Below are 57,231 nucleotides of genomic sequence, written 5' to 3' on the forward strand. Positions count from 1 at the left end.
GTTGAGCCGGTAGTAGAGGTCTTCGCGGAACTGTCCGGCAGCCACCTTCGCTTCCAGGTCCACATGGGTGGCGGCGATCACCCGTACGTTCAGCGCCTTCACCTGATTGGAACCCAGCGGCTCCACCTCCTGCTCCTGCAGCACGCGGAGCATCTTGGCCTGCAGCGGCAGCGGCAGGTCGCCAATCTCGTCGAGGAACAGGGTGCCGCCGTCGGCCAGCTCGAACTTGCCGGCGCGGCCGCGTTTGTCTGCGCCGGTGAAGGCGCCGGGGGCGGTGCCGAAGAGTTCGGCTTCCACCAGGGATTCGGGTATGGCCGCGACGTTCACCGCAACGAAGGGCCCGTTGGCGCGCAGCGACAGGTTGTGGATGCCCTGGGCCAGCAATTCCTTGCCCGTGCCGGTTTCGCCACGCAGCAGCACCGTGGCGTCCAGTTGTGCGGCGCGGCGGGCCTGGCGCTTGACCTCGCTGGCGGCGGCGCTGGTGCCGATGAAGCCGGCGATGGTGTAACGGGCGCGGCGGGCCTTGGCCAGTTCGCGCTGGGTGGCAGCGAGCTGGGTCTGCAACTGGTTGTACTTGGCCATGACCGGTTGCAGGTGGCGGGCACGGTCGAACAGCACGAAGCCCAGCGCACCCACCAGCGTGCCGTCTTCATCGCGCAGGGGAATGCGGGTGACCACGAAGTGCTCGTCGCCGAAGGCCATCAGGTCGAGCATGCTCGGCTGGCCGTTCTGCACCACTTCGCGCAGGCGGCTGGCGGGCAGCACCTCTTCGATTTCCTTGCCGAGCACGCTGCGCGGGTCGCGGATGCCGACCTTCTCGGCGTACTTGTCGTTGATCCAGACGATTCGCGCCTGGCGATTCACCGCAATGGTGCCTTCGCACTGGGCGTTGAGGTGGTCGAACAGCAGTGGCATCGCCACTTCGCGGAACCGTTCGGGAGAGACGCCGATGACCAGACCGTTCTGGTCGATGTCTTCGCTGGCGATGGGCATGAAAGGGGCATCCGGCTGAATCATCGGGCAGCGATTATGGCATCGTCCGCGCGCTGTACATCATCGCCAATCGTTACGCCACGTAGGATGCGTAGAGCGGAGCGAAACCCGTCAAGCGGTTGCCCAGTCCGGGCGCTAATCCACCATCTTGATCAGCAGGATGCCCGCGGTAACCACGCAGGCCGCGAGGATGCGGCGGATGCCGAAGGGCTCCTTGAACACCAGGCTGGCGATGATGGCGGCAATGATCACGCTGCTTTCGCGCAGGGCGGCGACCTTGGCCACGTTGTCCAGGGTCATGGCGAACAGCACCAGGCCGTAGGCCACGCAGTAGTTGAAGCCGCCGAACAGGCCGATGCGCCAGTTGTCGCGGGCGAAGCGCAGTACCAGCGGGCCACGGCGCATCCAGGCGAGCAGCGGGATAGTCATGCTCTGCATCAGCGTCAGATACACCACGAACTGCAGCACGTTGTCGGCACGGCGCACACCCTGGGCGTCGATCAGCGTGTAGAGCGCCACGCCGGCCCCCGCCAGCGCTGCGCAACCCAGCGCCTTGAGGGAACTGGATTCCAGGCGGGTGGAGAGCAGGCTGAGGATGCCGACGGAAATCAGCACGATGCCCAGCAGCATGGCGCCGGAAAGGTGTTCGCCGAACAGCAGTCCCACACAGAGCGCTACCAGCAGCGGCGGCAGGCCGCGCACCACCGGGTAGACCTGGCCGAAGTCGCCGTAGTGGTAGGCGCGGATCAGCAGCAGGCGATAGAGCGTGTTCACCACGACCGAAAGACCGATCAGCCCCCAGACCACTAGCGGCGGCGGGCTGACCAGGGGCAGCAGGGCAACGCTGAAGCAGAAGGCCACGCCATCCACCAGGGCCATCGACGAGAGCCGATCACTGCCGGCCTTGATCACCGCGTTCCAGCTGGCGTGCATCAGGGCGGAGAGCAGGACCACCAGGGTGGCGAGGTCGGTGTCAGCGAGCACGGGGGACTCCAGCGGCGGTAGAGCAGGGCGGATGTTGCGTAGCGTGCGGGCTCATCAGTCCATCATTCAAATCGTTTATCGTTATCCGTCGAATAAGTCCTGCTGATGGAATAACCATGAACCTCTTCCAGCTTCGCGCCTTCGATGCGGTGGTCCGCGAGGGCAGCTTCACCCGCGCCGCCGAGCGCCTGTGCATCAGCCAGCCGGCGGTGACCGGGCATATCAAGGCGCTGGAAGAGCACTATCAGGTGCGCCTGCTGCGCCGCTCTGCGCGCCAGGTGGAACCTACCGAGCTGGGTCGCCGCCTGGCCGCCATCAGCCACCCGCTGTTCGCCCTGGCGGAACAGGCCGAGGATCTGCTGAAGACTAGCCAGGCGCTGGAGTCCGGCCGCCTTGACCTCGCCGCGGACAGCCCGCACCTAGTGATGCCACTGCTGGCGAAGATGCGTGAGCGCCATCCCGGCGTGACCATCAACCTGCGTCTGGGCAACACCCAGGAAACCCTTACCGCGCTGAATGGCGAGCGGGTGGACCTGGCGCTGATCAGCGACATGAGCGAGCGCCCCGGCCTGCGCCTGCAACCCATTGGCGAGGCGCGGCTGTGCCTGTTGCTGCCAGCGGCGCACCCGTGGATCGGTACGCGCAATGAGGTGGCCCTGAATGAGCTGCGCGGTGAAGTGCTGTTGCAGCGCGAGCCCGCCTCCCTGACCCGGCGCACCTTCGAAAAGGCCTGCACTGAGCAGGGCCTGGAATTGCGCGCGGCGCTGGAGCTGAACAGCCGCGAAGCGGTGATCGAGGCCGTGGCGGCGGGGCTCGGGGTGAGCATCCTGTACTCGCTGGAAGTGCCCCGTGATCCACGGGTGGCGGCACTGCCACTGAAGGGCGAAGGGCTGGTCAGCCGGCACTACCTGGCGTGCCTGGAGAGCTATGCGGAATTGCGGGTGGTGAGGGCTTTCTTCGAAGTGGCGGCGGATGCCCTCTCCCCCAACCCCTCTCCCTGAAGGGCGAGGGGAGCCATTCTGTGCCGCCTCGAAATCCACAGTCCCGTAGGTTGGTGTAGAGCGAAGCGAAACCCAACGATTCCCGGTTGGGCCGGGCGTTGGGCTTCGCGTAGCTCAGCCACAACCTACAAGAGCCGCCCTCACAGTGTCACGGCCAAACCCGTTCGCCCGCCCCCGGTTCCTCCCGCCACGCCTGCAACGACCGCGTCGGCAGGTCAAAGTACTCCCGCGTGCGGGCATAGCCGTGGCCACCCATGCGGCCGATGGCGTCGAGGCCGAGTTGGTCGATGTAGAGGGTTTTCGGGTCGATCAGCTCGTCGCGTACATGAACCATCAGCACTTCACCGAGGATGATTTCCCGCGACTGGCCGATGGACAGGCCCATCATCCGCCGGCACTCCAGGGCCACCGGTGCCTCGGCAATGTACGGGCAGCCGACACGGCTGCCGGGCAGGGCGGTGAGTCCGGCGGCGAGCAGTTCATCGAAGCCGGGTTCGAAGGGCACGGCGCAGACGTTCATGGCTTCCACCAGGGCATCGGAGACGATGTTCACGGTGAATTCCTGGTTCAGCAGGATGTTGCGCGTGGTGTCCTTGGGACTGAGGTCGGCGTGATTCTCCACGCCTAGGGCGAGAATCGGCGGGTCGGCGGACAGCGCGTTGAAGAAACTGAAGGGCGCGGCATTGGCGCGGCCTTCGCCGTCCACCGTGGTGACCAGGGCGATGGGCCGGGGCACCACGCTGCCGATGAGGATCTTGTACTTCTCGCGGGGGCTCAGTTGAGCGAAGTCGAAGCTCAGCATGGGGTGATCTCTGGTTATTGGTCGGGCTGGCTGGCGAGGGTGCAAAGCGGGCGTTCCACACTCCAAGCGTCGGCGAAGGGGATTGCCGGCTGGAACAGGCCGCGCCAGTCGGGCTGGCCGAAGGCACGGTCGGCGTGGCTCTGCATCAGTTTGTGGAACTGGCGCTGGGCCTGGTGTTGCAGGTCGCGGTAATCGACGCCGTTGACCTGGCCGCCTTCCATCACGCAGCGGCCGTCGATCCAACTGGCGATGCAGTCGTCGCCACGGCCGGCAAGGATCAGGTTCTTCAGCGGGTCGAACAGCGGGCCCAGGTGCAGGCCGTCGAGGTTGAAGACGGTGATATCCGCCTTGGCGCCAGGGGCGAGGCGGCCGAGGTCGTCGCGGCCCAGGGCCTTGGCGCCGCCGAGGGTGGCGGCGTTGTACAGGTCGAGGGCGCTGGTGTCGGCGCTACCGCCTTCCTTGATGCGGGCGATGTTCAGGCCCTGGCGCATGTTGTCCAGCAGGTCTGCCGGCCAGGTGTCGGTGCCCAGGGCGAAGTTGATGCCCCGGGCGCGATAGCGGCTGAAGGAGTCCAGTGCTTCGCCATCGCGGGCGAACACCACCGGGCAGTGGACCAGGCTGGTGCCGCTGTCTGCGAGGCGCGCGAGGTCATCGTCGCCTTCGATGTAGATGCCATGGGGCAGCACGGTGCGTGGGCCGAGCAGGTCCAGCTGCTCCAACCAGGCCAGCGGGGCCTTGCCCCGCAGCGTCTTCACCCGTGCCACTTCGCCTGTCCCCTGGCAGCAATGCAGGCGCACCGGGGCGGCCAGTTCGCGGCTGAGGGCATTAGTGCGTTGCAGCAGTGCCGGGGTGCAGGTCTGGATGCGGTCGGGCAGCAGCGCGCCGCGAATCAGTCCGTCGTGGGCACCGTCGAAGTCGCGGAAGAAGCGTTCGGCGGCGTCCAGCCCGGCCAGGCCGCGGGGCTCGTCCCAGTGTTCGGCGAGGCTGCCGTCTGCCTGCAAGTACTGCATGCCGCTCATGTAGCAGGGTCCGAGGTAGGTGCGCAGGCCCAGCTCGGCGGCAACGTCCGCAACCTCCGCGAATTCGTCGTAGGTTTCCGCCCACTCGCGGTAGTACATGGAGGTGATCGGCATGGCGGTGGTGATGCCGTTGCGGATCAGTTGGGTGAAGGCGTAGCGGTACTTGAAGACTTCTTCCTCGAAGCTGTAGCTCTCCCGTGGGCCTCGGACGAGGTACTCCGCCGACCACATCCGGCCCATGCCGCGCTCATCGCCGTTGTCCAGGCAGAGCACGGTGGAATCGAGGTCGCCGAGAGCGTCCAGGTCGATGAAGCCGGGGCCGAGCAGGGCATTGCCGTAGTCGATCCACTGGTCCACCGGGCCAGGAAATCCCCGGCCGACGAACAGGATGCGCGAGCCTTCGATCACCACTTCGCCATCGCGCCAGAGCACATGGCGCTGGCCGTCGAAGCCCACCACGCAGCTCGCTTTCAGGCCGACGCGCGGTGCGCTCACAGGCGGCTCTCCAGCGGGCGGCCCTGGGCGGCGATCAGTTTTCCGGCGCGATAGACCTGGCGCTGCGGCCGTGCCACCACGGCTTCGCCGAGGCTTTGCGCGTCCATCAGCAGGAAGTCTGCGCTGCTGCCTATGACCAGGCCGTGTTCCGCCAGACCGAGGGCTCTGGCGCCGTTCTGGCTGGCGGCGTCGAAGGCGGCGGCCAGTTCCTCGTCCTTGGCGAGGTCGAAGCGGAAGGCCAGGAGCATCGCGCGCTCCAGCATGTCGCCGTTGCCCATGGGCGACCAGGCGTCGCGAATGCCATCGGAGCCCAGGCAAAGGTTCACGCCCGCTTGGCTCAGGGCGAGGAAGGGCGGCACGGCGCAGTCGGCTGGAGCCGAGCTCATCAGCGAGATATCCAGTGCGGCCAGGCGCTCGGCCAGTGGTTTGACCTGGCTCCAGGGCGCCATCCCCAGGCAGTAGGCGTGGCTGATCATCACCCGGCCCTGGCGGTTGAACCGCTCGGTGTAGTCGGCGACGCGGGCGATCTGCCAGAGGCCCAGTTCGCCCTTGTCGTGTAGGTGAATGTCCACGCCGCGGTCGAACTCGGCGGCCAGGCCGAAGACGATGTCCAGCTGGGCGATGGGGTCGTTGTCGATGCCGCAGGGGTCGAGGCCGCCCACGTTCTCGACGCCCAGGCCCATGGCTTCGCGCATCAGCTCGGCGGTGCCCGGGCGGCTGACCAGGCCGGTCTGCGGGAACACCACCAACTCGAGGTCGATCAGGTCGCGATAGTGCTCGCGCAGGGCCTGCATGGCCTCGACGTGGCGCAGGCCGAATTCGGGGTCGATGTCCACATGACAGCGCATGGTCAGCGAGCCACGGGCGATGCAGTTTTCCAGCAGCGCGCCGGCGCGCTCGGCGATGGGCGCGGTGACTTCGCGCAGCACGCGGCGCTCGTTGGCGATGTAGTCCTTCAGCGTCGGGCCGGCGCTGTTGGGGCGCCAGGGCTGGCCCCAGAGGGTCTTGTCCAGGTGAATGTGGCTTTCCACCAGGGCGCAGGTCATCAGCTGGCCGGCGCCGTCGATATCAGAGGCGGCCAGCGGTGCATCGCTCGCCGGGCGGCGCTCGGCGAATCGGCCGTTCTGGATGAGGAAGTCTTCGGCCGCGCCGCCGAAGGGGCGGACATTGCGCAGCCAATAGGTGTCGGTCATGGGGACCTCGTGGGCAGATTGCAAAGGTTGGGGGACCGCTGCGCGGTCCTTCGCGAATGAATTCGCTCCCACAGGTGGGTTCAGTTCGTAGGATGGGTCGGGCGGCGTTCCGCGAGCGAAGCGAAACCCATGCTGCCGTGCACGGATCGATGGGTTTCGCTTCGCTCTACCTCATCCTACAAAAGCGATGTCAGCCCTTGAGCTTGGACCAGATGCGGTCTTGCAGCTCGCGGGCCTGGTTGCTGCATTCCTTCTCGGGGCGCAGGCGCTCGGCGTACTCGTCCGGCATGTTGATGGCGTCCATCACCTTCCACTTCTTGTCCAGCAGCGCATCGCTGTCGATGCCGTTGGCGTAGGCGATGGCGTTGGACACAGCGGCGGCGTTCTCGGGCTTCATCATCCAGTCGATGAAGACCTTGGCGTTGCCCGGGTGCGGCGCGCTTTTCGGCACGGCGAAGTTGTCCTGGAACATGGCCACGCCTTCGCGCGGGTAGACGTACTTGATGCTGCTCTTTTGCAGCGTGGCGCGGGCGGTGGAGCCGTTCCAGTTCTGCATCATGATGACCTCGCCCGAAGCCATGCGGTCCACGGTGTTGTCAGAGCTGTACATCTTCAGGAAGGGCTTCTGCTTCTGCAGCAGTTCGAGGATGCGCTTGGCGTCCTGCGGGTTTTCGCTGCATTCGTCCACACCCAGGTAGTGGCTGGCGGCGTTGATCACGCTGCTCGGCGTATCCAGCGCAGCGAGCTGGCCCTGCAGTTCGGGACGCGGTTCGAAGAATTCCTTCCAGGAGTCGTCCAGCTTGCCGCCCGTCACCCGCGCGCTGTCATAGGAGAAGCCCGTGGTGCCCCAGAGGTAGGGCGCCGAGTACTTGCGGCCGGGGTCGAAGTCGGGGTTGCGGAAGGCCGGTTTCACGTGGGCGAAGTTCGGCAGGCTCGGCGTGTCGATTTCCTGCAGGTAGCCCTGTTCGATCAGGGTGCGCATGATCGAGTGCGACGGCACGATCACGTCGTAGGCCGCGCCGCCGGCCTGCAGCTTGGCCAGCAGGGTCTCGTTGCTGTCGTAGCCGTCCATGGTGACCTTGATGCCGGTTTCCTTCTCGAACTTGGCGAGCAGTTCCACCGGGTAGTAGTCGGTCCAGTTGTAGAAGAACAGTTCCTTGGGCTCGTCCGCCTGGGCAAAGGCGGCGGCGAAACAGCTCAGGGTCAGACCGGCTACCCCATGACGCAATGCTTTCAACTTCATTGTTTTTCTCCGGGTTGAAGAACAGGTTGGGCAGAGGTGGAACAGGTTTCAGGCGGCGGGTTTGCCTCGCTGGCCGAGCCAGTAGGAGAGCACCACCAGGACGATGGAGATCAGCAGCATCAGGGTCGAGATGGCGTTGATCTCCGGCGTTACCCCGGCCTTGATGGCCGAGAAGATGTAGACCGGCAGCGTGGTCGAGCCGGGGCCGGCGACGAAGAAGGTCATGATGAAGTCGTCGAGGCTGACCACGAACGCCAGCACCGCGCCGGACAGCACGGCCGGGAACAGCAGCGGCAGGGTCACCCGGCGGAAGGTGTGGAAGGGGTTGGCGTAGAGGTCGTTGGCCGCTTCCAGCAGGCTTTTGTCCAGGTCGTTCAGGCGTGCGCGGATCGGCAGGTAGGCGAACGGGATGCAGAAGCCGATGTGGGCGATGATCACCGTCAGCAGGCCAAGCTTGATGCCAAGCGCCATGAACAGCAGCAGAGTGGCCACGGCTGTGACGATCTCCGGCAGGATCAGCGGCAGGTTGATGCCGCCTTCCACCATCTTCTGGCCATAGAACGGTTTGTAGGTGGCCAGTGCCGCCAGCAGGGCGATGGCGGTGGCGCAGACGGTGGCGATGCCGGCGACGATCACTGAGTTCAACGCTGCCGCCTGGATCGACGGGTTGGCGAGGATGCGCCCGTACCAGGCGAAGGAGAACTCGGTCCACACGGTGGCCGTGCGGTTGGCGTTGAAGCTGTAGGCGATCAGCACCAGGATCGGCAGGTACAGGTAGGCCAGTACCAGCAGGCTGGTTTCGCGGGTCAGCGGCAGTTTCTTCAGGTGAGAGGCGATCATCAGCGGGCTCCCTGGCGGACGGCCTTGGCGGCTTTCTTGGCGTAGAGGGCGTAGAGCACCAGGGCCAGCAGCATCAGCCCGAGCAGGAGGAAGGACAGCGAGCTGCCCAGCGGCCAGTTGCGCGCGGTGCCGAACTGCTGCTGGATCAGGTTGCCGATCATCAGAGTCTTGCCGCCGCCGAGGATGGCGGGGGTGATGAAGGCGCCGAGGCTCGGCACGAACACCAGCAGCGAGCCGGCGACAACGCCCGGCATGGACAGCGGCAGGATCACCCGGCGCAAGGCCTTCCAGCGGTTGGCGCCGAGGTCATAGGCGGCTTCCACCAGGCGCCAGTCGAGCTTCTCCAGGGTGGAGTAGATCGGCAGGATCATGAACGGCAGGAAGCTGTAGACCAGTCCGACCACCACTGCGAAATCGTTGTACAGCAGGGTGATGCCGTCGGCCTGCGGGAACAGCGCATTGAGGCTCTGGGCCAGCCAGCCGTGCTCGCGCAGGATGATCAGCCACGCGTAATTGCGGATCAGCAGGTTGGTCCAGAACGGGATGGTGATCAGCAGCACCATGATGTTGCGCGAACGCTCGCTGAGGCTGGTCATCCACAGGGCTACCGGGAAACCGACGAGGAAGCACAGCAGCGTCGTGCCACCGGCCTGCAGCACCGAGCGCAGCAGGGCCTGGGCGTAGACCCAGTTCAGTTCGAGGTTGCCGTCGAAATCTTCCTGGAAGAACAGCTGGATGTAGCTCTGCCACTGCCAGTCGGCGCTCCAGTCCACGCCACCGTAGAGGTTGCGCGGCAGCAGGCTGATGTAGCCCATGATGCCCAGCGGAATGGCGATCAGGCAGAGCAGGGTGAGCAGCACCGGCGACAGCAATAACAGCCGGTTGAGGCTGGGGGAGGTGGCGCTGACGCTCATCTCAGGCCTCCATCAGCAGGCAGGCATGCGGCGGCAGGTGCACCGCCACGGTCGAGCCCACGGCACGGGCGCTGGTGGCGCCTTCGTTGCTTTCCCGCAGCATCACCTTGGCGTCGTTCGCCAGGCGGCATTGGTAGAGGGTGGCGTTACCAACGTAGAGCACGGCTTCGATCACCCCGCGCAGGTGGTACGGTTGCGACGCGTCTACCAGCTTCGAACGCTCCGGGCGGAAGGCCAGTTGTACCTTGCCGGCGTCCAGCCCGGCCGAAGGCGCGCAGGGGATTTCCACCGGCAGGCCTTCGGGTTGGAACAGGCTGCCGTTCTGCGCGCAGCGCTTGAGATTGCCGGGGAGGAAGTTGATGTCGCCGATGAAATGGGCGACGAAACGGTGCTGCGGGCGTTCGTAGATATCGTTGGGGGTGCCGATCTGCAGGATTTTTCCGGCGGACATCACCGCGATGCGGTCGGAGAGGGTCAGCGCCTCTTCCTGGTCGTGGGTGACGAAGATGAAGGTGATGCCGGCTTCCTGCTGGACGCGCTTGAGCTCCACCTGCATCTCCTTGCGCAGCTTGAGGTCCAGTGCGGAGAGGGGTTCGTCCAGCAGCAGCACGTCCGGGCGCGGCGCCAGTGCGCGGGCCAGGGCCACGCGCTGTTGCTGGCCGCCGGACAGTTCGGCGGGGCGGCGGCGGGCCAGGTGTTCCATCTGCACCAGGGCCAGCATTTCCTTGACCCGCGCGGGAATGGCGCTGCGCTCCAGCCCCTGCATCTCCAGGCCGAAGGCGATATTCTCGGCCACGCTCATATGCGGGAAGAGCGCGTAGTTCTGGAACACGGTGTTGACCCGGCGCTTATAGGGCGGCAACTGGTCCACGCGCTGCCCGCCGATCTCGATGGAGCCTGAGCTGACCTGCTCGAAGCCTGCAATGGAGCGCAGCAGGGTGGTCTTGCCGCAGCCCGACGGGCCGAGGAGGGTGAAGAATTCGTTGTGGCGGATGCTGACCGAAACGTCGTCGAGCGCCGGTGCCACCTCGGGGTCATCGGTGTAGCGCTTGCTGACGCGTTGCACCTCGATGGAGGATGTGTGCTTCATAGTGGTGCATTCCTCTTGTTTTTGTATGCAAAAATTGAATGCAATCTAGAAATACTCGGATTATGCTGACAACGCAACCGGGTTTTTCTCCCTGCTCGCTTCCCGCAGGCCCCGGGTTGCGAACGCACTTACGGAGTCACGAATGGAAGACAAGAAGCTGGAAACCACGGTCGACCGCGTCTACCAGGGGGTTTACCAGGCCATCAGCAACCGCTCGCTGCGGCCCGGCATGAAACTGGGCGAAGCGTCCCTGGCGGAGCTGTTCAATGTGAGCCGCACCTCGGTGCGCGCGGCGCTGAAGCAACTGGAGGCCGATGGCCTGGTTTCTTCCGAACCGAACAAGGGTTGTTGGGTGTCGCTACCCAGCGATGAGGAAATCCGCTCGCTGTTCGAGACCCGCCGACTGGTCGAGATCGGCATCGTCACCGAGCTTTGCCGGCGGCGGGACAGCGCGGCCATGCAGGACCTTCGCGAGCACCTGCTGCTGGAGGAGGCGGCGCGCCGCGAGCACGACCACCAGCGGCTGATCCACCTGCTCGGCGAGTTCCACATCAAGCTGGCCGAGGCGCTGAACAACCCGGTGTTGCTGGACTGGTTCCGCAAGCTGATTTCCCGCGCCTCGCTCTATGTCGCCGCGCTGGACGACGAGCGTCATGACGCCTGTCGCGATGACGAACACCTGCGCCTGATCGAGTTCATCGAGGCCGGCAACCAGAACGCCGCCATCGAATTGACCTGCTTCCACCTGGCGGCCATCGAAACCGCCATCGTCGCGTCGGCTGGCAAGCTCAAGGCCCACTACAACCCGCTGAAACACCTGATCGAGACCTGACCTCGGCCATGAAAATCCAGCTGATCAACCCGAACACGAGCGTCGCCATGACCACCGGCCTGGCCGAAGCCGCCAGCCACCTGCTGCGCCCCGGCAACCAGTTGCTGGCAGTGACCAACGGAGCCGGCCCGGCCTCCATCGAAGGCCACTACGACGAGGCGCTCTGCGTGCCCGGGCTGCTTCAGGCTATTCGCGATGGCGAGCGGCACGGCGCTGAAGGGCATGTGATTGCTTGCTTCGGCGACCCGGGCCTGCTGGCCGCGCGGGAAATCGCCCGCTATCCGGTGATCGGCATCGCCGAGGCGGCCATGCACCTGGCCACCTGGGTGGCCACCGGCTTCAGCATCGTCACCACCCTGGGGCGTACCAAGGTCATCGCCCGCCACCTGGTGGAACGTTATGGCTTCCACCCGCATTGCCGGGGCATACACGCCGTGGAAATCCCGGTGCTGGCGCTGGATCAGGACCCGGCCGGGTTGTTCCGCCTGATGCGTACGGCTTGCCTGGACGCGCTGGAGCGCGACGAATCCGGCGCCATCGTCCTCGGCTGCGCCGGCATGAGCCACCTGGCGCAGGGGTTACAGGATGAAATCGGCGTGCCGGTGATCGATGGCGTCAGTGCTGCGTTGAAGATGGTGGAGCTGCTGGGTGAACTGCGCCTCTCCACCAGCAAGCGCGGCGACCTCGACTTCCCCCTGCCCAAGCCCTATGCGGGCTTTCTGCGAGGCTTCGCGGTCGGCGTCTGAGCGGACTTGCAGGGGGGGCGGACCGTACGAGGTGTGGAATCCCAGCCACACCCGAGGGCATGACAGTGGGAGACGCTACAAACGAGCCTTGTAGGCCAGCAATGGCGAGCCGCAGTAGGAGTTCTCGGAAGAAGGGTGGCGCCGATGCGCGCCGCAGTGAAGTTCTGCATCAGTCCGGGGGCATCAACTTGTCGAGGGTGTACGGCTCGCCTATGGTGACTTGGGGTCGGCGTAGGGCTAATTACTGCTGGCGATGGTTGAGCCGCGCACGGGAAAAATCCCAGGGTACTGAGTGGTGCGTTGCTCGCCCTCCCGGTAAAGCCGGGTGTTGCTTTTTAAAGGCTTGACCTGAGTCGATTTTCAAGAAACCAGGCTCCCGATACCTCAGGGTCAATGTGGGGCGCGCACACCGCCCACGACCGGGGCGATGACATCCTCGCCCACGCATTGCCCAGGGAGCAGGAGGGGGCACAACCTCGCGCATCACGCGTCAAGGAGCACCGTATGAGTAAGTACAAAGTTGGTTACTTGGTCGGCAGTCTCTCGAGCACCTCGATCAATCGTTTGCTGTCGAAGGCGCTGATTCGCGTGGCGCCGACGGAGCTGGAACTGGTCGAGATCCCGATCAAGGACCTGCCGCTTTACAGCCAGGATCACGATGCCGACTTTCCTCCGGTCGCGCGCGCCTTCAAACAGGCCATCGCCGATGTTGATGCCATTCTCTTCGTGACGCCGGAATTCAATCGCTCGATTCCAGGTGGTCTGAAGAACGCGATCGATTGGGCAAGCCGTCCCTGGGGCCAGAACTCCTTCGCCCGCAAGCCTTCAGGTGTGATTGGTACGTCCCCCGGCTCGATCGGCACCGCAGTGGCTCAGAGCCAGCTGCGCGGCGTGCTGTGCTTCTGCAACGCGCCCCTGATGAATACGGTAGAGGCCTACATCCAGTTCAAGCCCGGTCTCATCACGGAGGATGGGCAGATTACCGACGAGTCGACAGCCGATTTTCTGCGCAACTACATGAACGAGCTGCATGCCTTCATCGTGCGAGTATTGACCGTGCTGCCGCGCGTCACCTGATATCTCGAACCGATATTGCCCCGGGATCGATCGCGACCGCGAGCGAGAGCATTGAGCCGAGCCCTCAGAACCCGGTGGACGTCCGGGTTCTGAGGGCAAGCGGAACGCCTGCTCAGGCTCCGCCTCGATCATCGCCGGGGCCATCATCGGCGCCGCGGCCTACGCCGTGCGCTTCGCCCACGTCATGACCGGCCCCGTCGTCCGCACTGTGACCAACACCGTGCGGTCCGCCGACATCGTGGCCAGGACCATCATCCGCGCCGTGTCCTACGCCATGCGGTCCACCGGCCTCATGATTGGCGCCATGGTCGTCGCCACGCCCACTGTTAGCGCTGCCCGGACCACTGTTACTCCCGCGGCCGCTGCCATCACCACTGTGGCCTGATCCACTATGCCCACCGCCGCCATCCCCACCATGGCCACCGCCGTGACCGCCACCACCACCGCCGTGACCGCCACCACCACCGCCGTGACCGCCACCACCACCACCGTGACCACCGCCACCGCCACCGCCACCGCCACCCCCGCTGCCACCCTCCTTGGCATATACGCTGGAAAAACTGGCGATTGAGTCCGGCACCAGTACGATCGAGGCCGATAGAAGTCCGCCAATGGCCAGGGCCAATAGGCATTTTTGTATACGCATGACAAACCTCCGCCTTTGTTTTCTTGGCTCCACACTCCCGGCATGTCATGACGTTGAAAGCCGGCGCGTGCTGAGGGACCAAAAGTTCTGCGCACGAGAATCTTTTCGTGCGCAATGGGTGGGTATTGCAGTCAGGTTCTTTTCGGCATGGCAAACCTCTTTCTCGGTTCATCTGGAAAGCGAATTCCGCTACCGGCTGGAACTGCCGCTGCAGGACGAGAGGTCGTCTCGCAGGGGACTGCCAGACCAGGCTGTCGTAGCCATCTGCTCAGGCGGTGTGCACGATCGTGTGATCCAGATGGTTTAGCGTGCTGAGGATCTGCTCGGATGCGGCGAGGGCCGGGGCCATCGACCAGCGATTGAAACGGACGTTGCCGATTCGCACCATGCCGGTATGGCTGGCCTTGTTGTCGTCGATCAGCGGATCGGGATCGTAGAAACCCAGCCCGTAACGCAGCCGTTCCATATCGGTGGGGTCGCCGGTGAGGAACAGCCAGCCCGGCTTGATCCGGTACTGCTCGGCGTACGCCTTGAGCAGCCGTGGGGTATCCAGTTCCGGCTGCAGAGTCAGCGAATAGAGGAAGACATCGCGCCCAGCCCGTTCGCCGAGCAGCTTCTGCACGCCCAGCAGGTTGGCGGTGATGGTCGGACAGCGGTCGCCGCAGGCGGTGTACATCATGTTGATCAGCACGACCCGATCCCGGAGCAGGTCGTCATAGAACTTCACCGCCCTGCCTTCGTGGGTATAGAGCGTCACGTTCGGCAACGGAGTTGCGTGGGGGCCGTCGCTACGGGTGCTCAGCGAGGATTGCCCGGCAAGGTTGCCGGCGTGCCAGGCGGCGAGTCCGAGTGCAGCGGTGCCCAAGCCAGTCAGGAGATTTCTGCGAGTGCTCATTGGTACGTCTCCGTAATCATGGATAAGGGGGCTTGCTCAACTGCTGCCTTCGCTTGTGCTGCTGCCACCGCTGTCGTCATCGGCTTCGATGTCCCAACGCACCATCATCATGTGGTCTTCGTGGATCATGTTGTGGCAGTGCATGACGTACTTGCCGGCGAAGTCGCGAAAGCGCAGGAAGATGCGCGTCGACGAGTTTTCCCCGAGGACGAAGACATCCTTGCGCCCTCGCTCATGGGCAGGTATCGGCACGCTCTTGCCATCGACGACCTTGCTGAGCACGCGCCCCTCTTCGAAGTGGATATGCACCGGGTGATGCCAGCCACCGCTCGGGCTGACCAGCTCCCAGATCTCGCAGCTGCCCTGGCGGATTTGCGCACTGACTTTCTGGACGTTGAAGATCTGGTCATTGACTGTCCACAGGCCACCTTTGCGACCGAAAACCCAGCTTCGGACCCTGGCGTTCTTCAGTTCGTCGGCGGTGATGGGCCGCAGTTCGCGCAGCTTGGGCGGTATCCGGCTGTTGTCGGGGGCGGTGCGGTTGACCACCAGCTTGAGGATGGGCGTGCCCGGCGCGCGGATGTCCTTCGGACCGCGGGTGCTGTCCTGGCGCAGGCGGTTGACCAGGTACAACTCGGTGCCCAGCGGATACTTGGAGAAGTCGACAATGATGTCGCCGCGCTCGGCCACCCCCAACTCCACCTTGGTCTGGTTGTACAGCGGCGCTGGCAGCAGGTTGCCGTCATTGGCGATGTAGGTGAACGGCTGCACGCGGTTGTTCGCGCCAACCAGGTAGAGTGCATAGAAACGACTGGGGCCGCTGTTGAGCAGACGCAGACGGTACTTGCGTGCGGCGACGTTGAGCACGGGCTCGATTTTGCCATTGACCAGAGTCTTGTCGCCGAGGGTGCCTTCGGGGTTGAGCTGGTCGAAGTAGAGCATGCCGTTGAGGTCGAAACGGCGATCGCAGATGTTCAGCGGATAGTCATAGGCACCGCTGGGCAGGTGCAGCGCGTTGGGGTTGGGATCGTTTTCATCGCCTGAATCCAACTCGTCATACAACAAGTAGAACCCTGCCAGGCCGCGATACACATTGGCGGCGGTGAAATCCAGGCAATGGTCATGGAAGAACAACGTGCCCAGGGCTTCGCGGGGGTCGCCGCGGCCGTTGCCGAGCTCGTCATAGCCTGCGCAGATGTTGGGATAGAAATGGTCCTTGTAGCTGCCCGGGGCTGAGAGTGTCGGGCCGGCCTTGTCGGCGCGGTAGTAGTCGCCGGGGAAGCCATCGCTCTCGGACGGCGCATGCAGGTTGTGCAGGTGGGTGGAGATTTCCGGGGTGCCGAAGCCCTGGTGATCCAGCGGCAGATCGTTGTGCATGCGCAGCATTATGGGGCTGCCGTAGCGGGCCACGATCATCGGACAGAACAGCTCCGGCGCCGGCACGTTGGGCTGGTAGCTCCACACCGGCTGGGCGGGCAGGGCGGGGTTGAACACCCAGCTGCGCTGCACCGCATGCAGCTCGTACATGGTCGGCTCGCGGGGGCAGAGTTCGTCATAGCGCTGATGGTCGTCGCGGCCACATTCACCGTGCTCCAGGTCCGCTGCCACCAAGTGGTCGGGGAGTAGCGCGCTGACCGGCTGGAGCGGGACGATGGCATCCGGCAACTGCTCGACCCAGGGAATGGTCAGGGGGCTGGGTGGGACCACCGGCGCGCCAACGTCATCGTCAGCGCCTTTGGCGAGGGCCGCGCCCTGTTTCAGCAGCACGGGCGTGGCGACAGCCGCGGCGCTCAGTTTTAGAAAGGTGCGTCTGCTCGGGAGATCATCGGCAGTCGCAGGCGGGGTATCGGGGGATTTACGGTCACTGGTTTTCATCGTCCATCTCCGGCTGCTCGTCAGGCGTGGTTCAAGGCAAGACCTTGGCGAGCGGGGGACCGTGAAGGGCAGGGGCGAGGCGGGTTGCTGCGAATAGCCTGGCTACCCGGTGATGCACTGCACTGCTGTCCATGCTGGGTCACCTCTTGTTGCAGAGCGGACCGCGACACACAGAGTTGCTGGCAGGCCCACTGCAGTTGGTCAGGGCAAGTGCCATGCCATTAGCCGAAACCGACCCATCAGTGTCCACGCAGCCATCGGCGTGCGCGGCTTTGCGCTCCGTTGCGGAGAACAGGGGCGGTGGCAGATGGGGTAGGGGATGTCCCCAGGTCTGGGGTCGAATGGGTGATGGAGCGCAGGGTTGGGGGTATCCGTTGGGGGCTTCACCCCCGCGACACTGGCCAGGCCCCTCCCCCGGCGGAGGGCGCGGTCGCCCGCCGCCTTTACTTCTTCTGAATCTGTGCCTCACTGCTGTTACGCGTTGTCTTCGAAGCTCGCCCTCACTCAGGAGAACCTCCCGTGTCTGCGCTTATCAACCAGCTGAATACGCTCTGGGCCCCGCGACTGCTGAGCGTGCTGCGGATCGTCGCCGCCTTCCTGTTCCTCCAGCATGGTACGGCCAAGTTGTTCGGCTTCCCGCATGTCGCCTATTTCGATGAGTTGAGTCTGTTTTCCCTGATTGGCTTCGCCGGGGTGCTCGAGGTGGTGGGCGGCCTGCTGCTGCTGTTCGGCCTGCTTACTCGACTCACCGCCTTTATCCTGTCCGGTGAAATGGCCTTTGCCTACTTCATGGGGCATGCCCCCGATGGCTGGATCCCACTGCTGAATGGGGGCGAGCCGGCCATTCTGTTCTGCTTCATTTTTCTCTATCTGGTTGCGGCCGGGGGCGGCGCCTGGAGCCTCGATCGGCGGTTATGCCGTGGCAAACCGGGTTGCGATTGGGCCTAGCGCGGTCTTGCCGAAGGGGCCTGCCCGGCTGACCTTCGGCGTCGCACTCCGGGCCGCGCCAATGCGATACCGGCTCAATCCCGCACGCGGCTGAACACGTAGTCGTGGTTCTTCTCGGCGGTGTGGCAGGCATAACAGGCCGTGGCGGTATCGCTACCGACCACGCGCTGGGCCGGGTCACCGCCGCCAAAGCCTTCAAAGCCCCAACCGCCGGTCGCAGCGAATTGCCGGGCATCCTTATGCATCACGCCTACGACCTTGCGCGAGCCCTCGGGCACGGCATGGTCGGCCCGCTGCGCCTCATTCTGCACAGCGCGCCGCAGCTTCCTCCGCACCTCTGACTCGAAACGTCAACAGTCCCTAGCCGCTCCACCATAGACAGCCGAAACCAGGCATGGCGGTACGACATCGTCCCCTGCGGGAGGTTGCTGCGAGGTGGGCGTACGACAGGCTCATGTATTACCAGGCGTAATAGTCATGAGCGACCTTTCTATTTATAGGTAATTTCAAACCGAGAGTAACATCCGCTCCATGCACTGAGGGGCGTCGAGTAGCGCTGTTTGCGAGTCCTTGCTTCGGCTTCGCCGATTAGCGATCGCCGCTCCTATCCAAGAGAACAAGTATTAGAGGAGCCCGCATGTCCTTGTCCTTCCCGCTCAACCGCGAGCATTTCGAACGTCTCGATCGTGATGACCCCCTTTGCGACTCGCGCGCCCTATTCGATCTTCCATCTGGTGAGATCTATCTCGATGGCAACTCCCTGGGCGCCATGCCCGCTCATGTGCCAGCGCGCCTTGAGCGAGTTCTGAAGCAGGAGTGGGCCCATGGTCTGATCCGCTCCTGGAACGACGCGGACTGGTATCCGGCACCGCAACGCACCGGCGGCAAGATTGCGCGCCTGATTGGTGCGGGTGCCGAAGAAGTGATCGTCGCCGACTCCACGTCCATCAACCTGTTCAAGGTGCTGGTAGCCGCCACCCGGATGCGTCCCGGGCGGAAGGTGATCCTGGGCGAGAACGGCAACTTCCCGACTGACGTCTACGTTGCCTCCGGCGTGGCTGAGCTCACTGGTTGCGAACTGCGCTGCGTCGAGCCGGAGCAGGTGCTCGAGGCCCTGACCGAAGACGTTGCGATCCTTTCCCTGACCCATGTGAACTACAAGTCCGGCCGGCGCTACGACATGGCCGCCATTACGGCCCGTGCCCACGAAGTGGGCGCCCTGGTGGTCTGGGATCTGTGCCACTCCGCTGGCGCGATGCCGATCGACCTGAATGGATCGCAGGCCGACTTCGCCGTCGGCTGTGGCTACAAGTACCTGAACGGCGGTCCCGGCGCCCCGGCCTTCGTCTATGTCGCCGAACGTCATATCCCCCATGTCCGTCAGCCACTGACCGGCTGGCATGGGCATGCCCGGCCCTTCGCTTTCAGCCACGACTACGAGGCGCATCCGACCATCGATCGCATGTTGGTGGGCACCGCGCCGCAGCTGGGCGTGCTGGCACTGGAAGCGGCGCTGGAGGTGTTCGATGGCGTCGACATGCAGGTGCTGCGCAAGAAGAGCGTCGCGCTGTGCGACCTGTTCATCCAGCTCTGCGATGAGCGGTTGGCGGGGCTGGGCGTGGAGCTGCGCTCGCCGCGCGATGCCGAGCAGCGGGGTAGCCAGGTGTCGCTGGCCCATGCCGATGCCTATCCGGTGATGCAGGCCCTGATTGCCCGTGGGGTGATCGGCGACTTCCGCGCGCCAGACATCCTGCGCTTCGGCTTCGCGCCGCTCTACAACCGCTATGTGGACATCTGGGACAGCGTCCAGGCGCTGCGCGAGGTCCTCGAAAGCGGCGAATGGAATCGCCCGGAATTCATCGCCAGGAAGTCGGTGACCTGATCCCTCCCTTTCAAGACCGGAGCAATCGAGCATGACAAAAACAACAAGCTCTTTCGACAACTTGGTCCAGCGCGAGCAGGGCCTGAAACAGAGTCTGAGCAGTGGCCAACTGTCCATGATTGCCATCGGTGGCGCCATCGGCACAGGGCTGTTCCTGGGCAGTGGCTTCGCCATCGGCTTCGCTGGGCCCAGCGTGCTGGTCAGTTACGCGATCGGCGCGGTGATCGCGCTACTGCTGATGGGCTGCCTGGCGGAAATGACAGTCCGCCATCCGACCTCGGGCTCCTTCGGCTCCTTCGCGGAGTTCTACGTGGCACCCTGGTTCGGTTTCCTGATCCGCTATGCGTACTGGGCGTCGATCGTCTTCGCAGTGGGCACCGAGATCACGGCGGCCGCCATGTACATGAAGTACTGGTTCCCGGATGTGCCGGGCGGCTACTGGATGGTGACCTTCTCCACGGCGCTGGTGCTGGCCAACGTCCTCAGCGTCAAGGTCTTCGGTGCCATCGAGTACGTATTCTCGTTGCTCAAGCTGTGTGCCATCGTCGCCTTCATCCTGCTGGGCGCCTGGGTGGTCTATGGAGCGCCGGCGGACTCCAGTATCGGTTTTACCAACTACACCAACGATCGCGGTTTCTTCCCCAATGGCTACTGGGGTACCTGGGTGGCCGTCATCGTGGCGTTCTTCAGCTATCTCAGCATCGAGATGATCGCGGTGGCGGCGGGCGAGGCGCGTGACCCTAAGCGTGCGGTCACCCGTGCCTTCCGTATCACCGTGGTGCGTCTGGTGGTGTTTTACCTGCTGACCCTCGCGCTGGTCCTGGCGATCCTGCCCTGGGGACAGAACAACGGTGGCCAAAGCCCCTTCGTCACGGTTATGAACGCGACCGGTGTCCCGTACGCGGGGGCGGTATTCAATGCGGTGATCCTGATCGCGGCTCTGTCGGCGATGAACAGCCAGCTCTATATCACCTCGCGGCTGATGTTCAGTCTGGCCCGTGCCGGACAGGCACCTGAGCTGTTCGGCCGGGTGAGCACCAGGGGGGTTCCGCTGCCGGCCCTGCTGCTCTCGTCCTTGGGCATCGGCCTGGGTACCCTGCTGTACATCGTGTATCCGGAAAAGGCCTTCACACTGATGATGTCCATCGCCATGTTCGGCGCGATGTTCACCTGGGCCGGAATCTTCCTCACCCACCTGTTCTTCCGCCGTCGTCAGGACAGCGAATCCCTGGAGTTCCGTCTCTGGGGCTATCCCTGGACCAGCCTGGCCGGCCTGTTGCTGATGCTGGCGGTGATGCTGACCACGCTGTTCACCGAGGAGTTCGCCCTGACCCTCGTCTGTGGTGTGCCGTTCCTGCTGCTGATGGGGCTGATCTACATCTTGCGCTTGCGCAAGTCTCGGCCCGTCGAAGGTGAGGCGCCCAAGCCTCTGCCGATCCGGCACTGAGTCCAGCCCGGCCTGATCCGGAGATCGGGCCGCCCACTCCCTGAGCGATCAATTCCCGGGCGCCTTGCCGCCCGGGACGGGAGAGGCTTGCCCTCTCATTCCTTCCATCCAGATGTACGAGGAGTGCCATGCGAGCCTTCCGATCAGTCCTGCTCGTGATTCCCGGCCTGCTAGCCATGCCGACCCATGAGGTCGTGGCCGCCCAGGGTTGGGATAGCACCATCGAGGAGAGCAGGCTCAGGCTTCTGTTGCGCAACTCCTATTTCAATCGCAGCAAGACTGAAGGGCGTCGAGACAGTCGGGACTGGACCCAGGGTATCAACCTGGACTTTGCGTCCGGCTTCACGCCCGGCACTTTGGGGGTAGGGTTGGATGCCTTCCTCTACCAGGGCCTCAAGCTGGATGCCTCGGCGGGCAAGGCCGGGACGGGCAACCTTCCGGTACGGGACGACGGAGCGCCTGCCGACGAGTACGCGAAGGCTGGCGCGGCGCTTAAGCTGCGGGTATCGAAGACCGAGCTCAAGGTGGGCGAGCAGCGTCCAGATACGCCGGTGTTCGGGGTCAGCCACTTTCGCATCGTTCCGCAGACCGCCACGGGCCTGTCCCTGCGCAGCCAAGAGCGGGACGACCTGGTGTTGCAGGCCGGCCATTTCATCTCGGCTACCAGTCCGGTAACCACCAACACCGACGGTGATCTCTGGGCCGTCATGGCCGGTGTCACCACCCCTCGCGCCGACTATGCAGGCGGTACCTGGCAGTGGGCGCCGGGACTCTCCCTGGCGCTCTATGGAGCGAGATTCGAGGATGTCTGGCACCAGGGCTACGCGAGCCTGGACGGGCGCTTCGCGCTGGGAGGCGAGCGGGAATCGGGGGTGAACCTGACCCTGTACCGAACCACGAACACGGGCGAGGCACGGGCCGGTGACATCGACAACCTGACCCTGGGCACCTCGGCCTACCTGCGCCTGGGGAACCACCGTTTCTTGCTCGGACTGCAGAAAGTCCAGGGTGACACGCCATTCGATTACCTGGGGGTAGGGGAGAACGACCGGAATGGCCGCAACGGGCGCGACCAGGGGGCCTCCATCTGGCTGCCGAACTCCGCCCAGTTCTCCGATTTCAATGGTCCGCACGAGCGCTCCTGGCAGCTCCGCTACGACTACTCGTTCGCGGACTGGGGCCTGCCTGGCAGCTCGATGATGGTCCGCTACATCGAGGGCGACCAGATCGATGGAAGCCGGACTCCAGCCGGCAGTCCCTACGCCGGGCGCTACGGGGCCGACGGTTCGCACCGGGAAACCAACCTGGAGTTCCGCTACGTGGTGGCGTCCGGCCCGGCCAAGGGGCTGAGTGTCCGGCTGCGCCAGGCCTGGCATCGCGCCGATGCCGGTCAGGGGCCCGGGGACCTCGATGATTTTCGGCTCATCACCGATTACCCCCTGGACATTCTTTAGCGCCTCGCGGGAGGCAGCCTGTCTGGTGGGCGATGGGAACAAGGGAATTGTTCGGAATGGATTCCGGATGTCGTGAAACGCAAAGACTGCCCGATGGGGCATAACCAACGGAGTAAATAATGAAAACAATGCGGCTCTCTGTTAAACCCGCCAACCCCTTCGCACGCAGCCGCCTGGCGCTTTCGCTGGTGCTCGGCCTCTTCGCGAGCTCGAGCCTGCAGGCCGAAGAGCATGGCCCGATCAACATCGTCGACCCCCTCGTCAAGCGCCAGACGGAGCTGTCCCCGGACCGCACCCCGCCAGCGCCCGCACCGGGCAGCTACGGCATGGACAAGGCCACAGGCAAGTTCATCCCTCCGGTGGCGACGCCCTTTTCCCATGATGGCCACCCGTTCGAAGGGCAGCTGGATCACTGGGATACCAAGAGCTACATCAAGAACATGAAGGTGGAGGCCTACTACCCGATCACGGTCGAGCCCTTCCACACCTGGCAGAACATCGTCGACTTCGATGGCAAACGCTATCTCTACCAGTACGTGCGGCGCAGCCTGAAGATATTCGATATCACCGATCCCAAGGACGTCCAGCTCATTCACACCAAGGGCTCGACCTGGGGACCGAATGGCCCGAGCGAGGAGGTCAATCCCTATCCGGCGGAAGACATGTTCGGCGCGGCTTCGATCCAGTGGTACAAGAAACTGGGCAAATACATCATGGTGCAGTCCTTCGAGATTCGCCGCTTCGGGGTTCTGGAGGACAAGTACCGCGAGCCGGAGAAGGTCGAGGCGATTCGCAAGTCCAAGCACCTCAAGGGTTTCAAGGTCTACGAGATGAATGGCCCGCTGCCGCAGGACTGGAAGCTGATCGCGACCCGGACCACCGACATCGAGCATCCCGATGCGCCGATCGGTGAGCAGGAGGGCTCCGGCGTGCGGGACATTCCTGCCTACTTCGGTGGCGACATCATGTACGTGGCCGCCGCGCCGAGCGACAAGTACGGCCTCACCGAGTACCCGAACGACCTCTACAACGCCGGCTACCAGTCCTGGGACATGTCGGACCCGAGCAACCCCAAGTTGCTCGACGTTTTGACCGTGCCCGGTCAGATTGTCGGTGAGCCGGAGCACGAGGCGGTGTTCAAGGCCAACCCACGCGCCGGCAACCGGGCGTCCTGGATGGGCGCGCGCATGTCGCTGTTCATTCCCAAGCCGGTGGAGCAGGGTGGCAAGTATGGCTACGCCGCCATGGGGGGCATGGGGCTCTACGTGGTGGACATCACCGATTCGTCGAACATGAAGGTGGTGGGGCACGTCGAGTTCCCGGTCAGCGTGGCCGGTACCGAGGGCGACAACATCGATGTGTCCCAGGTGGAGAAAACCGGGCTGATCTACTTCAGCGGCTACCCGCTGGCCGAAGACTGCTACGAGGCTGCCAAGAACATCTACGCCGTGGATGTGAGCAACCCGGGAAAACCCTCCATCAAACATACGCTGCCACGTCCGACGCCGCCGGCCGATGCCGGGTTCACCGACTTCTGCCAGCGCAAGGGCAGCTTCGGTCCGAAGCGGACCGGCTACTACACCCAGCCCGGCGTGTCGCGTGAGGGCATCCTGCCGTACGCCTACTACAACGCGGGTGTGCAGGTGTTCGATGTCAGCAACCCGGAGAAACCCACCATCGGCGCCTACTTCGTGCCGCCGTTCGATACCAAGAACGTTGTGAGCTACGCCATGGGCAACCTCACCCACGGCACCTACACCGAGTACGACCGCAACCTGATCTGGGTATTTACCAACCACGGCTTCTATGCGCTGTCGACCCCGCTGCTGGGGGAGCCCAGCTTCGAGGCGCCCAAGAAGCCCTGGCCGTCCAGGGATTGATCCAGCCTCGCAATAACCACCAAACCCAATAAGAAATTTGGCCGCGGCAGCAGGGGAGATTGCTGCCGCGAGCCTTTACTCGATCTATCGGAGCATCACATGCGCAAACTTTTACTCGCACTTCCGCTTGTGAGCGGATACGCCTGCGCGAGCATCGAGATTTCCGGTGTCCTCGACGTCAACTACGAGGTGGCCACGTCCGGCGGGATGACCGAGGAGCGCGTCACCGGGGGGGGCTTGAGCACTAACCGCGTGCAGTTCAAGTGGCAGGAAGAGGTCACCGAGGACCTGTCGCTGAAGACCGTCTACGAGGCACAGTACAACCCACACTCAGATGACGATATCGGCAAGCGCGAGGTCTACGCCCAGGTCATTTCCAAGCGCTGGGGAACCCTGAGCACCGGCCGCCAGGACACGCCTTCCGCCAACGCCTACGGTTACGCCGACCCGCTGTACAACAACGACTACAGCCTGATCAGCAACATGGGCGTGTTCTACGCGCCGTGGCGGGTGGACCGCTCGCTGATGTACATCAGCCCGCGGATCAACGGTTTCGAGTTCCGCGGCATGGCGACCCAGGGGGAGAACGACGGCAGTCGTGACGGTCGCGTCTACAGCGTTGCCGTGGATCGCTGGACCGACAGCCCCTGGTATTTCTCGGCTGCCCTGGACCGCCAGTACCAGCGCAACCTGTGGGACAAGCACACCATGGAGCAGTCCACCGACGCCTACCTGACTGCGGTGTACACCATGGGACGGACCGATCTGTCGGCGGTCTACCACCGCTACGTCGGCTACTACGCCTACGCGCCCTGGGTGGATTTCGAGTCCAATGGCAGCGACCTGCAACTGGGGCTGCGGCACAATTTCGGCAACAAGCACAACGTGGCCGTCAGCCTCATGTACAAGGATGATCGCAAGGACGAGGCGCTGAGCGACGCCACCGGGCTCAACCTCGGCTACATCTACAACTACGACAAGAACACCGACCTCTATGGGGTTTACGGCTACGTCCATCACAATCGGGACTCCGAGATCCGCTACCCGATCAGCTGGAACCTGGAAAACCCGTTGCCGGACGAGAACCCGCAAGGCCTGCAACTCGGCGTACGTATCAAGTTCTGAGGTTCCGTATCCCGCGCCCCGCTTGCCGGCGGAGCGCTTCCCCCTTGCCGGCCGGGTATTCCCACCCGGCCGGTTCTCCTCTCCGGCCCGGTCCCTCTGCTCGCACATCGCCTGGCGTTCCGCTCCACAGCCAATCATGAGCCTTCAGCCGCAGCTGTTCAGCCCGTGCAACGCAGGCATCCCTGACTCGATCCTGCTTATGCGCAGCGGGAATAAATTTCCCGCGAGACGTAACAATGCGTAACAACCCGGCGTTTCCGATAGTCCGGCCAACTTGCCTGCAATCGAGGCAGGCTCCTTGATCCACGGCGATTTCCGGTTCGGGGAAGTGGTTTGGTCCGCATATTGCCTACATGTATATACAGGCACGATCAATGCTTTACGTGTCCGTATCAAACCACCTCAAACAAAAAGAGATGCCCATGAGAAAACTCCTGTCGATGCTTCTGCTTTCTACCTGCGCGCTCACCGGGTTCGCGGCCCATGCCGGTGCCATTGATGACGCGGTCAAGCGTGGCACCCTGCGCGTCGGCATGGACCCGACCTACATGCCCTTCGAGATGACCAACAAGCGTGGTGAGATCATCGGCTTCGAAGTCGATCTGCTGAAGGCCATGACCAAGTCCATGGGCGTCAAACTGGAGCTGGTGTCCACCAGCTACGACGGCATCATTCCGGCTCTGCTGACCGACAAGTTCGACATGATCGGTTCCGGCATGACCCTGACCCAGGAGCGCAACCTGCGCATCAACTTCTCCGAGCCCTTCATCGTAGTCGGCCAGACCCTGCTGATCCGCAAGGAGCTGCAAGGCAAGGTCAACTCCTACAAGGACCTGAACGACGGCCAGTACCGCATCACCTCCAAGATCGGCACCACCGGCGAGATGGTCGCCAAGAAGTTGATTGCCAAGGCCCAGTACCACGGCTTCGACAACGAGCAGGAAGCGCTGATGGATGTGGTCAACGGCAAGGCCGATGCCTTCATCTACGACGCCCCCTACAACGCGGTGGCGGTGAACAAGGCGGGCGCCGGCAAGCTGGTGTTCCTGGAAGAGCCCTTCACCTTCGAACCCCTGGCCTTCGGCCTGAAGAAGAACGACTACGACAGCCTCAACTGGATCAACAACTACCTTCGCCAGGCCAAGGAAGACGGCTCCTACGAGCGCATCCACGCCAAGTGGTTCAAGAAGACCGACTGGCTCAAGGATATGGAATAAGCCACCCGGTATCCGGCAGGCCCCGGCCTCAATCCGGGGCCTGCCGCACATGTCCTTAAAGCCCGCGGTCGAGATATATCTATGAATACGCTTATACGACGCCTGATGCCTGGCGGTGTGCTGGCTGGGCAGCCCGCTGGAACAAGTCTCCGGAAATCCGGCCAATGGCCATGGCATGCACTGACAGTTTTCTTGCTGATTGCGCTGGCCTATGGACTCTGGTACTCGACTTCGCTGATCTCCTACGAGTGGCGCTGGAACCGCGTGCCGCAGTACTTCGCCTACCAGGCAGAAGAAGGCCTGCGCGCCGCCGATTACGGCACTGTTACCACCATTGCCGACGCTGGCGACAAAGCACGCGTGACCCTGACCGCCAAGGGCGGCGAAGAGCAGGTGCTGGAAGTGGCCCGCGACAGCTTGCAGGTGAGCCAGGGCGACGATGTTTCCGAGGGCGACCAGATCGGCGTGACCCGCCACTGGACCGCCGGCCCATTGTTCTGGGGCCTGTGGACCACCCTGTGGATTTCCCTGCTGTCCGGTGCCTTCGGCCTGGTGATCGGCCTGTTCACCGGCCTCTGCCGACTGTCAAAAAATCCCACCTTGCGCGACCTGTCCACCGTCTATGTGGAGCTGGTGCGTGGCACGCCGCTGCTGGTGCAGATCTTCATCTTCTACTTCTTCATCGGCACCGTGCTGAACCTCTCCCGCGAGTTTGCCGGGGTGGCGGCGCTGGCGCTGTTCACCGGCGCCTACGTCGGCGAGATCGTCCGTGCCGGGGTGCAGTCCGTTGCTCGTGGGCAGAACGAGGCGGCGCGCTCCCTGGGCCTGACCGGCGCCCAGTCGATGCGTCATGTAATCCTGCCACAGGCGTTCAAGCGCGTGCTGCCGCCGCTGGCCGGGCAGTTCATCAGCCTGGTCAAGGACACCTCGCTGGTTTCGGTGATTGCCATCACCGAGCTGACCAAGAGCGGGCGCGAGGCCATCACCACCTCGTTTTCCACCTTTGAAATCTGGTTCTGTGTAGCGGCACTGTACTTGCTCATCAATTTGCCGCTGTCGCAAATCGCCACCCGTCTGGAGCGGAGGCTCGCGCAAAGTGATTGAAGTCCGTGAACTGATCAAAACCTTCAACGCCCGTGGCCAACTGGTGCGAGCAGTGGACAAGGTCGACACCTCGGTCGCGAGGGGCGAGGTATTGGTGGTCCTGGGGCCTTCCGGCTCTGGCAAGTCCACCTTTCTGCGTTGCCTGAACGGCCTGGAACAGTTCGACTCCGGCTCGGTGATCATCGACGGCGTCGACCTCTCCAACCCGAAGACCGATGTGAACGCCTACCGCCGTGAGGTGGGCATGGTGTTCCAGCACTTCAACCTGTTCCCGCACATGACCGTGCTGGAGAACCTCTGCCTGGCGCAGAAGGTGGTGCGCAAGCGCGGCAAGGCCGAGCGTGAGGCCAAGGCCCAGGCGCTGCTGGCCAAGGTCGGCATCGCGCAGAAGGCCAACGAGTTTCCCTCGCGCCTCTCCGGCGGCCAGCAGCAGCGCGTGGCCATCGCCCGCGCCCTGTGCATGGAACCCAAGGTCATGCTGTTCGACGAGCCCACCTCGGCGCTGGACCCGGAAATGGTCGGCGAGGTCCTCGACGTGATGAAGGGGCTGGCCCAGGAAGGCATGACCATGGTCTGCGTCACCCATGAGATGGGTTTCGCCCGCGAAGTGGCCGACCGGGTGCTGTTCTTCGACCACGGCAAGCTGCTGGAAGACGCCCCGCCGGCGCAGTTCTTCGAACAGCCCCGAGACCCCCGGGCGCAGGCGTTCCTTCGGCAGGTGCTCTGACAAGTGGGCCGCTGCGCGGCACTTGGCGAATGGATTCGCCTGTTTCCAAGGCGTGTTTCCGGAGGCTCGCGAGGAGCCCAAAAAAAGCCCCGCATCCAGGGCATGGATGCGGGGCCAGGAGGCCAAACCAAAGGAGTTCAGAGGCCGAAGAATTCCCGCGCGTTGCCGGCGGCGATGCGGGCCTTGTCGGCGTCGGTCAGGCCCGGGTGTTCCAGGACTCCGGCGCCGATGCGTTGCTCACCCAGCGGGAAGGGCGAGTCGGAGCCGAGCATCACCCGGTCCGGGCCCATCACGTCGACCAACAGCCGGAGGGCCTTCGGGTCGAAGACGGCCGAGTCGACGTAGAAGCGCTTGACGTAGCTGGAGGGCAGGTTGGGGCAGTCTTCGCGGACGATGTCGCGATGGCGCCAGGCGTTATCCACGCGCCCCAGCAGGAAGGCGAAGCTGCCGCCGCCATGGGCGAAGCACAGGCGCAGTGACTCCGGCAGGCTTTCGAAGGCACCGGACAGGATCAGCGAGAGGATGCCCAGCTGGGTTTCGGCCGGCATGGCCACCAGCCAGGGCAGCATCCACCTCTTCATGCGGTCGCGGCCCATCATGTCCCAGGGGTGGACCAGCAGCGGAATGCCCTCGGTGGCGCAGTGATGGAAGAAGGTCACCAGGCCGTCATGGTCCAGGTCATGGTTGCCCACGTGGTTGCCGATCTGCACGCCGATATGCCCGCACGTCTTGGCACGGCTGGCTTCGCGGCAGGCGACGTCGATGTCCTGCAAGGGCACCTGGGCCAGGACCTTGAGGCGCTCCGGGGCGTGGGCGGCCAGTTCCACCGCCCGGTCGTTCATCAGTTGGGCCCAGGGCAGCGCGCGTTCGATGGGCTGGTCGTAGCCGAACATCACCGGCGTGGCGCACATGACCTGAATGTCCAGCCCCTGCTCGTCAAGGTGCTCCAGCCGCCGCACCGGGTCCCAGAGTACGTCGTGCACGGGACGGAACGGCCGGTCGCCGAGCATGATCTGGCCCTGGCGGCCCTCCGTGTGCAGCCAGGGAGCACGTTCAGGGCTGAGGCGCGCGGCCTCGGCCTGGCTGATGCGGGGGAAGAAGTGGGAGTGGATGTCGATCTTCATACGGGGTGGCACTCGTTCAGGGTCCTGTGCCAGGTCTGCCAGTCACGACCGGGGTGGATCTCGCCGCATTGCGAGCAGCGGCGCTCGTCGTCCGAGGTGGCGTAGAACTGTTCGTAGACGGGGGGCAGGTCGGCGACGATGCTTTGCAACTGGAGCTCGTAGCGCTTGATCAGGTGACCGCAGCGGGCGCAGGACCATTGCAGGGCGTCGTGCAGACCCGCCGGGCGCTGGCGCTCGATGACCAGGCAGAGGCTGCCGGGCTCCGGACGCTGGGGGGAGTGGATGACATGGGGGGCCATCAGGTAGATGTCGCCTTCCTTCAGGTCCACGCGCTCGTACCGGCCCCGGTCCCAGATGTTCAGGTAGGCGTTGCCCTTGAACTGGTAGAAGAACTCTTCCACCGGATCATCGTGGAAGTCGGTTCGCTGGTTGGGACCGCCCACCACGGTCACCATGAAGTCGCTGCCCTGCCAGATCTGGCGGTTGCCGACCGGCGGCTTGAGCAGATGGGCGTTGTCCTCGATCCAGCGGGTGAAGTTGAGCGGCGGGCTGAAGCGGTGCTTGTCCATTGTTGTTGTCTCAGCGATGGCGGGGTGCGTAGGCGACGGCCTTGATCTCGATGCGCAGGTGCGGGTGCGGTAACTGGTGCACGGCAACCGTGGTGCGGGTCGGGCCGGTCTCGTCGAAGTACTCGGCATAGACTTCGTTGTAGCCGCCGAAGTCGTTCATATCGACCAGGAAACTGCTGATCTCGACCAGATCGGCGAGGCTGGCGTTCTCGCTGGCGAGGATGTCCCGGATGTTCTCGATCACGGCCCGGGTCTGGGCGCGAATGTCCAGGTTGGCGGTGCCCTGGGCGTCCACCTCGACACCCACGAAGCTGTTGTCCGGGCGACGCGAGCTGGTGCCGGAGACGAAGAGGAAGTCGCCGGCACGCTTGATGTGGGGGAAGCGTCCGCGGGGCTTGGCCTTGCCGGCGACGACAGTGGAGCGGTTGTCACTCATGGTTCGATTCCTTGTTGGCTCGGGTGCGGGTCAGAGGCGCACGTTGAAGCTGCTTTCGCCCAGTCCCTGGATCTCGACGCTGACGTGGGCGCCGGGACACAGTGCCTCGGCGGCAGTGGCGGCGCCGGCCATGACCAGGCTGCCGGCCGGCAGGACCCGTTCGGCGTCGTGCAGCAGGCGCGAGGCCTGTACCAGGCTGCGCAGCGGCTGGCCGAGGATGGCGGCGGTGGAGCCGACCTGGACCGTGCGGCCGTTCAGGCGCATCACCACGCCGGCGTTGGCCAGCCCGGAGAAGTCCCGGGACCAGGGGCCGACGGTCAGGCCGGAGGAGGAGCAGTTGTCCGCCACCACGTCCTCCAGGCTGAACTTGAAGGTCTGGTAGCGCGAGTCGATGATCTCCAGGGCCGGGGCGACCGCTTCGATATAGTCCGCGGCTTCCAGCAAGGTCAGCGGGTGGTCGATGTCACGGCGGGTGAGGAAGCAGACCTCTGGCTCCGCGCGCGGGTGGATGTAGCGCGACAGGTCCACCAGGCCGCCGTCCTCTTCCAGCATGGCATCGGTCAGCCAGCCCCAGATCAGGCTGTCGACCCCCATTTGGATCATCTTGGCGCGGCTGGTGAAGCCCAGCTTGATGCCGATGCAGTGCTCGCCATCGTCGTAGCGGCGCTGCAGGGAGGCGCGCTGGATCTGGTAGGCCTCGGCCAGGGAGAACGGCGTCTGCGCACTGAGCTGGGGCAGGGGCTCGGCGCGGCGTGCAGCCTGGTCGAGCGCTTCGGCGATGCGGGCGATATCGGTACTCATGGGCGGTTCTCCGGGTGGCGGGCCAGCAGGTCCAGGGCGACGTCGACGATCATGTCTTCCTGGCCACCCACCATCCGGCGTTTGCCCAGTTCGACGAGGATGTCGAGGGTCTTCAGCCCGTACTTCGCCGCCGTCACTTCCGCATGGCGCAGGAAGCTGGAGTAGACCCCGGCATAGCCCAGGCCCAGGGTTTCCCGATCGACCCGCACCGGGCGGTCCTGCAGCGGCCGCACCAGGTCGTCGGCGGCGTCCATCAGGCGGTAGAGGTCGGTGCCGTGGTTCCAGCCGAGGCGCTCGGCGGCGGCGATGAACACTTCCAGCGGCGCGTTGCCGGCCCCCGCGCCCATGCCGGCCAGGCTGGCGTCGATGCGGTCGCAGCCTTCCTCCACCGCGACGATGGAGTTGGCCACGCCTAGGGACAGGTTGTGGTGGGCGTGCATGCCGGTCTGGGTTTGCGGGTTCAGCACCGCCTTGAGGGCGCGCATGCGGTCGCGGATGTCGTTCATGTTCATCGCGCCACCGGAGTCGGCCATGTAGATGCACTGGGCGCCGTAGCTTTCCATCAGCTTGCCCTGCGCCGCCAGCTGCTCGGCCGGGATCATGTGGCTCATCATCAAAAAGCCCACGGTATCCATGCCGAGCGAACGGGCGTACTCGATGTGCTGCCTGGACACGTCCGCCTCGGTGCAGTGGGTGGCAATGCGCACCGAGCGGGCGCCGGCATCATAGGCAGCCTTGAGGTCATGCACGGTGCCGATGCCGGGCAGCAGCAGCACGGTGAGGCGGGCGTGCTCGATCACATCCGCTGCCGCTTCGATCCATTCCAGGTCGGTGTGGGCACCGAAGCCGTAGTTGAAGGACGAGCCTTGCAGGCCGTCGCCGTGGGTCACTTCGATGGAGTCGACATGAGCCTGGTCCAGCGCACGGGCGATGGCCTGCACGTGTTCGATCGAGTACTGGTGGCGGATGGCATGGCTGCCGTCGCGCAGGGTCACGTCGGAGATGTAGAGCTTCTTGCCGTTCATGCCGCGTCTCCGTGGTTCATCGCCTGGGCCATGCGTTCGGCGGTGGCCAGCGCGGCGGAGGTCATGATGTCGAGGTTGCCGGCATAGCTCGGCAGGTAGTGGGCGGCGCCTTCCACTTCGAGGAAGACCGACGTCTTCAGCCCGCTGAAGCGGCCGTGGCCGGGGATGTTCAGCGGCGCCGACTCGGGAATCACGTCGAACTGCACCCGCTGCTTCAGGCGGTAGCCCGGCACATAGGCCTGCACGGCGGCGGCCATTTCCTCGATGGAGGCTTCCACGTGCGCCTGGTCGGCGGCCTCAGAGAGCACGAGCACGGTGTCGCGCATCATCAGCGGCGGCTCGGCCGGGTTCATGATGATGATCGCCTTGCCGTTGGCCGCCCCGCCGATCACTTCGATGGCTTTCGAAGTGGTCTCGGTGAACTCGTCGATGTTGGCGCGGGTGCCGGGGCCGGCGGATTTGCTGGCGATGGAGGCGATGATCTCGGCGTAGTGGACCTTGGCCACACGGGACACCGCCGCCACCATGGGGATGGTGGCCTGGCCGCCGCAGGTGACCATGTTCAGGTTGGACGCACCGAGGTGTTGCTCCAGGTTCACCACCGGCACGCAATACGGGCCGATGGCCGCCGGGGTCAGGTCGATCACGCGCAGACCGGGCTTGTGCCCCCGCAGCAGGGCGTCGTTCTTCACGTGGGCCGAGGCCGAGGTGGCGTCGAAGACGAAGTCGATGTCCTGGAACACCGGCAACTTCACCAGACCTTCCACCCCTTCGTGGGTAGTGGCCACGCCCAGTCGTGCGGCTCGGGCCAGACCGTCGGACGCCGGGTCGATACCGACCATGGCGCCCATTTCAAGGTGCTGCGCGTTGCGCAGCACCTTGATCATCAGGTCGGTGCCGATGTTGCCGGAACCGATGATGGCGACCTTGCGTTTCTTGCTCATGGGGGCTCCTGTCAGTCCCGGTTGGCAAAGGCGGCGCTGACGCTGCCCAGTCCCTGGATATGGGCGGTGAAGACGTCACCAGGCTGGACCGGGACCATCGGACCGAGCGCCCCGGTGAGGAGGATGTCGCCCGCCCGCAGCGGTTCGCCAAGGCGGGCCATGGTGTCGGCGAGCCAGACGGCTGCATTAAGCGGGTTATCCAGGCAGGCCGCGCCGGCGCCGACGGAAACCGGCTCCCCTCGCAGTGTCATGCTCATGCCGCAACGCACCAGGTCCAGGTGTTCCAGCTTCGCCGGACGGGTACCGAGGACAAAGAGGCCCGACGAGGCGTTGTCGGCGATGGTGTCCACGAGGCGGATGTCCCAGTCGGCGATGCGGCTGCCGACCACCTCGATCGCCGGCAGGGCGAAGGCGGTGGCGCGGATCAGATCGGCCAAGGTGTGATGTTCGTGGGGCAGGTCATGCTCCAGCACCAGGGCGATCTCGGCCTCGACCTTGGGCTGGGCGCAGTCCGACCACGCGATCGGTTGGCCATCGCCACGGGCCATGTCGGCCAGCAACAGGCCGAAGTCCGGCTGGTCGACGCCGAGCTGGGCCTGCACCCGGGGATTGGTCAGGCCGATCTTGCGACCGACAGGACGACGGCCCGCGGTCAGGGCGGCCTGGGCATTGTGGCGTTGCACGGCGTAGGCCAGCGTCACCGGGTCGGCATTCGGCTCGTCAGCCAGGGCCGCGGCGATCAGATCGCGCACCGGAGCGCAGGGCTGGCCGCTCTGTTGCGCCTGGCGCAGGCGGTCGGCGGCTTCGAGGAGGGCGACATGCATGGGAATACTCCTGCTCAGGGATTGACGCAGACGGTGGTGGCTTCCGAGTAGAAGTCCAGGGAGTGGCGGCCGCCTTCGCGGCCGAGGCCCGAGAGGCGGGCGCCGCCGAAGGGCGTGCGCAGGTCGCGGAGGAACCAGGTGTTGACCCAGACCATGCCGACGCGCAGGCGCCGGGAAACCTGGTGGGCGCGCTTGAGGTCACGGGTCCAGATGGCGGCGGCGAGGCCGTAGGCGGAGTCGTTGACGCGACGGATCACTTCTTCGTCGCGGTCGAACGGGGCGATATGGCAGACGGGGCCGAAGACTTCCTCGCGCAGGCAGCGGGCGTCATCGGACAGGCCGGTCCAGATGGTCGGCTGCACGTAGGCGCCGTTATCGCGTACGTCGCCGAACTGTGGCACGCCGCCGCCCGTGACGACTGTGGCGCCTTCGCTGCGGGCCAGTTCAAAGTAGCCGAGGACCTTGTCACGGTGCTTGTGGGAAATCAGCGAGCCCATGTTGACGCCGTCCTCGTCCGGGAAGCCGATCTTGAGCTGTTCGGCGCCTTCCTTGAGGGCGGCGACGAAGCGCTCGTAGATCGGCCGCTCGACGTAAATCCGTTCCGAGCAGAGGCATACCTGGCCGGAGTTGGTGAAGCTGGAGCGCAGCACACCGGCCACGGCGGCGTCGAAGTCGCAGTCGGCGAAGACCACGGCGGCATTCTTGCCGCCCAGCTCGAAGGACACCTCGCGCACGCCCTCGGCCGCCGCCTTCATGATGGTGGCACCGGTGCGGGATTCGCCGGTGAAGGTGATGGCGTCCACATCGGGATGGCGGGTGAGGAATTCACCGGCCGCGTTCGGCCCGAAGCCGTGGACCAGATTGAACACGCCCGCGGGCACGCCGGCCTCCTGCATCACCTCGGCCAGCAGAGTGGCGGAGGAGGGCGAGTCTTCCGAGGGCTTGACCACCACCGAGTTGCCGCAGGCCAGCGCGGGCGCCACTTTCCAGGTGAGCAGCAGCATCGGCAGGTTCCAGGGCGAGATGATCGCGACCACGCCATGGGGTTTGCGCACCGTATAGCTGAAGACATCGTTGCCATCGGCGGTGCGCATTTCGTAGTACTCGCCACCGGCCTGGCGGATCAGTTCGGCGAAGGTGCGGAAGTTGTGAACACCTCGGGCGATATCCAGGGTCCGCGCCTGATGGACGGGGCGGCCGGTATCGGCCACTTCGGCGGCTACGAAGTCCTCGAAGCGACGTTCGATGCCCTCGGCGATTCGCAGCAGCACGTCGGCGCGCTGGCTGGCGCTGTAGCCGGCCCACGGGCCTTGCTGGGCCGCCTTGGCGGCGGCGACCGCGCGATCCACCAGCACCGCGTCAGCTTCGCAGACCTGGCCAAGTATGCGGCCGTCGATGGGAGACACATTGTCAAAGGTCGTGGGGGTGGCGACGAACTCGCCGTTCACGAAGTGGCGCAGCAGGGGCAGGGGAGCGGACACGACAACCTCCGATTCTTGGAATTTCGGAGGAGTCTAGGGAGTCGTCGTATAAGCGAAAAATGAAATGATTGCTGTCTGGTATTAGAGAGCGGAATAGCTGTGTCAGGTCGCCTGTTCGCCATGCTGCTCCCGACCGGCCTGCTCCAGGCACTCGCGGAACAGCCGCGCCGCCGGCCCCAGTTCGCGGGTGCCGGAGCGGAAGTAGCCGATGTCGCCGAACTGCAGGTGGGTCCCCAGGTCAAGGGTACCCAGCAGCCCGGCTCCGGTGAACTGGCGCGCCGCCTCCAGCGGCATGACCGCGACGGTTTGCTGGTCCTGCATCAGGCTGATGTTGGTCAGGATCGACAGCGACTCGACCACGTTGGACGGCGCCGCCAGTCCAGCCTCGTCGAACAGGCGATCGACGGTGCGGCGCAGCAGCGAGTCGCGGGTCGGCAACACCCAGGGGTAGTCGAGCAGGGCCTGCAGGCTGACCGGCGACCGGCCGATCAGGGGGTGGTGCGCGCCAGCGACGACGGCCAGTTCTTCGCCGTAGAGTACTTCGACCTCCAGTAGCGAGGACTCGTGATGCCAGCGCCAGTCGTCCGGCACACGGCCCACGACCAGGTCGACCTCGCCCACGGCCAGGGCCGGGAACAACTGGTCCATCTGGCCCACCCGCAGCGAGACGAGGACCTTCGGCGCCCGTTGCTTGAGCAATTGCAGGGCCCGGGGCAGCAGCGAGCTCGAGGCGGAGATCAGGGTGCCCACCATCACGTGGCCGGAGGTGCCTTCCTGGTAGGCATTGACCTCGTCGGTCAGGGAGCGGAGTTCGGCCAGCAGCGACTTGCTGCGGCGCGCCACCAACTCGCCCAGCGGCGTCGCGCTGACGCCCCGGTTGCCACGGATCAGCAGCGGCGCATCGAAGTAGGACTCCAGTTCGTGGATGATCTTGGTCACCGCCGGCTGGGTCAGGCTCAGGGCCTGGGCCGCGCGCAGCAGGGAGCCGCTCTGCAGGACCTGGTCGAATACCACCAGCTGGTAGAACTTCAGTTTGCGGGCGACGGACAGGTGGGTGAACTGCATGCGTGACCTCAGATGCGGGGCTCGGGGGGAGGAGCATCGCATAATTGAGGCTGCCCGATTTCAGGGGCGACACAAATTGGGAACTTCTGGCGCTGGAGCCGGAGGGAATCAGGTTGTGACCACGACTGCCGGGTGGGTTTGGATGGACCTTTCGCTCAGATCAACCCTTGATGCAATAACCACTTGATAAACCATCAACGCATCTGTTGATACAGTGTCGTCCGTCAACCAACGTCCAGATGGGCAGTTGTCGAGTGCAACACGTTCATCCAGCGTTACCTCGACCTGAACCTGGGGTTCGCAGCTGGCAGGCAAGCTGGTGGGGGCGCCACTGGGGCGCGCGCTTCAGGCAGCAAGTCGTTGTTAATAGTCCCCCCGTCGAGGCCATTCCCTAGTCGCGGCAGGCAGAGGGGCTGAGCCCGGTCCATCGTTTGAAGGCTCGGCGAAAGCCGCGTACGTCGCTGTAGCCGAGTTCTTCGGCGATGCGTTCGATAGGCATTTCCGGGTTGCTTAGCAGGCTCATGGCGCGTGCCCGGCGTACTTGCTCCAGCAGTGCGTCGAAGGTCATGGCGTGTTCGGTCAGGCGGCGGCGCAGGGTGCGGCTGCTCATGTTGAGGTCGTTGGCGACTTTCTCGATAAGGCTGCCGTGCGGTAGATCGCGGGCGATGGCGCGCTCCACCGTCTGCAGCAGGTCTATCTTCTGTTGCACCTGAGCGCTTTCCAACTCCAGCAGGTTAAGCGCCTGGCGCAGGGCGACGGGCTGGTGGTTGGGCAGGTGCGTGTCCAGCCAATGGTTGGCGATCACCATGCGGTTGTGTAGGCAGCCGAAATGCAGGTTCGGCCCCAGCAGGCGGCGATACTCGGCTTCGTAGGTGGGGGCGGCGTGGGTGAACTCGAAGCGCAGGGGCCAAAATTCGGCGCTGATCAGCGCGCGGTTGTAGACCATCAGGCTTGCGAAGAACTCCTCCACAGCGAACACCTGGATGTTTGCATAAGGCAGCCGGCATTCCACCTCGACGAAACTCTCCTCGGCGCCTTCGTGCAGGCTGCACACCGCCATGCCGCCGGAGGTGTGCTGAAAGCGCATGCCGACCTCGAAGGCATCGCGCAGGGTCCTGCTCAGTGATAGCACGTGGCCGAGCAGGCCGAGGGTGCCGAGCACGTTCCGGTGCCCGACCCAGAGGCCGAGACCCCGGTCGGGCAGCGCCGTGAGCGCGCGCTGGATCATTGTCATCGCCTGCCGATAGGAGATGCGCTGGGCAGGATCCTGCAGGTCTTCCGGGGTGAAGCCCAAGCCGCGGCACAGGCGCTCGCTGCTGAGGCCATTGTCGCTCGCGACTTCCGCCAGGGTTTGCAGCAGGAAGGGCGAAACCATGGCCAGTTCGAATTGAGCGTCGATGGGTTTCATTGGCATGGACAGCTGCTCCCCAGCCGGGGCGGCTTCAGTTCTTGTTCTGGATTGGGGCGTACCGCGACGGCGTGACGGCGGAACAATCATATCGCGTTCGCGGGCGGCCCATGGGTGGATGTAACAGGAGATTGCAGTCTGTCCCCGAAAGCCCCCCTGATTGGCCGGCAATACCCTGCCTCGTCTGGCGTCGAGCGCTTATTTCTATGCTGCAGCCCGGGCCATGCCCAGGTGTCGTCCGCCAACAATAAGACTGAGCCCAACCATGAACCCGATCCGTCGCCCCCGCCTGCCGTCGCCGGCAGTCTGCCTCGCTATTGCGTCTTCCATCGCTGTACCGGTCCATGCCACCGAAGCCGGCGTCGACAACATCGGTCCCGGGACCGATGGTTTCTTCGTTCTGCCGCTGGACGTGAACAACCTGCCGGACCACATGTTCGCCTTCAACCTCTATTACAACCACTATGAAGCCCGGAAACTGGACATCAGCTCCCTCGGCGGAAAGGTGCAAGGGGTGAATATCACCTCCGACGCAATCATCCCGCGCCTGGATTACCTGAGCCCACTGCGGATGTTCGGCGGCCGAGTGGGTGGCTATATCGCGCAACCCTACATGCGCCAGCAGGTCGCCGTATTCGGTTTGCAGGACCGCCGCGAGAGCCAGGGCGATACCACGATCGCGCCAATCATCCTCTGGGACATGGGCAACGACCTGACCCTGGGCGCTGCGCTGGAGATCACGTTGCCCACCGGCGACTACGATGCTTCGCGTCTGGCCAACACCAGCAACAACTTCTACACCTACAAGCCGCTGATTTCCGCGACCTGGCTGCCCACGGAGCGCACCGAGCTATCGATCAAGGCCACTTACAGCTTCAACGAGGAAAACCATGCCACCGATTACCACTCTGGGCAGTTGTTCCACTTCGACTACTCCGCCAGCTACAAGGTGACCGACAACCTAAGCCTGGGGGTAAATGGCTACTACCTGAAGCAGACCACCGATGATAAGCAGTTCGGCAAAACCGTGACCTTCATGGGGCAGGATGTTGATGACGGCGTGCGCGGCCAAGTGTTCGCCATTGGCCCGGCTGCGCACCTGACCATTTTCAAGTACGCCAGCGCCGAAGTGCGCTGGGCCAAGGAGTTCGCGGTGGAAAATCGTCCCGAGGGCGAGATGCTCTGGGCCAAGCTAACCATCCCCTTCACCCTCTGATCATTTTCCGGATGCAAAAAACCTCAGGTCGGTGACATGAGGTTTTTCAGAGGGCTCAATGATCCCGGGTGGTCAACTGTACACCGACCAGTTCTCGACGATCCGGCCGTCACGTACCGCCAGGAGGTCGCCGAACTGAAGCAGCACCGACTCGGTCTGGGTCGGGCGCAGGAACACCTGATCGTCCACTTTCAGGCCAGCGGTGCTGGATCCGTTTACCATCTCCTGGTTGGAGCTGCGGCCGTAGAGGCCGTTGCTCTGCAGGCCTTTGGGCGACTCGAATTCAGCCATCCAGTTTCCGCCATAGATGAAGAAGGTTTCGCGCTGGTTGACGTCCCACCAGGAGAGCAGTGCCGACTTGCCGTCCAGCGCCGGAATCTTCACTGCCCCGGTACTCTTCAGCACCGGGCTGGCAATGTAGGCCGCTGGCTGGTGTTCGCTGAGGGACGGCAGGTCATAGTGGGTCGGCTTGAGCATCGCTGTGCCCACTGAGACTTCGCTGCTCAGCTGTTCGTTCTCGTGCATGCGGTAGCTCGGACTTCCCGCAGTGTTAAGCGTTAGGCCCGGACGCCAGAGCGTGGCATGCTGCCGGCGGGCGTAGTCGACGAAGCCGTTGTAGCGGGTCATGACCTTGGCGAAGAGTTCCTCCGGTGAGCCCAGGATGCCGGGCACGCCCATGCCGACGAAGGGGTCGTAGCCCATGAAACCAGCGAACTCCAGGTGCCGCGGGTTGGCGCCGATCAGGGTGAGCATCCGCCCCAGGGTCGCCTGGTCCTGCACCCCGCCACGGTGCAGTCCGACATCCAGCTCGATGTTGATCCGAAGCCGGGTGTTCAGGCCTTGGGCAAGCTGCAGGTATTGCTGCAGGCGTTCGGGTGTATCAAGCAGCCACTGCAACTGGGTTGTCGGGTTGAAGGTGCCACGGTGGTTCTCGTAGAACAGCTGTGCCGAGCGCACCGGCAACGGTTTGCCGAGCAAGAGGTCGGCATCGGGAAAACGCTCGGCATCGTGACTGAGGAACGGCTGGTGGAATGACATCAACCGACGGGTGCCGGCGCGTCGGGCGATATAGTCGAGCAGTTGCGGCGAGGGCAGCGACTTCTCCACCAGGCGCAAGTGCTTGCCGGCACGGCGTACCGACTGCATCACCACGTCAATGTTGTGATCCAGCCGATCCAGGTCGATCAGTAATACCGGCCTCATCGGACCGCGGGCCTTGAGCTCACGGTTCAGCTTGGCGAAGTACTCGCTGTACGGGGCGCCGTGGTCGGCTGGCCGCAGCCAGGCGCCGACCCCGGCGAGCAGTGCGCCGACACCGGCCGTACCGACGATGAAGTTGCGACGATTCATGGGTACTCCCCTCTCAAGCCACGCCCAGGATCGATGACAGATGCGCATTGAGGAACTTGCCGCGCGGGTCCAGTTCCTGGCGCACCCCGACGAACTCCTCCCAGCGTGGATAGAGCGGCTGCAGGTTGCGTGCGTTCAGCGTGTGCAGCTTGCCCCAGTGCGGCCGGCCGGCGTACTTCCAGAAGATCGGCTCGATGGCGGCGAAGAAGTTGTGATGGTCCATGTTGTAGTGCTGGTGCACGGAGATCGAGCAGCTGTCGCGTCCTTCGAACATGCTCAGGGGGATGTCATCGGCCTTCACATAGCGATACTCGATGGGGAACCAGGTACGCAGGTCCTTGTCGCGGATTAGCTTGAGAATCTCGCGTAGGCAGGCCGGGCCGTACTCGGCAGGGAGCGAGTACTCCATCTCGTTGAAGCGCACGTTGCGTACGTTGGCGTAGATCTCGTAGGAGTCACCGATCCGATCCTCGAAGCTGGCGATATGGCGCAGGCTATTGAGCAGCACGCGGCGGGCGGCTGGGAAGTCGCTGCCGTACTTGTCGAGCTTCTCGATGAAGCTGACGAATTCGTTGCCGCCTTCCTCCGCAGGGTCCTGCGGTGGGGGGCTCGGGTCGCTGGTTTCGTTCAGGGCAATGGAAAGTGCGTAGTCGGAATGGGTCACCACCAGCATTTCCCAGTGCTGGTTCTCGCGGGTGTTCTTCTCCACGTCCTCGAGCAGTTCCTCGGTTTTGGCGATCCATTGCCGCTCGCGCAGGCGATAGGGCGTGCGATTCTGCATGCGCACCCGGGTGGCCACGCCGAGGGCGCCGAGGGACACCCGCGCGGCATTGAATACCTCGGGGTTGCGCCGGTTGTCGCAGTCCAGCACCTCGCCGCTTGCGGTCACCAACTGCAGCCCGGTGACATGCGCCGAGTAAGAACTGAAATTGACTCCGGTGCCATGGGTCGAGGTGGAAATCGCCCCAGCCAGGGTCTGGTAATCGATATCGGACATGTTGTGCAGTGCCTGGCCGATCTCCTTCAGTGCCGGGCCCATGCGCGACATTGGCGTACCGGCGGCGAACTCGGCCTGCAGGGTACCGGCATCGTACTCGAGCAGACCGTTGAAATAGCTGAGCGAGAGCAGGGTTCCGTCGGTGGGTACCAGAGCGCTGAAAGAGTGTGCCGAACCTACCGGGCGGACTTTGCCTTCGGCCTTGCGGATGGCTTGGATCAATTCGTCCAGGTTCTTCGGCGCCAGTCGCGCCTGCGGCAGGCAGCTCTGCCCGCCGGACCAGTTGCGCCAGGGGATCAGTCGTGGAGCTCGGACCAGTTGTGCCATCACTGGGGTGCTGGAAAGTGTCGCGAGCGCGCCGGCGACGGCAGCCTGTTGCAGCAGCTGGCGTCTGGTTAGGTGCATAGCCATGAGGGCGACCTTGAGTGCTTATTGGAGTTGCTGACCGGACATGAAGGAAATCAGTGCCAGGAATTCTTCCTCCGAACACTGCATGCACATGCCCATTGGTGGCATTCCGTTGTAGCCGTTGATGCTGTGATCCAGCAGGGTGTCCACCCCTTGGGCGATCCGCGGGCTCCAGGCTGGCGCATCGCCGGTCAGCGGTGCCCCGGAGGCCGGGTCGGCGTGGCATAGCTTGCAGCTGCTGTCGTAGACCTGTGCAAGTGCTTTGTTGGCGGGAGTCAGCGTGGCAGCGGTACGCGGTACAGCTGGTTTGGAGTCCACGCCGCAGCCACCGAATAATCCGGCCAGGGCCAGCAAAGCAGCTGCACTGCACAGTCGCCTGACTGTCGATTCCATCCAGCTGAGGCCTGGCTTGGTCCCTGACAATAGCAATGTTCTGGTTGCCAGCATGGCGTTCCTCTCCTGTTCCGTGCCAGCGAGTTGGACACGGATACTTGTTACGGTTAACAAGGGGGAACACTAAGTCAGGCGCCGCCCGCGCTTGAGGGCATTGGCGGCCAACAAAGGTGGCTTAACAGGCCAGCGCGGCTAAGCATGAGCCCAGCTTCACGATTGTGCAGCGGTTTGTGACGGCCTCGAATCTACCGAACGCGCACTGCTATGCAGCGAACGATGAAGTCGCAAGGCTTTTGCTATTTCACCATCGACTGTCCGGGATGGGTTGACCACTACACTTTCAGGCACCTATATAGGCCCTGAAGTTACAGCGACGTAGGCGTGGCTGATCACTCCCAGCTCTGGTGCAGTTTCATCCAGTGGCAGAAGTCCAACTCAGGTTTTGCTCGCTGAGTTAGGCAACTTTCAGCGAACATGCCCAGGCAGCAAATGCGACATCACCTTTTGGCCAGTAATTCAGAGCGGCCAATCAGCTCACGGCTGTGTTCGGGTTTGCGCGGCCCAGAGAAGCCGGCTTCTGCGATGGCAGTATCCAAACCGCGAAAATGCGGAGCTGCTTTTGGGCTGCGCAAGGTCTCCATGCCGACGTTCCAGGCATGAATTTTGGGACAACACCCGAGACCGCTACCCGAGCGTATTGCCGCACCAGTGCGGCGAATCGTGCGGTGGTATTTTCCGCCTTGAGCAGGTGGCTTATCTCTAACGGCGCCATCTCGATGCCAGGCTGAATGCCTTCGGGCGTGACCGAGACTCTGCCGATACCGGTGCCTCCTACCAGGCCCGGCAACGATAGATCGGTGCCATCGAGCAGTGGGCCGAACTCCTCACGGATGACGTTCAGCAAATACCCCTCGGGAAGGTTCTGCCGGAAAAATGGAAACAGATCGCGGGGCCAGCGCCATGGCTCTTCACGAACGGGCATTGCCAGGCTGACAAAGTCTTCCAGGGCTGTTCCAGGCAGATATCTCAGGACGTACTCGTCTCGCTCCCGGTAGAGCTGGCCACGAGCCTTGAGCGGACATGGACGTCGAGAATCATGATTAGCCTCTCCCAGAACGCTGCTCGTTGAGGATGTCCTCAACTGTCCGTTCGTGGCTGGCTTTTACCAGCTACAAGTCGTAGCTAGCCGCCTCCAGCAGACGGACAAGCGCCGATACGCTCATGTCGCCTTTGGCCAGCGTCTCCATGCGGGCTACGGTAGGCCGCGATACGCCTGCGCGGCTGGCCAGTGCCTCTTGGCTTAGATTCGCGTCACTCCGCGCTTGCTTCAGCATTTCGGCGACATCGTATGAGAGAAGACATTTGTAGCTCTTGGGCCACATTGGCCTATGAGTCCAAGAAGGGAGCTTCTAGCTGCTTGGTAAACCCGGCAGGGCGCTGTGATCTGCGTTTGAATTTTCGCGTGCGCGAAAAAAGCAGTTGCCTAGAGCTCACTTTCTAGATGGCACACTGATTCAGTGCGACCTTAGATCGCCCCTTCAGAGCGAAGCTGGTCAAGGGCCTGGAAATACAGGGTCTCAGCATGCAGTAAAATCTCATCATGGCTCATGCGATTGAGGATAGACAGATAGTCTTCTCCGGCAGGCGTTATTGATCTTGTGGGCCATGCGGTACTGAATTTGTACCTTTGGGCTATAGGGCTGGTCTAGTTGTTTTCTCTGGAGGCATGAAAAAGCCGCGCAATGCGCGGCTTTGATTTGGTGGGCCCACACGGACTCGAACCGTGGACCAAAGGATTATGAGTCCTCTGCTCTAACCGACTGAGCTATAGGCCCCAGAAGGCCGGCGGATTATACAGGCGCCCTTTGCTGGGCGCCAACCGCAGGGAGGGGACTGAGGAAAGTTCGTGCGAAGGTCTCGGCCGGCAGGGCTGCGCTGACGATAAAGCCTTGAATCTGTTCGCATCCTTCGGCGGCGAGGAAGTACTCCTGGGCCTTGGTTTCGACGCCTTCGGCGATCACGGTGAGTTGCATGCTACGGCCGAGGGCGATGATGGCGCGGCTGATGGCGGCGTCGTTGGGATCGTCGGGCAGGCCACGGACGAAGGACTTGTCGATCTTCAGGACATCCAGCGGCAGCCGCTTGAGGTAGCTCAGGGAGGAGTAGCCGGTACCAAAGTCGTCGATGGCCAGCTGCACGCCGAGGGACTTGAGGTTGTGCAGCACGCAGAGGGCTTCTTCGGCCTGGCTCATGATGAAGCTTTCGGTGATTTCGAGTTGCAGGCGTTGGGGTTCCAAGCCCAGGGTCTGGATGAGCAACTGCAGGCGCTCCACCAGCAGCGGCTGACGCAGTTGGGCGCCGGCAAGGTTTATGGAAAGGGGGCCAAAGGGGGCATGGCCTTCTTGCCACTGCTGCATCTGCCGGCAGGCATGCTCCAGCACCCAGTCGCCCAGCGGCAGGATCAGGCCGGATTCTTCGGCCAGGGGGATGAAGCGCTCCGGCGGGATTTCGCCCAGCCTCGGGTGATACCAGCGTACCAGGGCTTCGGCGCCCACCAGGTTGTGGTGCTGCAGGCTGAACTTGGGTTGGTAGCTGAGGGACAGTTCGTTGCGCTCCAGGGCGCGGCGCAGTTCGGTTTCCAGGGCCATGCGCTCGGTAGCCTGGCTGGTCAGGTCGCGGGTGTAGAACTCGATGCGGTTGCGGCCGCGGGCCTTGGCCCGGTACATGGCGGCGTCGGCGTTCTTCACCAGGGTGGCGACGTCCAGGCCGTGTTCCGGGAACAGGCTGATACCGATGCTCGCGCTCATGAAGAACTCGTGTTGCCCGGCGGGAACGGGCGCTTCAAAGCAGGCCAGCAGCTTGTTGGCCACTGTCTTGGCGTCATTGGCGTTGTGCAGGCCCGGCAGCAGGATGATGAATTCGTCGCCGCCCAGGCGGGCCACGGTGTCGATGTCGCGCAGTTGTTCGCGCAGACGGCCGGCGATGCCTTTGAGCAGCAGGTCGCCCACCGGGTGGCCGAGGCTGTCGTTGATGTGCTTGAAGCGGTCCAGGTCAATGAACAGCACTGCGCCATGGTGGTCGTCACCCGTGGCATCGGCCAGGGCCAGTTGCAGGCGGCTTTCGAACAGCAGGCGGTTGGGCAGACCTGTGAGCGGGTCGTGGTGGGCTTGGTAGTCGAGGCGTGCCTGGGCGTGCTTGAGCGGCGAGATGTCGGCGAACACGCCAACGTAGTGGGTGACCTGCTGGTGGCGGTCGCGCACGGCACTGATGGTGAGCCATTCGGGGTAGGGCTCGCCGTTTTTGCGACGGTTCCAGATTTCACCTTGCCAGTGCCCTTCTTGCTCCAGTTGGTGCCACATGGCGGCGTAGAAGGCGCTGTCGTGCTGGCCGGAGGCGAGCAGGCGGGGCGACTGGCCGAGGGCCTCGTCCTCGCTGTAGCCGGTGATTTCGCTGAAGGCGCGGTTGACGGCCGTGATGCGCAGGTCGGTGTCGGTGATCAGCACGCCTTCGGCCGTACTTTCGAAGACGGTGGCGGCTTGCAGTAGCTTCTCCTGCATTTGCTGCCGCTCAGTGACGTCGCGGGCGATGGTCAGCATGCAGGGCTCGCCGCCGATGGGGATGGGCTGGGCGGATAGCTCGCAGTGGCGCATTTGTCCAGTTTTGGTGCGGATGGCCGCGGTGAAGTGGCGCAGGCTGCCTTGCTCGCGGATGAGTTGGATCATGTGCTGACGGTCGGCCGGGTTGGCCCAGAGGCCGAGGTCCAGGGTGGAGCGTTCGGCAATTTCCTGTTGCTTGTAGCCAGTGATGCGGCTGAACCCTTCATTGGCTTCTAGCAGCAGGCCATCGCTGATCCGGGTGATGAGCAGGCCGTCTGGCGAGGCGTGGAAGGCACGGGCGAATTTTTCTTCTGAAACCTGCAGGAGTTGCTGGGTTTCCTTGAGTTGGGTGATGTCGCGGACGACGACGACCAGCGCCGGAGTGTCGTCCAGGTCAATGGTCTGGGCGGAGATCAGGCCGGTGAAGTGTTCGCCGTTGGCGCGGCGGAAGGGCATTTCCAGGTTGTGCAGTGGATTGCCCTGTTGCAGGCGCTGGAGAAGCTTCGGGCCGATGCCGGGAATGCCCCAGATGTCGAGCTCGGTGGCGGTGCGGCCGAGGGCTTCGCTGGCCTTGAGGCCGATCTGTTGCTCGAAGGTATGGTTGATCGCCAGCAAGCTGCCGTCGGTGCGGCGGGCGATGACGATGATGTCGGGGCAGTTGTGGAAGACCGAGGCGAACTTCTGTTCGGACAGGCGCAGGGCTTGTTCGGTCTGCTTGGCCTCGGTGATGTCGATCATCAGGCCGCGCATCATCTGGGTCTCGCCGTGGGGTATGAGGGTGATGATGTCCCGTACCCAGAGCACGCGGCCGTCAGCGGCGATCATGCGGTAGTCGAGGCTGTGGTCGCGGCCGGCGGAGGTTTCCGCTTCGCAGAAGACGTTGGCCCAGGCGGTGTCGTCGGGGTGCAGGGTGCGGTGCCAGAAGCCGGGTTCCCGCCAGGTGCTCAGGGGATAGCCGAGCAGACGTTCGGCATGGGGGGAGACGTAGGTGTAGCAATAGTCTTCGACGCGCATTTCCCAGGCGATGGCGTTGAGGCTTTCCACCAGGCCGCGATAGTGCTGTTCGCTGCTGCGCAGTTCCTCCTGGAGGGCGGCGCGGCTGGTCATTTCGTTGCTCAGTCGGCGGTTGACGCGCAGGACGAAGGTGAGCACGCCGGCGATCACTAGCAGGCCGGGCAAGCCGTAGAGCAGGACGCGGCTCCAGTCGGTTCCTTGATAGAGGGCGCCCCCTACCCAGCGCTCCTGGATGGCGGCGGCTTCTTCCGGGGTAATTTCGGCGAAGACCTTGTCGAGGATGCCGGCCAGGATCGGGTGGTTTTTCGGCGTCGCCATGGCCAGTTGATAGCGGTAGGGCGTCTCGCCGCTGATGCTGATGCCTTCGAGCTTTAGCTGGCGCAGGCTCCAGACACTGGAGGCGAGGTCACCGACGAAGGCGTCCACCTGGCCGGTGGCAAGTGCCTGGAGGGAGGCGGCCACGGAGGGGTGGATCTGCAGGCTCAAGTCGGGGTGCTGGTTGCGCAGCAGTTCGTGCGGCGCGTAGTCGGCCACGACGCCGACGCGCAGGCCGTAGAGGTCCTCGATATTGGACGGCTGCGGGCCACGGGTCTGGGACAGGATGACGATGGGGAAGTCGAGGTAAGGGCGAGTGAAGAGCAGGTATTGCTGGCGCTCGGGGGTGGACATGATGCCGGGCAGCAGGTCCAGGTCGCCGTTGCGGGCCTGTTGCAGCACTTCGCTCCAGCTACTGGGTTCTACGGGCGCGAGTTGGATGTCCAGACGCTGGCGGACCAGCCCGATGTAGTCGGCGGCAAGGCCCTGGTGGTTGCCCTGGGCGTCCCGGAACTCAAAGGGAGGCCAGGAGGCGTCGATGCCCAGTCGCAGCTCGCCGCGATGGTCGAGCCAGTCCTGTTCTTCCTGGGTGAGCTTCAGGGCGCCGGCCGGGAAGGTCCAGAGCGCCAGCCAGAGCATCAGTAGGGCCCGCGCTCGCGCCATTGGCGGCCTCGTTCCTTTAAGGGGTGTCAGGCAGCAGTGTAGACGTGGCCGCTGGCCATCTGGAAGGGGCAGGCGCAGCCATGGAGTGAGCAGAAAAGAAAACCCCCGGACTGGCCGGGGGTTTTCGTATCGCTTACTCGTCGAGGAAGGAGCGCAGGTGCTCGCTTCGCGACGGGTGACGCAGCTTGCGCAGCGCCTTGGCTTCGATCTGGCGGATACGCTCGCGGGTGACATCGAACTGCTTGCCGACTTCCTCGAGGGTGTGGTCGGTATTCATGTCGATGCCGAAGCGCATGCGCAGGACCTTGGCTTCACGGGCAGTGAGGCCGGCCAGGACTTCACGGGTGGCTTCCTTGAGGCTTTCCACGGTGGCCACATCGATCGGGGACTGCATGGTGCTGTCCTCGATGAAGTCGCCCAGGTGGGAGTCTTCGTCGTCGCCGATCGGGGTTTCCATGGAGATCGGCTCTTTGGCGATCTTCAGAACCTTGCGGATCTTGTCCTCAGGCATCTCCATGCGCTCGCCAAGCTCTTCCGGCGTGGGCTCGCGGCCCATTTCCTGCAGCATCTGGCGGGAGATGCGGTTGAGCTTGTTGATGGTCTCGATCATGTGCACCGGAATACGGATGGTGCGCGCCTGGTCCGCGATAGAGCGGGTGATCGCCTGGCGAATCCACCAGGTGGCGTAGGTCGAGAACTTGTAGCCGCGACGGTATTCGAACTTGTCCACCGCCTTCATCAGGCCGATGTTGCCTTCCTGGATCAGGTCGAGGAACTGCAGGCCACGGTTGGTGTACTTCTTGGCGATGGAGATCACGAGACGCAGGTTGGCCTCGACCATCTCTTTCTTTGCCCGGCGAGCCTTGGCTTCACCGATGGACATGCGACGGTTGACGTCCTTGATCTCGTTGACAGTCAGTTCGACTTCCTGCTCGAGATCCACCAGCTTCTGCTGGTTGCGCTTGATGTCGTCCACCAGCTTGCCAATGGCTTCGGCGTACTTGGCCTTGCCTTTGGCCAGGCCATCGGCCCAGCCGAGGTCGACTTCGTTGCCCGGGAACAGGCGCAGGAAGTCGGCGCGCGGCATGCGGGCGTCACGCACGCAGAGCTGCATGATCGCGCGTTCCTGGCCGCGGACGCGGTCCAGGGCACCACGGACTTTTTCGACCAGAACGTCGAATTGCTTCGGCACCAGCTTGATCGGCATGAACAGCTCGGCCAGGGCCAGCAGCTCTTCAGCGGCCTGCTTGCTGTCGCGACCATGCTTCTTGACGGCTTTCTTGGCCTTCTCGAGCTGATCGGAAACGGCCGTGAAGCGGCGCAGGGCTTCTTCCGGGTCAGGACCGCCGTCGCCTTCTTCCTCGGCGTCATCGCCTTCGCTTTCTTCGTCTTCCTCGTCGTCCTTGTCCTTGGCCTTGGCGGAATCGTCCTTCAGGACAACAGGCTCGACTTCTTCGGCCGGCAGGGTGCCGTCGTCCGGGTCGATGTAGCCACTGAGAACGTCGGACAGGCGGCCACCTTCGCTGGTGACGCGCTGGTACTCGGAGAGAATGCCGTCGACAGTGCCCGGGAAGTGGGCGATGGCGCTCATGACTTCGCGGATGCCTTCCTCGATGCGTTTGGCGATTTCAATCTCGCCTTCGCGGGTCAGCAGTTCCACGGTGCCCATTTCACGCATGTACATGCGCACGGGGTCGGTAGTGCGGCCGATGTCGGTTTCCACTGCCGCAAGGGCGGCTGCGGCCTCTTCAGCGGCGGCTTCGTCGGTGTCGGCTTCGGCCAGCAACAGGGCATCCGCATCCGGGGCACTCTCGAATACGTTGATCCCCATGTCGTTGATCATGCGGATGATGTCTTCCACCTGTTCCGGGTCGGAAATATCCTCCGGCAGGTGGTCGTTGACCTCCGCGTAAGTCAGGTAACCCTGCTCACGGCCACGGGCGATCAATTCTTTGAGGCGAGACTGCTGTTGCGCTTTTCCGGACATAGCACCCTATCCACTTAAGGTCTTGGCGGGCTGAAAACAAGCCGAGGATTATACCTGATCCGGGGCCTTATGCGCCAGTTGAGGTCGGAGTCAGGGGAGACGTGTTGCGGCTGAGGAGATCGCGCAGCTGGTCTTTTTCCTCTGCGCTCAGTTCGCTTTGCCGCGCTTTTCGCAGCAGATTTTCCAGGCGGCGTTCCCGCTGGCGAGCCGACAACCTAGTTATAGTGTCGAAAAACTGTTGTTCAAGGTTGTCGTCGGAAATCAGCCATTCCTTTTCTGCCAACGCCCGTAGCAGGCGGCCCTGGTCGGTGCCGTGCCAGCGGGCGATCAACTGCAGGGAGCGCAGTTTCGGGTTCTTCTGAACCGCTTCCACCAGTGACACCATGAGTTGGGCGTAGGTGTCATCTTCCGCTGCGAAATGGCTGGCATCTTCCACCTTTTGTGCCAGAGAAGGATGGTGGAGCAGCGTGCGCAGTGCGGTCAGGGTGGGCGATTCCACCTTCACTTCGGTACGCGGCGGGCGCTTGAAGTCTTCGCGGCCCTTGCTCCACTTCTTGCCGTCCTTCTTCCAGTCGTCCTTTTTCCAGCCTTCCTTGCGACGCTCCTCCTTCTGCCAATTGCCCTGGGGCGCTGCGGATGGTTCGAAGTAGTGCGAGTGTTCCGGCTCGTGCTGCTGGTCGTCGTAGCCGGAGAAGGATTCGTAGTAGGCATCGTCCGAGTGCCCGCGGCTCTCGCTGTTGGTCGGTGCGCTGCGGGCGAAGTGGCCGAGGGCATCGCCGTTGAGGCCGGTGATCTCGGCCAGGCGCTGGCGCATCAGAACCTTCAGGTTGGCGCCGGGGATGCGTTCGATCAACGGTGCCGCCAGCGTCGCCAGGTGCGCCTTGCCTTCCAGGGAGGTGGGGTCGGCTTCCTGGGTCAGTTGCTGGAAGAAGTAATCGGCCAGCGGCTGGGCATGTTGGGTGATGCGCGCACGGAAGGCGTCGGTGCCTTCTTTGCGTACAAGGCTGTCCGGGTCTTCGCCTTCGGGCAGGAACAGGAAGCGCGCACGACGGCCGTCTTCCAGGTCCGGCAGGGTCGCCTCCAGGGCGCGCCAGGCGGCTTTGCGTCCGGCCTGGTCGCCGTCGAAGCAGAAGAGAATGTTCGGCACCAGGCGGAACAGGCGGCGGATGTGCTCTTCACTCGTCGCGGTGCCTAGGGTGGCAACGGCGTTGCGCAGCCCTTGTTGGGCCAGCGCGATGACGTCCATGTAGCCCTCGACGACCATGATTTCGTCGAGGTTGCGGTTGTGTTTGCGCGCCTCGAACAGCCCGTAGAGTTCCTGGCCCTTGTGGAACACCGGGGTTTCCGGGGAGTTCAGGTACTTGGGCTTGTCGTCGCCAAGGACGCGGCCGCCGAAGGCGATGATGCGGCCACGGCTGTCGCGGATGGGGAACATCACGCGGTCGCGGAAGCGGTCGTAGCGCTTGCCGGTCTCGGCGTTCTCGATCAGCAGGCCGGCATCGATCATGTGCTTTTGCTGCAGGCTGTCGCCGGCCATGTGCTTGAGCAGGTTGTCCCAGCCGGGCGGGGCGAAGCCTAGTGCGAAGTCGCGGGCGATCTCGCCGGTCAGTCCCCGGCCTTTCAGGTACTCGATCGCCGCCTTGCGGGTCGGGTGCTGTTTGAGCGCATGGCGGTAGTAGTCCGAGGCGGCGGTAAGCAGCGGGTAAAGCGGGGAATCAGTGGGCTGGCGCGGTCGGTTGCCGCGTCCGCCTTCCTCGCGCGGGACATCCATGCCGGCCCGTTTGGCCAACTCCTCGACCGCCTGGGGGAAGTCCAGGTGGTCGTGGTCCATGACGAAGCCAAGGGCGTTGCCGCCAGCGCCACAGCCGAAGCAGTAATAGAACTGCTTGTCCGGGCTGACGCTGAACGAGGGCGTTTTCTCGTTATGGAACGGGCATCGCGCGGTGTAGTTCTTGCCGGCCTTTTTCAGCTGCACGCGCGCGCCGACCACTTCGACAATGTCGGTGCGGTTCAGCAGGTCGTCGATGAAGCCTTGGGGGATCAGGCCAGCCATAGGGTGCTCGGGGCGCGGGAGGGTTCAAAGCATACTCGCGCCAGGTCGGTGGCGACAGGCGAGAGCTTGAAGCTGGAAAGCAAAAAACTCCGCCATTCGCAAAAGCGAAGCGGAGTTTCTTGTGTGCCCGTCATGCACTCGCCCGGCCGGAGCTGGGCGATGCTTGAGCGTGCGGCGGAGCCCGTTAACTCAGTACAGGCGCTCGCGGCGGCGCTGCTCGCGCTGCACTTTCTTAGCGTGACGCTTGACCGCGGCGGCGGCTTTGCGCTTGCGCTCGGAAGTGGGCTTCTCGTAGAACTCACGGCTGCGAACTTCGGCCAGTACGCCGGCTTTCTCGCAGGAGCGCTTGAAACGACGCAGGGCTACGTCGAAGGGTTCGTTCTCTTTAACTTTGACGGCTGGCATCCAGGTCGTACCTTCATCAATTACCGAATGGTCGACGCATTCCGGCAAAAAGTAGGCTCGGCGGCGCGTCGGATTTCAAGGGCTGCGGATATTAACGCCTCAAGGCCCGTAATGCAAAGCCTTCAGTCGAAAACCGCTGGTCGGCACAGGGGGCGGCGATTATGATTCGCGCCTTCTTCTTTTGCCAGGCCAGAAGGCGCGTACCCATGCTAGTGCTGGGGTTGGAAACCTCTTGCGACGAAACCGGCGTCGCCCTTTACGACAGCGAACGTGGCCTGCTGGCTGACGCGCTGTTCAGTCAGATCGACCTGCATCGGGTCTACGGCGGCGTTGTGCCCGAGTTGGCCTCCCGCGATCACGTCAAGCGCCTGTTGCCGCTGCTGCGTGAGGTGCTGGAGGAGGCCGATCGCAAGCCCGAGGACATTGATGGCATAGCCTACACGGCCGGTCCCGGCCTGGTTGGCGCGTTGCTGGTCGGTGCGTCCTGTGCTCAGGCCCTGGCGTTCGCCTGGGGGGTGCCGGCGCTCGGCGTGCACCACATGGAAGGCCACCTGCTGGCGCCCATGCTGGAGGAGCAGCCGCCGCAGTTTCCGTTCGTCGCCCTGTTGGTGTCCGGCGGCCACACCCAGTTGGTGCGAGTCGATGGCATTGGCCAGTACGCGCTGCTTGGCGAGTCGGTGGATGACGCCGCGGGTGAGGCCTTCGACAAGACCGCCAAGCTGATCGGCCTCGGTTACCCAGGCGGTCCCGAGATCGCTCGCCTGGCGCAAAGCGGTACCCCAGGGCGCTTCACCTTCCCGCGTCCGATGACCGATCGCCCGGGGCTTGATTTCAGCTTCAGCGGGCTCAAGACGTTCGCCCTCAATACCTGGCAGCAGTGCCGCAATGCTGGGGACGACGGCGATCAAACCCGTTGCGACATCGCTCTGGCCTTCGAACAGGCGGTGGTGGAGACTCTCACTATCAAGTGCCGACGTGCGCTCAAACAGACCGGTCTGAAGCGCCTGGTGATCGCCGGCGGCGTCAGTGCCAACCAGTCGCTGCGCAAGTCGCTGGGCAAGATGCTGGGTGAATTCAAGGGCGATGTGTTTTATGCCCGGCCGCGCTTCTGCACTGACAACGGCGCAATGATTGCCTACGCCGGTTGCCAGCGTTTGCTGGCTGGGCAGCAGGATGGACCGGCGATTTCCGTGCAGGCCCGTTGGCCGATGGAGCAGTTGCCCGCCGTCTGACGGATCAACGAGCCGTTTTCATTCAGGCTGTTCAGAAATGCCGTTCGCGTCCAGCGAAAAGGTCGCGTAGATTGCCGCGATGGCGCCAGACGATGAGCGCCGTCAGCACCGTCATCGGCAGCAGTGCGCCGGGTTGTTGCCAGGCCAGCAATGGCAGGGTCAGCGGCGTGGCAATGAGGGCGGCCAGGGAACTGGTGCGGGTCAGGTAAAACGTCAGTAGCCAGGCGCCGATGGCCAGCAGCGCGGCAGGGGGATAAAGCCCCAGTAGCATGCCGGCGGCGGTCGCGACGCCCTTGCCGCCACGGAAGCGGAAGTACAGGGGATAGAGGTGGCCAAGCACCGCGGCGAGGCCGATCCAGGCCTGTTGCTGGATGTCGAAGCCGCAGAGGTGGGCGACCAAAACCGGTACCAGACCCTTCAGCATGTCGCCGAGCAGGGTCAGGATTGCCAGTTTCTTTCCCGCCACCCGCAGCATGTTGGTGGCGCCAGGGTTGCCGGAGCCCTGGGCACGTGGATCACCCGTGCCGAACAGTCGGCTGAGCAGAATGGCGAAGGACAACGATCCGAGCAGGTAGGCGAGAGTCGCCAGCAGCCAAAACATGGTATCCATTCCGGGGCGAGGAAGTCCCGATTCTAGCGGGGCAGCACTGACGTGGACACGGTTTTCATCGAAGGTCTGGAGGTCGACACCGTAATCGGTGCCTATGACTGGGAGCGCAGCATTCGCCAGTGTCTGCGCCTGGACCTGCAGCTGGGCTGGGACAACCGCCCTGCAGCAGCAGGAGATGACCTTGAGAAGGCGCTCGACTACGCGGCCGTGTCCCTGCGCATCCAGGCGTTCGCCGCCGAGGCACAGTTCCTGTTGGTGGAGACCTTCGCCGAACGGCTCGTTGCCGTGCTGATGGAGGAGTTCAACATTCCCTGGGTTCGCCTGAAGCTGCACAAGCCCGGCGCCGTTCCCGCGGCCAGCAGTGTTGGCGTGGAGATCGAGCGCGGATGCCGCTGACGCCTATCTATCTCGGTCTCGGCAGCAACATCGAGCGAGAGCGCAACCTGACCGCCGGGCTCGAAGCCCTGGCGGGATTCCTCCACGACATCACGTGCTCGCCGGTGTTCGAGAGCTTCCCTGTGGGCATCAAGAGTGGGAATTTCTTCAACTTCGTGGTTTCTGCCCGCACCGACCTGCCGTTGCACGAGCTCGACCGCCGGTTGAAGGAGATCGAGGCGGATAACGGTCGCTATGCGCCAGGCCGCAAGGGCCTTCCGCTGGATATCGACGTGCTGCTCTACGGTGATCGGGTAGGTAACTTCGATGGCCTGGTCCTGCCGCGTCCCGAGGTGCTGAAGAACGCCTTCGTGCTCTGGCCCCTGTCGCTCCTTGCGCCCGGCCTGCGACATCCGGCGGAGGGCAGCACCTTTGCCGAACTCTGGGAGAAGGCCGCCATCCAGCAGGCGCTGTGGCCGGCCTCCTTTAGCTGGCGCGGCGTCGAACTGACACCGCCAGAGCTGCGTCAGGCTTTCCCGCCGCTTTCCTTGTAGACCTTCAATGCCTTGAGGCGCTCGCCCTTGAGCGCCTCGCCCAGTTCAGCGCCCGTGAGCCCCTTTTCCAGCAGTGGCTGTACCGACACCGCGCGGGCGACCGCGGCGGCGCCCAGCAGGTACGCCGCCTGGGGGTAGTCGCGCTGCTCAAGGCCGGTGCGACCTCGGGCATCCATCTCACTGGCGGCGACGAACTCTTCGAAGCGCTGCGGACGGCGGTAGACATCGAAGCTTTGCAGCAACTCCAGCAGGGTAGACGCGCGTAGCTCCAGGGCACGGTGAGCGTGGGTGTGATATTCGCCCACCAGCAGGGCCAGTTCCTGGCAATCGCGGGGCGCCTTGCAGCGTTCGTTGACGGCGTTGATCAGTTTCAGGCCGCGCTTTTCGTGGGCGATGTGCTGCGGCCACTCCTCTTCAGGCGTCAGGCCTTTTCCCAAGTCATGCAGCAGGCTGGCCCAGCGCACGGTCAGCGGCTGCCCGTGTTTGGCGCATTGGCGCAGGACGGCCAGTACATGGACGCCGGAGTCCACCTCGGGGTGATGCTTCGCCGGCTGCGGAACGCCGAACAGGCGATCCACTTCGGGTAACCAGGCGGCAAGGGCGCCGCAGTCACGCAGTACCTGGATGAATACATCCGGGCGCGGCTCCATCAGGGCGCGGGAGACTTCCTTCCAGCTGCGTTCCGGGGTCAGGGCGTCCAGCTCGCCGGATTCGGCGATCTGTCGCATCAGCGCGAGGGTTTCTTCGGCGACCTGGAAGCCCAGCGGTGCATAGCGGGCGGCGAAGCGCGCCACGCGGAGCACGCGCAGCGGGTCTTCCGCAAAGGCAGGGGAGACATGGCGCAATACCCGGTCTTCCAGGTCGCGTTGGCCGCCATAGGGGTCGAAGAGGTTGCCCTGGCCGTCCTCGGCCATGGCATTGACGGTGAGGTCGCGGCGGATGAGGTCCTGTTCCAGGCTCACGTCCGGGCTGGCGTAGAAGGTGAAGCCGCCATAGCCACGACCGCTCTTGCGCTCAGTGCGGGCGAGGGCGTATTCCTCGCCGCTTTGGGGGTGCAAGAATACCGGGAAGTCCGCCCCGACTGGGCGGAAACCCTGCTCCAGCATCTCTTCGGCGGTGGCGCCCACCACGACCCAGTCGTTCTCGGTTATTGGGCGATTCAACAGGCGGTCGCGTACCGCGCCACCGACTTTGTATATCTGCATGCTTGCCTCCGTGGCTGCGGAGGATAGCAGCCTAGCGGGCTGCGGGGACCTGCTCGACCAGGGCTCGCACCGTGTTTTGCAAGAGTTCGGCGCTGTCCCGGGACGGGCTGAGGCCGGTGCTGGCCAGGCCCTCCCAGAGCACTTCGCCGGCGGGGTCGGTAATACGCAGGCGCAAGGTGCCGGTTTCATCACGCAGAAGGTGAATGGCCTGGTAGGGGCCGAGTGGGCTGGGCGGTGCCTGGTCCGCCTTGAACACCAGCGGCTGGTCGGTCACTGCCAGCCAGTAGTAAACCCGCAGCTGGGCATCACTGTTGGCGCGGTAGCCGCGCTGCTGAAGGCCCTGGCTGATCAGCGGGCCGAGCTCGGCGTAGCGCTCGCGGTGCGGCAGCTCACCCTCGATAGCGAGGTCCGGCGGCACCATTTCGTAGCGTGTCCGGCCCTCCAGTCCGGCTGTTGCCGGCTGCAGGACATGAACCTGCGGAACTGTTGTGGAGCAGGTTGCCAGGACCAGGCACAGCAGCAGGACGAGGAACAGGCGCATCTGAGGGCGGCTCCCATAGAGGATTAGCCGCATGCTCGGTCTCGGCCGGGCACGCGGTCAACCGATCAAATGGGCGGAATGATCAGGTCCAGGCGAGGGTATTCCCCGTCCTCAGTGCGTTCCCCCTTTGGGGGGACATGGTGGCTCCCGGTGATCTGTTCGCCGTGGCGGGTCTCGAGATGGATGTCGAAGCCCCAGAGTCGGTGCAGGT

Annotated in this window: 53 protein-coding genes and 1 tRNA gene (2 of these 54 only partly in view); 18 read left to right on the top strand and 36 right to left on the bottom strand. The window is 64.0% G+C overall.

From position 1 onward, the window contains the following. Positions 1-993, bottom strand: the 5' portion of a protein-coding gene (locus tag THL1_RS02305; RefSeq protein WP_069081772.1) for a sigma-54 interaction domain-containing protein. Its footprint begins 471 nt before the window's first position; 993 of the gene's 1,464 nt are visible here — the first part of the coding sequence; its start codon is at positions 991-993; its stop codon lies beyond the left edge, outside the window. Between the two features lie 135 nt (positions 994-1,128). Continuing rightward, entirely contained in the window at positions 1,129-1,977 is an 849-nt protein-coding gene (locus THL1_RS02310) for an EamA family transporter (RefSeq protein ID WP_145928246.1), read from the bottom strand. Positions 1,978-2,093: 116 nt separating this feature from the next. On the opposite strand from THL1_RS02310, the gene THL1_RS02315 reads away from it, so the two are divergent. Further along, a complete protein-coding gene (locus THL1_RS02315) occupies positions 2,094-2,978 on the top strand; it encodes a LysR substrate-binding domain-containing protein (protein WP_069081773.1) in 885 nt (294 codons plus the stop codon). A gap of 148 nt (positions 2,979-3,126) precedes the next feature. Here the strand turns inward: THL1_RS02315 and THL1_RS02320 are convergent, their stop codons facing one another. From THL1_RS02320 to THL1_RS02350, 7 genes are all read right to left on the bottom strand, one after another. After that, positions 3,127-3,780, bottom strand: a complete 654-nt coding sequence (locus THL1_RS02320) for a flavin reductase family protein (RefSeq protein ID WP_069081774.1) — start codon at positions 3,778-3,780, stop codon at positions 3,127-3,129. Positions 3,781-3,794: 14 nt separating this feature from the next. Continuing rightward, complete coding sequence (locus tag THL1_RS02325) at positions 3,795-5,294, bottom strand: amidohydrolase family protein (protein WP_069081775.1); 1,500 nt, start codon at positions 5,292-5,294, stop codon at positions 3,795-3,797. Continuing rightward, entirely contained in the window at positions 5,291-6,487 is a 1,197-nt protein-coding gene (locus tag THL1_RS02330) for an amidohydrolase family protein (protein WP_069081776.1), read from the bottom strand. Before THL1_RS02330 ends, THL1_RS02325 begins: the two co-directional genes overlap by 4 nt. Positions 6,488-6,677: 190 nt before the next feature. Further along, positions 6,678-7,730: an extracellular solute-binding protein gene (locus tag THL1_RS02335; protein WP_069081777.1), complete on the bottom strand. Its 1,053-nt coding sequence runs from the start codon at positions 7,728-7,730 to the stop codon at positions 6,678-6,680. Between the two features lie 48 nt (positions 7,731-7,778). Further along, a complete protein-coding gene (locus tag THL1_RS02340) occupies positions 7,779-8,570 on the bottom strand; it encodes an ABC transporter permease (RefSeq protein ID WP_069081778.1) in 792 nt (263 codons plus the stop codon). Further along, positions 8,570-9,484: an ABC transporter permease gene (locus THL1_RS02345; protein WP_069081779.1), complete on the bottom strand. Its 915-nt coding sequence runs from the start codon at positions 9,482-9,484 to the stop codon at positions 8,570-8,572. Before THL1_RS02345 ends, THL1_RS02340 begins: the two co-directional genes overlap by 1 nt. Position 9,485: 1 nt before the next feature. Beyond that, positions 9,486-10,574, bottom strand: a complete 1,089-nt coding sequence (locus tag THL1_RS02350; RefSeq protein ID WP_069081780.1) for an ABC transporter ATP-binding protein — start codon at positions 10,572-10,574, stop codon at positions 9,486-9,488. A 142-nt stretch (positions 10,575-10,716) separates the two neighbouring features. Here THL1_RS02350 and THL1_RS02355 point away from each other — a divergent pair, with 142 nt between their 5' ends. The 4 genes from THL1_RS02355 (at position 10,717) to THL1_RS31225 (ending at position 13,800) form a co-directional block, all read left to right on the top strand. Then, positions 10,717-11,406 (top strand): GntR family transcriptional regulator, encoded by a 690-nt coding sequence (locus tag THL1_RS02355; protein ID WP_069081781.1) that lies wholly within the window; start codon positions 10,717-10,719, stop codon positions 11,404-11,406. Between the two features lie 8 nt (positions 11,407-11,414). Beyond that, positions 11,415-12,152: an aspartate/glutamate racemase family protein gene (locus tag THL1_RS02360; RefSeq protein ID WP_069081782.1), complete on the top strand. Its 738-nt coding sequence runs from the start codon at positions 11,415-11,417 to the stop codon at positions 12,150-12,152. A 504-nt stretch (positions 12,153-12,656) separates the two neighbouring features. Next, on the top strand, positions 12,657-13,229 hold the full coding sequence (locus THL1_RS02365) for an NADPH-dependent FMN reductase (protein WP_069081783.1): 573 nt from the start codon (positions 12,657-12,659) through the stop codon (positions 13,227-13,229). A 391-nt stretch (positions 13,230-13,620) separates the two neighbouring features. Next, positions 13,621-13,800, top strand: coding sequence for a hypothetical protein (locus THL1_RS31225; RefSeq protein WP_069081785.1), 180 nt, complete (start codon positions 13,621-13,623; stop codon positions 13,798-13,800). Positions 13,801-14,143: 343 nt separating this feature from the next. Here the strand turns inward: THL1_RS31225 and THL1_RS02380 are convergent, their stop codons facing one another. Both THL1_RS02380 and THL1_RS02385 read right to left on the bottom strand, forming a co-directional pair. Beyond that, positions 14,144-14,770, bottom strand: coding sequence for an SCO family protein (locus THL1_RS02380; RefSeq protein ID WP_069081786.1), 627 nt, complete (start codon positions 14,768-14,770; stop codon positions 14,144-14,146). A gap of 36 nt (positions 14,771-14,806) precedes the next feature. Continuing rightward, complete coding sequence (locus THL1_RS02385; RefSeq protein ID WP_069081787.1) at positions 14,807-16,645, bottom strand: multicopper oxidase family protein; 1,839 nt, start codon at positions 16,643-16,645, stop codon at positions 14,807-14,809. A gap of 519 nt (positions 16,646-17,164) precedes the next feature. Here THL1_RS02385 and THL1_RS02390 point away from each other — a divergent pair. Then, a complete protein-coding gene (locus THL1_RS02390) occupies positions 17,165-17,593 on the top strand; it encodes a DoxX family protein (protein ID WP_069081788.1) in 429 nt (142 codons plus the stop codon). A 74-nt stretch (positions 17,594-17,667) separates the two neighbouring features. On the opposite strand, the gene THL1_RS02395 is transcribed toward THL1_RS02390, so the two are convergent. Next, positions 17,668-17,904: a cytochrome P460 family protein gene (locus THL1_RS02395; protein WP_237234758.1), complete on the bottom strand. Its 237-nt coding sequence runs from the start codon at positions 17,902-17,904 to the stop codon at positions 17,668-17,670. 326 nt (positions 17,905-18,230) lie between these two features. On the opposite strand from THL1_RS02395, the gene kynU reads away from it, so the two are divergent. The 8 genes from kynU (at position 18,231) to THL1_RS02435 (ending at position 28,429) form a co-directional block, all read left to right on the top strand. Further along, positions 18,231-19,475, top strand: coding sequence for a kynureninase (kynU, locus tag THL1_RS02400; protein ID WP_069081789.1), 1,245 nt, complete (start codon positions 18,231-18,233; stop codon positions 19,473-19,475). Between the two features lie 31 nt (positions 19,476-19,506). After that, positions 19,507-20,922: an amino acid permease gene (locus tag THL1_RS02405; protein ID WP_069081790.1), complete on the top strand. Its 1,416-nt coding sequence runs from the start codon at positions 19,507-19,509 to the stop codon at positions 20,920-20,922. A 128-nt stretch (positions 20,923-21,050) separates the two neighbouring features. After that, the gene (locus THL1_RS02410) at positions 21,051-22,376 is read left to right on the top strand and encodes an OprD family porin (RefSeq protein ID WP_069081791.1); all 1,326 of its coding nucleotides are present in this window, start codon (positions 21,051-21,053) and stop codon (positions 22,374-22,376) included. A gap of 119 nt (positions 22,377-22,495) precedes the next feature. Beyond that, positions 22,496-24,256, top strand: coding sequence for a hypothetical protein (locus THL1_RS02415; protein ID WP_202969619.1), 1,761 nt, complete (start codon positions 22,496-22,498; stop codon positions 24,254-24,256). Between the two features lie 99 nt (positions 24,257-24,355). Further along, positions 24,356-25,381, top strand: a complete 1,026-nt coding sequence (locus THL1_RS02420; protein WP_069081793.1) for a porin — start codon at positions 24,356-24,358, stop codon at positions 25,379-25,381. 422 nt (positions 25,382-25,803) lie between these two features. Beyond that, complete coding sequence (locus tag THL1_RS02425; RefSeq protein WP_069081794.1) at positions 25,804-26,598, top strand: transporter substrate-binding domain-containing protein; 795 nt, start codon at positions 25,804-25,806, stop codon at positions 26,596-26,598. A 105-nt stretch (positions 26,599-26,703) separates the two neighbouring features. Further along, entirely contained in the window at positions 26,704-27,702 is a 999-nt protein-coding gene (locus tag THL1_RS02430; RefSeq protein WP_069081795.1) for an amino acid ABC transporter permease, read from the top strand. Continuing rightward, entirely contained in the window at positions 27,695-28,429 is a 735-nt protein-coding gene (locus THL1_RS02435; RefSeq protein WP_069081796.1) for an amino acid ABC transporter ATP-binding protein, read from the top strand. The genes THL1_RS02430 and THL1_RS02435 overlap by 8 nt, the downstream gene beginning before the upstream one ends. Positions 28,430-28,566: 137 nt before the next feature. On the opposite strand, the gene THL1_RS02440 is transcribed toward THL1_RS02435, so the two are convergent. The 10 genes from THL1_RS02440 to THL1_RS02485 form a co-directional block, all read right to left on the bottom strand. After that, the gene (locus THL1_RS02440; RefSeq protein WP_069081797.1) at positions 28,567-29,553 is read right to left on the bottom strand and encodes an amidohydrolase family protein; all 987 of its coding nucleotides are present in this window, start codon (positions 29,551-29,553) and stop codon (positions 28,567-28,569) included. Next, positions 29,550-30,122, bottom strand: a complete 573-nt coding sequence (locus THL1_RS02445; protein WP_069081798.1) for a 3-hydroxyanthranilate 3,4-dioxygenase — start codon at positions 30,120-30,122, stop codon at positions 29,550-29,552. The genes THL1_RS02440 and THL1_RS02445 overlap by 4 nt, the downstream gene beginning before the upstream one ends. 10 nt (positions 30,123-30,132) lie before the next feature. Then, complete coding sequence (locus tag THL1_RS02450) at positions 30,133-30,558, bottom strand: RidA family protein (protein ID WP_069081799.1); 426 nt, start codon at positions 30,556-30,558, stop codon at positions 30,133-30,135. A 30-nt stretch (positions 30,559-30,588) separates the two neighbouring features. Beyond that, on the bottom strand, positions 30,589-31,359 hold the full coding sequence (locus THL1_RS02455; RefSeq protein WP_069081800.1) for a 2-keto-4-pentenoate hydratase: 771 nt from the start codon (positions 31,357-31,359) through the stop codon (positions 30,589-30,591). Then, positions 31,356-32,384 carry a 4-hydroxy-2-oxovalerate aldolase gene (gene dmpG, locus THL1_RS02460; protein WP_069081801.1) on the bottom strand — a complete coding sequence of 343 codons (1,029 nt, stop codon included), beginning with the start codon at positions 32,382-32,384 and terminating at the stop codon, positions 31,356-31,358. Before dmpG ends, THL1_RS02455 begins: the two co-directional genes overlap by 4 nt. Further along, entirely contained in the window at positions 32,381-33,328 is a 948-nt protein-coding gene (locus THL1_RS02465; RefSeq protein ID WP_069081802.1) for an acetaldehyde dehydrogenase (acetylating), read from the bottom strand. The genes dmpG and THL1_RS02465 overlap by 4 nt, the downstream gene beginning before the upstream one ends. Before the next feature lie 11 nt (positions 33,329-33,339). Then, positions 33,340-34,152 carry a 2-keto-4-pentenoate hydratase gene (mhpD, locus tag THL1_RS02470; RefSeq protein ID WP_069081803.1) on the bottom strand — a complete coding sequence of 271 codons (813 nt, stop codon included), beginning with the start codon at positions 34,150-34,152 and terminating at the stop codon, positions 33,340-33,342. 14 nt (positions 34,153-34,166) lie between these two features. Next, entirely contained in the window at positions 34,167-35,633 is a 1,467-nt protein-coding gene (locus THL1_RS02475) for a 2-hydroxymuconic semialdehyde dehydrogenase (RefSeq protein ID WP_069081804.1), read from the bottom strand. A gap of 102 nt (positions 35,634-35,735) precedes the next feature. Next, entirely contained in the window at positions 35,736-36,698 is a 963-nt protein-coding gene (locus tag THL1_RS02480; RefSeq protein WP_069081805.1) for a LysR substrate-binding domain-containing protein, read from the bottom strand. Between the two features lie 391 nt (positions 36,699-37,089). Further along, positions 37,090-38,112 (bottom strand): AraC family transcriptional regulator, encoded by a 1,023-nt coding sequence (locus tag THL1_RS02485; protein WP_069081806.1) that lies wholly within the window; start codon positions 38,110-38,112, stop codon positions 37,090-37,092. A gap of 259 nt (positions 38,113-38,371) precedes the next feature. Here THL1_RS02485 and THL1_RS02490 point away from each other — a divergent pair, with 259 nt between their 5' ends. Continuing rightward, positions 38,372-39,322 (top strand): SphA family protein, encoded by a 951-nt coding sequence (locus THL1_RS02490; protein WP_069081807.1) that lies wholly within the window; start codon positions 38,372-38,374, stop codon positions 39,320-39,322. 72 nt (positions 39,323-39,394) lie between these two features. Here the strand turns inward: THL1_RS02490 and THL1_RS02495 are convergent, their stop codons facing one another. From THL1_RS02495 to rpsU, 10 genes are all read right to left on the bottom strand, one after another. Then, positions 39,395-40,603 carry a DSD1 family PLP-dependent enzyme gene (locus THL1_RS02495; protein ID WP_162493744.1) on the bottom strand — a complete coding sequence of 403 codons (1,209 nt, stop codon included), beginning with the start codon at positions 40,601-40,603 and terminating at the stop codon, positions 39,395-39,397. An 82-nt stretch (positions 40,604-40,685) separates the two neighbouring features. Then, a complete protein-coding gene (locus THL1_RS02500) occupies positions 40,686-42,080 on the bottom strand; it encodes a D-arabinono-1,4-lactone oxidase (RefSeq protein WP_069081809.1) in 1,395 nt (464 codons plus the stop codon). 18 nt (positions 42,081-42,098) lie between these two features. Further along, positions 42,099-42,470 carry a c-type cytochrome gene (locus THL1_RS02505; protein ID WP_069081810.1) on the bottom strand — a complete coding sequence of 124 codons (372 nt, stop codon included), beginning with the start codon at positions 42,468-42,470 and terminating at the stop codon, positions 42,099-42,101. 529 nt (positions 42,471-42,999) lie between these two features. After that, positions 43,000-43,611: a HipA N-terminal domain-containing protein gene (locus tag THL1_RS02510; protein WP_237234759.1), complete on the bottom strand. Its 612-nt coding sequence runs from the start codon at positions 43,609-43,611 to the stop codon at positions 43,000-43,002. Positions 43,612-43,639: 28 nt separating this feature from the next. After that, positions 43,640-43,852: a helix-turn-helix domain-containing protein gene (locus THL1_RS30460; RefSeq protein WP_335721280.1), complete on the bottom strand. Its 213-nt coding sequence runs from the start codon at positions 43,850-43,852 to the stop codon at positions 43,640-43,642. A 376-nt stretch (positions 43,853-44,228) separates the two neighbouring features. Continuing rightward, a tRNA-Ile gene (locus THL1_RS02520) sits at positions 44,229-44,305 on the bottom strand. A gap of 15 nt (positions 44,306-44,320) precedes the next feature. Beyond that, positions 44,321-48,058: a bifunctional diguanylate cyclase/phosphodiesterase gene (locus THL1_RS02525; protein ID WP_069081811.1), complete on the bottom strand. Its 3,738-nt coding sequence runs from the start codon at positions 48,056-48,058 to the stop codon at positions 44,321-44,323. Positions 48,059-48,191: 133 nt separating this feature from the next. Then, the gene (rpoD, locus tag THL1_RS02530; protein ID WP_069081812.1) at positions 48,192-50,045 is read right to left on the bottom strand and encodes an RNA polymerase sigma factor RpoD; all 1,854 of its coding nucleotides are present in this window, start codon (positions 50,043-50,045) and stop codon (positions 48,192-48,194) included. A 67-nt stretch (positions 50,046-50,112) separates the two neighbouring features. Next, positions 50,113-52,098, bottom strand: coding sequence for a DNA primase (dnaG, locus tag THL1_RS02535; protein ID WP_069081813.1), 1,986 nt, complete (start codon positions 52,096-52,098; stop codon positions 50,113-50,115). Between the two features lie 189 nt (positions 52,099-52,287). Further along, positions 52,288-52,503, bottom strand: a complete 216-nt coding sequence (gene rpsU / locus THL1_RS02540; protein WP_010795989.1) for a 30S ribosomal protein S21 — start codon at positions 52,501-52,503, stop codon at positions 52,288-52,290. A 206-nt stretch (positions 52,504-52,709) separates the two neighbouring features. On the opposite strand from rpsU, the gene tsaD reads away from it, so the two are divergent. Then, positions 52,710-53,735 carry a tRNA (adenosine(37)-N6)-threonylcarbamoyltransferase complex transferase subunit TsaD gene (gene tsaD / locus THL1_RS02545; RefSeq protein WP_069081814.1) on the top strand — a complete coding sequence of 342 codons (1,026 nt, stop codon included), beginning with the start codon at positions 52,710-52,712 and terminating at the stop codon, positions 53,733-53,735. Positions 53,736-53,766: 31 nt separating this feature from the next. On the opposite strand, the gene plsY is transcribed toward tsaD, so the two are convergent. Next, positions 53,767-54,336 carry a glycerol-3-phosphate 1-O-acyltransferase PlsY gene (gene plsY / locus THL1_RS02550; protein WP_069081815.1) on the bottom strand — a complete coding sequence of 190 codons (570 nt, stop codon included), beginning with the start codon at positions 54,334-54,336 and terminating at the stop codon, positions 53,767-53,769. A 51-nt stretch (positions 54,337-54,387) separates the two neighbouring features. Between plsY and folB the strand changes: the two genes are divergently transcribed. Together folB and folK are read left to right on the top strand one after the other, a co-directional pair. Next, entirely contained in the window at positions 54,388-54,741 is a 354-nt protein-coding gene (folB, locus tag THL1_RS02555) for a dihydroneopterin aldolase (RefSeq protein WP_069081816.1), read from the top strand. Continuing rightward, entirely contained in the window at positions 54,732-55,274 is a 543-nt protein-coding gene (gene folK / locus THL1_RS02560) for a 2-amino-4-hydroxy-6-hydroxymethyldihydropteridine diphosphokinase (RefSeq protein ID WP_069081817.1), read from the top strand. Before folB ends, folK begins: the two co-directional genes overlap by 10 nt. Here folK and THL1_RS02565 read toward each other — a convergent pair. The 3 genes from THL1_RS02565 to THL1_RS02575 all read right to left on the bottom strand — a co-directional run. Continuing rightward, positions 55,247-56,479, bottom strand: coding sequence for a multifunctional CCA addition/repair protein (locus tag THL1_RS02565; protein WP_069081818.1), 1,233 nt, complete (start codon positions 56,477-56,479; stop codon positions 55,247-55,249). The genes folK and THL1_RS02565 overlap by 28 nt on opposite strands. Positions 56,480-56,510: 31 nt before the next feature. Beyond that, complete coding sequence (locus tag THL1_RS02570) at positions 56,511-57,020, bottom strand: DUF4136 domain-containing protein (protein ID WP_069081819.1); 510 nt, start codon at positions 57,018-57,020, stop codon at positions 56,511-56,513. A 65-nt stretch (positions 57,021-57,085) separates the two neighbouring features. Further along, positions 57,086-57,231 carry the end of a SpoVR family protein gene (locus tag THL1_RS02575; protein WP_069081820.1) on the bottom strand. 1,420 nt of this gene lie beyond the right edge of the window, so 146 of the gene's 1,566 nt are visible here — the last part of the coding sequence; its start codon lies off the right edge, out of view; it ends in the stop codon at positions 57,086-57,088.

The organism is Pseudomonas sp. TCU-HL1 (genome assembly GCF_001708505.1).
In the GTDB taxonomy this organism is placed as follows: domain Bacteria; phylum Pseudomonadota; class Gammaproteobacteria; order Pseudomonadales; family Pseudomonadaceae; genus Metapseudomonas.

Coding starts and splice junctions, on each gene's coding strand:
- THL1_RS02430 (WP_069081795.1), top strand. CDS start 26,704: ATGCCTGGCGGTGTGCTGGCTGGGCAGCCCGCTGGAACAAGTCTCCGG.
- THL1_RS02445 (WP_069081798.1), bottom strand. CDS start 30,122: ATGGACAAGCACCGCTTCAGCCCGCCGCTCAACTTCACCCGCTGGATC.
- THL1_RS02315 (WP_069081773.1), top strand. CDS start 2,094: ATGAACCTCTTCCAGCTTCGCGCCTTCGATGCGGTGGTCCGCGAGGGC.
- THL1_RS02380 (WP_069081786.1), bottom strand. CDS start 14,770: ATGAGCACTCGCAGAAATCTCCTGACTGGCTTGGGCACCGCTGCACTC.
- THL1_RS02360 (WP_069081782.1), top strand. CDS start 11,415: ATGAAAATCCAGCTGATCAACCCGAACACGAGCGTCGCCATGACCACC.
- THL1_RS02485 (WP_069081806.1), bottom strand. CDS start 38,112: ATGCCAATGAAACCCATCGACGCTCAATTCGAACTGGCCATGGTTTCG.
- THL1_RS31225 (WP_069081785.1), top strand. CDS start 13,621: ATGCCCACCGCCGCCATCCCCACCATGGCCACCGCCGTGACCGCCACC.
- THL1_RS02465 (WP_069081802.1), bottom strand. CDS start 33,328: ATGAGCAAGAAACGCAAGGTCGCCATCATCGGTTCCGGCAACATCGGC.
- THL1_RS02350 (WP_069081780.1), bottom strand. CDS start 10,574: ATGAAGCACACATCCTCCATCGAGGTGCAACGCGTCAGCAAGCGCTAC.
- THL1_RS02410 (WP_069081791.1), top strand. CDS start 21,051: ATGCGAGCCTTCCGATCAGTCCTGCTCGTGATTCCCGGCCTGCTAGCC.
- folK (WP_069081817.1), top strand. CDS start 54,732: ATGCCGCTGACGCCTATCTATCTCGGTCTCGGCAGCAACATCGAGCGA.
- THL1_RS02330 (WP_069081776.1), bottom strand. CDS start 6,487: ATGACCGACACCTATTGGCTGCGCAATGTCCGCCCCTTCGGCGGCGCG.
- THL1_RS02565 (WP_069081818.1), bottom strand. CDS start 56,479: ATGCAGATATACAAAGTCGGTGGCGCGGTACGCGACCGCCTGTTGAAT.
- THL1_RS02570 (WP_069081819.1), bottom strand. CDS start 57,020: ATGCGCCTGTTCCTCGTCCTGCTGCTGTGCCTGGTCCTGGCAACCTGC.
- THL1_RS02420 (WP_069081793.1), top strand. CDS start 24,356: ATGCGCAAACTTTTACTCGCACTTCCGCTTGTGAGCGGATACGCCTGC.
- THL1_RS02525 (WP_069081811.1), bottom strand. CDS start 48,058: ATGGCGCGAGCGCGGGCCCTACTGATGCTCTGGCTGGCGCTCTGGACC.
- THL1_RS02365 (WP_069081783.1), top strand. CDS start 12,657: ATGAGTAAGTACAAAGTTGGTTACTTGGTCGGCAGTCTCTCGAGCACC.
- THL1_RS02425 (WP_069081794.1), top strand. CDS start 25,804: ATGAGAAAACTCCTGTCGATGCTTCTGCTTTCTACCTGCGCGCTCACC.
- THL1_RS02505 (WP_069081810.1), bottom strand. CDS start 42,470: ATGGAATCGACAGTCAGGCGACTGTGCAGTGCAGCTGCTTTGCTGGCC.
- THL1_RS02405 (WP_069081790.1), top strand. CDS start 19,507: ATGACAAAAACAACAAGCTCTTTCGACAACTTGGTCCAGCGCGAGCAG.
- THL1_RS30460 (WP_335721280.1), bottom strand. CDS start 43,852: ATGTGGCCCAAGAGCTACAAATGTCTTCTCTCATACGATGTCGCCGAA.
- rpoD (WP_069081812.1), bottom strand. CDS start 50,045: ATGTCCGGAAAAGCGCAACAGCAGTCTCGCCTCAAAGAATTGATCGCC.
- kynU (WP_069081789.1), top strand. CDS start 18,231: ATGTCCTTGTCCTTCCCGCTCAACCGCGAGCATTTCGAACGTCTCGAT.
- THL1_RS02440 (WP_069081797.1), bottom strand. CDS start 29,553: ATGAAGATCGACATCCACTCCCACTTCTTCCCCCGCATCAGCCAGGCC.
- dnaG (WP_069081813.1), bottom strand. CDS start 52,098: ATGGCTGGCCTGATCCCCCAAGGCTTCATCGACGACCTGCTGAACCGC.
- mhpD (WP_069081803.1), bottom strand. CDS start 34,152: ATGCATGTCGCCCTCCTCGAAGCCGCCGACCGCCTGCGCCAGGCGCAA.
- THL1_RS02320 (WP_069081774.1), bottom strand. CDS start 3,780: ATGCTGAGCTTCGACTTCGCTCAACTGAGCCCCCGCGAGAAGTACAAG.
- THL1_RS02480 (WP_069081805.1), bottom strand. CDS start 36,698: ATGCAGTTCACCCACCTGTCCGTCGCCCGCAAACTGAAGTTCTACCAG.
- THL1_RS02455 (WP_069081800.1), bottom strand. CDS start 31,359: ATGAGTACCGATATCGCCCGCATCGCCGAAGCGCTCGACCAGGCTGCA.
- tsaD (WP_069081814.1), top strand. CDS start 52,710: ATGCTAGTGCTGGGGTTGGAAACCTCTTGCGACGAAACCGGCGTCGCC.
- plsY (WP_069081815.1), bottom strand. CDS start 54,336: ATGTTTTGGCTGCTGGCGACTCTCGCCTACCTGCTCGGATCGTTGTCC.
- THL1_RS02450 (WP_069081799.1), bottom strand. CDS start 30,558: ATGAGTGACAACCGCTCCACTGTCGTCGCCGGCAAGGCCAAGCCCCGC.
- THL1_RS02415 (WP_202969619.1), top strand. CDS start 22,496: ATGAAAACAATGCGGCTCTCTGTTAAACCCGCCAACCCCTTCGCACGC.
- THL1_RS02385 (WP_069081787.1), bottom strand. CDS start 16,645: ATGAAAACCAGTGACCGTAAATCCCCCGATACCCCGCCTGCGACTGCC.
- THL1_RS02500 (WP_069081809.1), bottom strand. CDS start 42,080: ATGGCTATGCACCTAACCAGACGCCAGCTGCTGCAACAGGCTGCCGTC.
- THL1_RS02345 (WP_069081779.1), bottom strand. CDS start 9,484: ATGAGCGTCAGCGCCACCTCCCCCAGCCTCAACCGGCTGTTATTGCTG.
- dmpG (WP_069081801.1), bottom strand. CDS start 32,384: ATGAACGGCAAGAAGCTCTACATCTCCGACGTGACCCTGCGCGACGGC.
- rpsU (WP_010795989.1), bottom strand. CDS start 52,503: ATGCCAGCCGTCAAAGTTAAAGAGAACGAACCCTTCGACGTAGCCCTG.
- THL1_RS02490 (WP_069081807.1), top strand. CDS start 38,372: ATGAACCCGATCCGTCGCCCCCGCCTGCCGTCGCCGGCAGTCTGCCTC.
- THL1_RS02335 (WP_069081777.1), bottom strand. CDS start 7,730: ATGAAGTTGAAAGCATTGCGTCATGGGGTAGCCGGTCTGACCCTGAGC.
- THL1_RS02355 (WP_069081781.1), top strand. CDS start 10,717: ATGGAAGACAAGAAGCTGGAAACCACGGTCGACCGCGTCTACCAGGGG.
- THL1_RS02340 (WP_069081778.1), bottom strand. CDS start 8,570: ATGATCGCCTCTCACCTGAAGAAACTGCCGCTGACCCGCGAAACCAGC.